A 57671-nucleotide genomic window follows, 5' to 3' on the forward strand; every position below is an offset into this window, starting at 1 on the left:
TGATGGCTCACGCTCTGGAACCCCAGGCAAAGACGCTGGCCGAAGCTGATGCCAGCGCATCCTTTGAGGTGATCGGAGAGTTGGACCCTAGGATGCGGATCGTGATGACGTGCATTTTTGCTGTTGTTACGGTTTCGCTATCCAACATCCCCGCGTTGATTGTGGCTCTGGCGGTCTCTATCGGCCTGCTATTGATGTCTCGCCTACCCGTGCGCCGCACACTTAAACGCATGGTCATGATGGACAGCTTTATCATCTTCATGTTGATACTTTTGCCCTTTTCCATGCCCGGTGACGCGATGTTCACCCTGTTTGGGTATCCGGCCAGTTGGCAGGGACTGTGGAAAGCTATTGAGATTGCTCTGACAGCCAATGCCGTGGTCCTGACCCTGATGGTTCTGGTCGGCACGTTGGAACCCGTCACTCTGGGTCATGCTTTGCACAAACTGCGCTGCCCAGAGGTTCTTGTGCATTTGTTGATGTTCACCATCAGATATATCGAAGTCTTACGCGAAGAATATCTGCGCCTTCGCGGGGCCATGAAAGTTCGTGGTTTCCGCCCCGGCACCAACTGGCACACGTATCGCAGCTTTGGCTATCTGGTGGGCATGATGCTGGTGCGTGCCATCGAACGGTCAGAACGCATACTTAGCGCCATGAAATGCCGCGGGTTTTCTGGGCGGCTACTTTTGCTGCAGGATTTTTACCTGACCCGGCGGGATTGCATGTTTGCTGTGACCTTGGGTTCGATCTGCCTCGGTCTTCTTTGTCTGGATTTCCTATGACGATCCTTAAACTCGAAGATATCCATTTCGCCTATCCCGGGCAGGCATCCGTGCTGGACGGTGCATCGCTTTCGCTTGATCCGGGGCAACGCCTGTCAATAGCAGGGCCCAATGGCGCGGGAAAATCCACGTTGTTTCGCATTGCCCTTGGGTTGCAGAAACCGACCGCAGGACGCGTGATTGCCCTTGGCAAGGACCGACGGGCCGAAGCAGATTTCCACGAGGTGCGCCGCGAGATCGGGCTGGTGTTTCAAGACCCCGACGACCAACTGTTTTGCCCCACCGTCGCAGAAGATATCGCGTTTGGACCGCTCAATCTGGGCCGCAGCAAGGCCGAAGCGCTTGCCATCGTTGACAAGGTTCTGTCCGACCTGGACTTGATGCACCTGCGGGACCGCATCACGCATAAATTGTCCGGGGGTGAAAAACGGCTTGTGACCCTTGCCACCGTGCTGGCGATGGAGCCACAGGCGCTGTTGTTGGACGAACCAACTAATGCGCTCGACACGAAGAACGAGGCCCGTCTGCTGGAGATCCTAAAGGACCTGCCACAGGCCATTTTGCTGGTAAGCCATGCCCCATCCTTCCGCCAGGCATTGGCGCCGGACACGCTTGAGCTGAGAAATGGAAAACTGGTTTCGGCTGGGTTTTGACCTGCAAGACACCAGTTTCAGCTGGCTAATACATTGCACCAAGATCCTGCCGATCTGCCCTATTTCCGGCCATGTTTCCCATCATTTGAAGTGGATCGTTAGACCAGAGCTCAGGCCTGAACTGCAAGTTCGGCGGATGCCGTCTCAGCTTCAATGGCAGTGTCCAGCGCCTTGCGGAACAGTTTGGCCCCCTTGTCCAAGCCAAGATCGATATGAGGTGTCTTGGCGTGCTTCATGCCAAGATGCACCTCCTCCAACACCTCTTTGTCCTCAAGAAAGGCCATACGCGCGCCGTCATTCATGAACTTTGAAACTTCAGCATTGTCGGGATCCGTATTGCGATGCTGGAACCAGAAATAGCGGGTGCGGTCTTCGTCAATCGGCGTCATGAAATTGTACGAGATATTGACATAGGTCTTGTCGACCGGGGGTTTGCCATAGCCGCCGGTGCCAACGGGCGTGTAAACGGATTTGTTCAGCGCGATGGCAGGCAGGCACATCTCGTAGTGCTGCAGCCGATCACAGTCGCCCTCGAACGCGACCAGATTTGCGTAATACGGTGAAGGCGGTTTGTTTTCGATCCAGCGTGACACGATCACACCACGATCGGTTTTCTCAACATCCAGCGGTTCTTCATCCGTGCCCGCGCCCGCAAAAGACGTGACATGGACCCAAGCCACATGGCTGGGATCCAGTAGATTGTCGCAGACCCACAGGTAATGGCAGTCGATATCCATCACACCACCATCGGTTTTGCCCCAGCTGGGGTCATCAAAGTTCTCAATCGGAAAAATCCTGTCCGGATCCGCAAGGGCAGGATCACCCATCCAAATCCAAAGATACCTGTACCGATCCACCACCGGATAGGATTTCACGACCGCCCGGCGCGGGGTCATTCCGCGCTGGGTTGGGCTGTCAGTACATTTGCCTGAGCAATCGAATTTTAAGCCGTGATACCCGCATTCGACGACATCGCCGATCAGATTACCCCTTGAAAGCGGAAGTTTGCGATGGGGGCAGGCATCTTCTAGCGCGACCGGAGTACCGTCCAGTTGTCGATAGAGCACGATGTTTTCACCCAGAAACGTCTCGGCCTTCAGTTCGCGCCCGACGTCCTTGCTCCAGGCGGCGACATACCAACAGTTTCTCAGAAACATTCAGCTCTCCAATGTTCTAGGTGCCTTTTGCCAGTATGAGTGGCTGAACACTCACATACCATGCCAGAGTTTTAATGGCTTATATAAGCTAGGCTAATTTCAAAAGGATGCAGACTGCGGGATTTCGGGTTGTGTGGCAACTTCGGAGTGAATCCATGTCAGGAACTCGGACACTTTGGCGCTGTCTTTGGTTTCATGCCGTCGGACCAGCCAATAAGACAGCGGTGATTGGGTCATTTCTTTGAAGGGTCGAACCAAGCGGCCGTCGCTCATCATATCAATGACCAACGGTTCCCGCCCTAATGCCACGCCTAAACCTTCGATTGCCGCCTGAACAACCATATTGGACTGTCCCAATCGGCGTGTTCGAAGCGCGGTTGGCAGAGTCAGACCACAGCGCCGCGCCCAGAATTCCCATGTGGGGCTGGCTGCCCCGTGATGCAGGTTCTCATCCACCAGCATTGTGTGTCTGGCGAGGTCTTCAACGTTTCGCAGATCGGGCAACAGCGACGGCGCGCATACCGGGAACAATTGCTCATTCATGAGCAAATCGACCTGATAGCCGGGGTAATCGCCCAAACCGTACCGAATTCCGATATCGGCATCCGCACCAGAAAATGGAAATTGCCCGGTGTCAGTTGCAATAGAAATCGACAGGTCCGGATGTGCCATATCAAAGCGTAAAAGGCGTGGAAACAACCAGTTGAAGGCAAAACCCGGCAGGCATGAAATCACAATTGTCCTGTCCGAACGGGTTTTGTCCCTGAGTTGCGCGCACACATCCGAAATGCGTCCCAACCCTTCTGAGATCGCAAGTGCGAGCAACTCCCCCTCGCGGGTCGGGCGTGACTGGCGCGCGCCCCGAACCAGCAACTCGCGCCCCAACCATTCCTCAAGGCTGCGCACATGCTGGCTGACTGCACTTTGGCTAACGCCCAATTCCGTCGCCGCAGGCGAAAACCCGGAGTGGCGGACAACGGCCTCGAACGCTCTTAGGGCGGAATAGGGCAAGTTCAAGATCATATTAGTAACTCTAATGTCACTCATAATCACTTTCAAATAGATTGGTGACCTCGCCGGTTGGTAATCTCTACAAACCCAAACCCTCAGGAGACGCGAATGTCGGACATTACGCCCGAACGCGGCGCGCAAAACCTTTTGACCAACTGTGCGCAAGCAACCGCAGGTGACCGGCTGCTGATCGCGTACGAGCCGCCAGAATTTGGGTATTTCGACGCGGATAGCGTGAAAATTGTTTCCGAGGTGGCTCGGTCCATGGGCTTGTTCGTGGATACGGTTGATGTGGGGTTCAACCCTGACAAACCGCATTTGCCCCCAGGGTTGCTGGCCCGGTTCGAGACTGCTGACATCATCCTGTTTTTGGCGCGCCTTGGGGACCAGTTGCGTTTTTCGCAGATGCCAAAAAGCAAAAAGATCATTGTCAGTTTTGCCCTAAGCCGGGAACAATTCGGATCCGGTTTTTCAAATGGCCATCATGACGCCTTCATGGAGCTCAAGGCCGGGATCAATGAGGTTTTGAACACCGCGCAGGAGGTTCGGTTCACCTGTCCTCTGGGCACCGATGTGCGTGGAAAACCTGAAATGAACCTCGACCCGTCGGGCGATACTTCGGTCCTGCGGTTCCCTATGTCAGTTTTCACACCGGTACCGGCGCACAGCTTTTCTGGCCGTGTTGCACTGACGTTTCTGACGGGGACGGGCTCGAAATATTATGATGACTACACAATCGAATTCACTCACCCGGTTCTCGCCCGCCTCGATCAGGGTCGCCTGACGGGGTTCGAAGGGCATCCGACGGATGTGGCACGGGCCGAAGCGCATTATGATCGGGTGTCCGAACAGTTCGGCATTGAGCGAGACTTCGTTCATTCCTGGCACGCAGGCATCCATCCCGGATGCGGCTATCCTTGGGACATGCGCCAGAACTACGAACGTTGGGGCGGGGCTGCCTTCGGCAATCCACGTATCCTGCATTTTCACACATGCGGCACCTACGCGCCGGGTGAAATCTGCTGGAACGTTATCGATCCCAGCATCGTCATCGATGGCACTACCTATTGGGAAAACGGGCGTTTCTATGCAGATCGCCTTCCGGGTGGCACCGAAATTCTAAGCCGGTATCCATGCGCTGCGGGGCTGTTTGCCCATCCGGACATGGATATCGGGCTTCGAAAAGCCGGCTAACTTGTCTGACTTAGTAGTACCATCCGAGATACGGGCACGGTGCAGCGCCGCACCAGGCTCAATCTGGTTGCTTAGCAGGCAGTGCTTGTTCATAGATCGGCGGAACAATGCTCTGTCCTGCCGCAAACACAGCTCTCATGACTAAGGAAAGGGAACCGTTTCATGTCTGCCTGGATACGGATGATTTCTGACGAAGATGCCGATGCACCTCTGCAGGCGGTGCTGGACCTTGCCCGGACACCGCACGGTACCGTGGACAATGTCATGCGGGTGCATTCCCTGCGCCCCAACACCATGAAAGGGCACGTGGTGCTGTATCGCGCGTGCTTGCACGACGACAGCAACACGATCCCCATGTGGTTTCAGGAAGTTATCAGCTCTTATGTTTCGACACTGAACACGTGTCCTTACTCTTACGCCAATCATTGGGCCAATGCCCGACACCTGATTGCCGATGAGGCGCGTGCGGACAAGATCGAGGCCGCGCTGAAAGCCCACAAACCGCAGGACGCCTTCGACGGCGCGCATCTGGAGGCTTTGATCTACGCCGAGAAGTTGACAGTGGCCCCGGCCAAAATGGTCGAGTCCGACGTCGCCGCTCTTAGACAAGCAGGTTGGGACGACGGCGAGATCCTCGAAATCAACCAGATCGTTGGCTATTTCAACTACGCCAATCGATTGCTGAACGGTTTGGGCGTAACAACAGATGGCGATGTGGTTGGCTACTACGCCAGTGAGTGAACCCAAGAACTTTTCTGCCAGACCAACCTTGCGTTTTAAATCCAGCCCGTGCGGTGGCAGCACTGGATGCAACTGATGCGTGTCGCCTGTTTCTTTAAAATCTTGAAACGTTTTGCGGAAGTCTCGGTGTAATTCTCACTTTTACCCTTTTTGAGGCAACGGGTGTTATGCTGCCGCAGCGGCACAATCTTTGGCGCGCATGTTGATCTGGTCGACTGACGCTAACGTTCTAGCTCAGCGTTTATGAATGAAACGCGCCCAAAACTGATTGTTATCCTTGGCGATCAGCTTTCCACCCAGATGGCTGCGCTGCGACAAGGTATAGCCGCGCGCGACGTCGTCCTTATGGCAGAAGTCCGGGATGAGACACGCTATGTTCCGCACCACCCTAAGAAAATTGCCTTTGTTCTGTCTGCTATGCGTCACTTTGCACAGGAGCTTGAACAGGAGGGCTGGCGCGTCCGATACGTAAAGTTGGATGATCCAGAAAACACCGGCAGCCTTGTGGGTGAAATCGACCGCGCCCGAAATGACTTAGGATTGAAAACGGCCGTCGTCACCGAACCCGGCGAACACCGCCTTTGCCAAGCCTTTTCCGAATGCGGCGACCTGGAAGTCTTGCCCGATGACCGTTTCATCGCTGATCATGCCGAGTTTCGCCAATGGGCCGAGGGGCGCAAACAGCTGCGGATGGAATTTTTCTATCGCGAAATGCGCCGCAAAACCGGGCTTTTGATGAACGGCGATGCGCCCGAGGGCGGCAAATGGAACTTTGATACAGAGAACCGCAAACCCGCAAGGTCAGATTTCTTCATGCCGCAGCCTGTGCAGGTCGAACCGGATGAAATCACCACCGAAGTTCTGGACTTGGTCGACGCTCAATTCAGCACCCACTTCGGGACGCTGCGCCCGTTCTGGTTTGCTGTAACACGGGACAAAGCCCTGCAAGCGCTGGAACACTTTGTGGAAACCGCCTTACCGCATTTCGGTGACTATCAGGACGCGATGTTGACGGATGAGCCTTTCCTGTATCACTCGGTTCTCGCACAGTATTTGAACGCCGGGCTGTTATTGCCGCTGGAGATCTGCCACCGGGTCGAGCGGGCCTATTATGAAGGCCAAGCCCCCCTAAACGCGGTCGAGGGCTATGTTCGCCAGATCATCGGCTGGCGCGAGTTTGTGCGCGGCATCTATTGGATGCAAATGCCGGGCTATACGCAGCAGAATTTCCTGAATGCCACACGCCCCCTTCCCGCGTTTTACTGGACTGCGGATACGGACATGGCCTGTATGAGACAGGCAATCTTGCAGACACGGGATGAAGCTTATGCCCACCACATTCAACGTCTGATGGTCACGGGCAATTTCGCCATGTTGGCCGGAATTGACCCGGCACAAGTGCATGAGTGGTATCTAGCTGTTTATGCCGACGCATATGAATGGGTTGAAGCCCCTAATGTCATCGGCATGAGCCAATTTGCCGATGGAGGGTTACTGGGGTCGAAACCTTATGCAGCCAGCGGCAACTACATCAACAAGATGTCGGATCATTGCGGCACATGCCGCTATGATGTGAAGCAAAAAACCGGCCCGAACGCTTGCCCGTTCAACCCTCTCTATTGGGACTTTCTGGTACGCAATGCGGAAAAACTGCGCGACAATCCCCGGTTAGGCCATGCCTACAGAACGTGGGGCCGAATGGCCCCTGACAAACAGCAAGACTATCTTGAAAGCGCGAAGATGGTGTTGGACCAGCTTTAGCTTACCCGCACCACCTTCTATTTTTGCATTGCGCCTCGACATGCGGGCTCAGTCATAACGCAGCTCAGTCGCCTTACCCCGGAAGATCGTGTAGGACAGCAGCGTGTAACCCGCGATAACGGGAAGCACAAAGATCGATCCGAACAGGATTATGAACAGACTTTCCGGCGCACTCGCGGCCTCGTAAATCGTCATTTGCTCAGGGACGACATAGGGATAGAAACGGTAAGCCATCCCGAAAAAGGCAAGCGTGAATAAAACGATAGATGCCGCAAAGGGAAACCAGGCCCAGTTGTCATTCCGCGTTGGAAGATGGCGTAAAGCATACCATAGCAAAGCGATCAGAATGCCTGACATGAGCGGTAGGGGTAAAAGCAGAAAAATTCTGGGAATGTGAACCATTTGTCAAAGATGCACGGGCAGACCCAGGGGGCGGCCAGCGAAACGGCAATCAGACCCAAAATCCCACCTTTTGCCCAACGCACAGCCTTTTTCTGCAAAGCGCCGTCGGTCTTTAGGATGATCCAGCAAGCGCCAATGAAGGAATACCCCACAGCCAGAAAAAAGGCTGTGATCATGGCAAAAACCCAGGTACCGAAACTGCCGTCCAAACCCATGATGCATTTGCCCAGCATAAAGCCCTGCGATAGCCCGCCCTGCGGCAGATTGGCCTAAGTCTGAGTGGAAAGGAACGCGACATTTGATGGCTTGGCTTTGGCACTTAAGCCACCGTGCAAGAAACGTTTCTCAGATCCCAGCGCATTCCGGGCTTGCCGCTTGGAATCTGCGTGTTCGCCGCTTTGCCTCAATCAAGTGCGTGCCCAAGAAAGCGCCCGTTCCGTACCTGCTCTGGGCGCGACTTATAGCGCTTGAAAAAGGCCCGCGACATCGCCGTTCTCGAGGAAAAGCCCGTCGCAGACGCAATCTCGACAAGCGGCATATCAGTATATTTCAACAGGCTATTTGACCTCTCCAGTCTGAGCTCCTTGTACGTGTCCAAAAGGGTCGCACCGGTTTTGCACAGAAAGCGCCTTTGAAGCTGTCGGATGGATGTCCCAAGTAAATCTGACAGATCGGAAATTCTCAACGGATCTTCAATGTTCTCAAGCATTGCCTCAACCGCCAGAGTTACAATGCGATCTCCATTGGATTTTCGAATAAGTCGGTTTGAAAGCTGGCTTTCAGTTGTTCGCCGGGGTTCGGTCAAACCGACATAGCGCCGTAGCGTATCCGCCAAATGCTCGCCATGATCCAAGGACACAAACTCGGTCAGAAGGCGAAGGGCACTGAAGCGCGTATTGGCGCTGTGTATACGCCCGTCAACGGAAAAGTGGGTCGACGTACCGCTGTTTCTGATCCCCAATTCCATCGCTGCCGCTTCAAAACCTGAATGTACTGCAGCTGTGCTGCGTTCCGCGCCGCAGAGTTGGGCCAGCAGCATGACCGCGCCTCCGACAAGGATGGATCTGGGAGAAAGGTTCAAGACCTGACTGACCCAGGATTTCTCTGCTGCGGTTGGACACCACGCGGTTTCGAAATCGCCCCAAAAAATGGCTGTCCGTCCCGCCCAATACAGCGGTCCTCCAGCAGGATCTTCAGCGGGCACACGCAAGTTCACCACATAAGAATGTTTGTCCACCAATCTGTTCAATGCCCGGTAAAATTCCAAAACCATTTCTGCCGAAGCTTTGTCAGAGCTCCGGTACAAAATGACATCGATGCACCGCAACCGCTCAAAATCCGAGGCCGTGCCATTTACCGCATTCTCGTGATCATTCGAGACAACGTAGTGTTTCATTTGATGTACCAACCTTGTTTCGGTCAGCGCCACATCGGAACGCTTGTTTCCGATTGGCGAAAACCCCGCCATTGATTTGGCGGGGTTTTGTTTTGGGTTTACTCGGCTGCGTCGAGATATTCTTCCATTGGGGGGCATGTGCAGACGAGGTTTCTGTCGCCATATGCGTTGTCGACGCGGTTGACGGGGGACCAGTATTTGTCGACGCCCATGGAGCCCGGAGGGAAGCAGGCCTGTTCACGGGTGTAGGGGCGGTCCCAGTCGCCGACCAGATCGCGCACCGTGTGGGGGGCGTTTTTCAGCGGGTTGTTCTCCGCGTCGATCTTGCCGTCGATGATGTCCTGCGCTTCCGCCCGGATGGACAGCATAGCATCGCAGAAACGATCCAGTTCGGCCATGGGTTCCGATTCCGTGGGTTCCACCATCAGGGTGCCCGCCACCGGCCAGCTCATGGTCGGCGCGTGGAAGCCTGAATCGACCAGACGCTTGGCCACATCGTCGACGGTGACATGCGCCGCTTCGTCCAGCGGACGGGTGTCGAGGATGCATTCATGCGCCACACGCCCCGTTTCCGAGGTGTAGAGGATCGGATAAGCATCCTTGAGCCGCGCCGCGATGTAATTGGCGTTCAGGATCGCCACTTTGGTCGCCTGCGTCAGACCCGCGCCGCCCATCAGCAGCACATAAGCCCAGCTGACCGGCAGGATCGAGGGCGACCCGAAGGGCGCTGCCGAGACCGGACCCAAGGCGGTGCCGTATTCCGGGTGGCCGGGCAGGTGCTCTTCCAGATGCGCCTTGACGCCGATCGGACCCATGCCGGGGCCGCCCCCGCCATGCGGGATGCAGAAGGTCTTGTGCAGGTTCAGGTGGCTGACGTCACCGCCAATATCCCCCGGACGCGACAGACCCACCATGGCGTTCATGTTGGCGCCGTCGATATAGACCTGACCGCCGTGATCATGGGTGATCTGGCAGACCTCCTGCACGGTGGTCTCGAACACGCCATGGGTCGACGGGTAGGTGATCATGCAGGCGGCAAGGTTGTCCGAATGCTTTTCCGCCTTGGCGCGGAAGTCGGCCACATCGATATTGCCGTTCTCATCCGCCAGAACCGGCACAACCTGCCAGCCCACCATCTGGGCCGAAGCCGGGTTGGTGCCATGCGCCGAGGTTGGGATCAGGCAGACGTTCCGCTGACCTTCGCCGCGCGCGAAGTGGTAGTTGCGGATGGTCAGAAGGCCCGCATATTCGCCCTGCGCGCCCGAGTTGGGCTGCTGGGAGATCGCGTCATAGCCGGTGATCTGGCACAGCTTGTCGTTCAGGTCGGCGATCATCTCGTGATAGCCCTGCGCCTGATCTTCGGGGCAGAACGGGTGCAGATTGCCAAACTCGGGCCAGGTGACCGGGATCATCTCGATCGTGGCGTTCAGCTTCATGGTGCACGAGCCCAGCGGGATCATCGCCCGGTCCAGCGCCAGATCGCGGTCGGCCAGACGGCGCATATAACGCGTGATCTCGGCCTCGGCCCGGTTCTTGTGGAAGATCGGGTGGGTCAGGTATTCGCTTTCCCGCAGCGCATAGTCCGGCAGGCGGTACTGCTTGTTCGAGCTGTCATCGGTGCGGTCGATGCCAAAGGCACCCCAGACGGCCTCGATGGTCTCGGGGCGGGTCTGTTCGTCCAGGCTGATGCCGACCTTGGTCTCGCCGACCTTGCGCAGGTTGACACCGCGCGCCACGGCAGCTTCCATGACGGTCTTCTGCAGGTGGCCAACCTCAACCGTGATGGTGTCGAAGAACACCTCCGGCTCAACGGCAAAGCCCGCCTCTTCCAGACCAGCGGCCAGGCGCGAGGTCTTGCGGTGCACCGATTGCGCGATGGCCTTGATGCCGTCGGGGCCGTGATAGACCGCATACATCGAGGCAATGACCGCCAGCAGCGCCTGCGCGGTGCAGACGTTCGAGTTCGCCTTCTCACGGCGGATATGCTGCTCGCGGGTTTGCAGCGACAGGCGATAGGCCTTGTTGCCACGGCTGTCGATGCTGACACCGATGATCCGGCCCGGCATCGAGCGCTTCAGCTTGTCGGTGGTTGCCATATAGGCGGCGTGCGGGCCGCCATAACCCATCGGAACGCCAAAGCGCTGGGTCGAGCCGATGGCGATATCCGCGCCCATCTCGCCCGGTGACTTCAGCAGCGCCAGCGACAGGATGTCGGCGGCGACGATGGCAATGGCTTTATGTTCGTGCAGCGCGGCGATTTCTTTGGTGAAGTCGCGCACATGGCCGTGGGTACCCGGGTATTGGAAGATCGCACCAAAGACCGCGCCCGCATCCAGGCCGTCGGGATCACCCACCTGCACGTCGATGCCCAGAGGCTCGGCGCGTGTCTTAATGACCGCGATGGTCTGCGGGTGGCAGTTCTTGTCGACAAAGAAGGCCGCGTTGTTGGCTTTCGAACGCCCGCCACGCTTGGCCATCGCCATGGCTTCGGCAGCCGCTGTGGCTTCGTCCAGCAAGGAGGCGTTGGCCACGTCCAGCCCGGTCAGGTCAGAGACCATGGTCTGGAAGTTCAACAGCGCCTCAAGACGACCCTGGCTGATCTCGGGCTGGTACGGCGTGTAGGCGGTGTACCAGGCCGGGTTTTCCAGGATGTTGCGCAGGATCGGCGCGGGTGTGGTGGTGCCGTAATAGCCCTGACCGATCAGCGAGGTCAGAACCTTGTTCTTGCTCGCCACCTCTTTCATGTGGAACAGAGCATCACGTTCCGTCATCGCCGGACCCCAGTCCAGCGGCTCTTTCTGCCGGATCGCGGGCGGGACGGTGGCGTCGATCAGTTCGTCCAGCGTCTTGAAGCCGATCACCTTGAGCATGTCGCGCATCTCGGTTGGGCTTGGGCCAATGTGGCGGCGATTGGCGAAGTCATAGGCTTCGTAGTCGGTCAGTTTGAAGGCCATCTTTGCGCTCCTCACGGATAGGTCAGGGCCGGCGGAGACTGCGGGAGCCTCCGGCGGGAGTATTTGGAAAAAGATGAAGCGGGGGAGCCCCAAAGACGGGGCTCCGGGTTTGGGTCAGCCGATGAAGGCTTTGTATCCGGCCTCGTCCATCAGGTCTTCAAGCTGCGACGCGTCCGCAATCTTGACCTTGTAGATCCAGGCTTCGCCCTCGGGGTCGTCGTTCAGCGCGCCGGGGTTGTCGGCCAGCGCTTCGTTCACTTCAACGATCTCGCCATCGACCGGGGCGTAAAGTTCCGAGGCCGCTTTGACGGATTCGATCACGCCGATCTCGCCGTCTTTCTCGAACTCGTCGCCCACTTCCTGCTGCTCGACAAACACCACCTCACCCAGCTGTTCAGCCGCGTGTTTGGTGATGCCCAGCGTGGCGGTGTCGCCCTCAACGGTCAGCCATTCATGTTCTTCGGAATAATAGGTTGCCATCTTGTCTCTCTCCTGACTTCAACGCTTGTAATTCTGTGTGACGAAGGGCAGCGCCACGATCTCGGCCGGTTGCGCCTTGCCCCGGATGATCAGGTTCACCTTCTCACCCGGCGCGCCATGGCCTTTGCTCACATAGCCCATCGCAACCGGGCCACCCACCGTGGGGCCAAAGCTGCCCGAGGTGATCTGACCAATCGTGTTGCCCTCAAGGCATTGCACCTCGACGCCCTGACGCGCCGGTGCCCGGCCTTCGGGCTTGATGCCCACCAGCTTGCGCGCCGCGCCCTCGGCCAGTTCCTTTTGCACGCGATCCGCGCCCGGAAAGCCGCCTTCTTCCTTGCGGCGTTTCTGAATGGCCCAGCCCAGGCTGGCCTCGATCGGCGAGGTGCTCTGGTCGATGTCATTGCCGTAAAGGCACAGGCCCGCCTCGAGCCGAAGGCTGTCGCGCGCGCCCAGACCCGCAGGTTCGCAATCTTCATGCGCCAGGAACGCCTTGCAGATCTCGATCGCCTTGTCCTCGGGGATCGAGATCTCATACCCATCCTCGCCGGTATAGCCCAGACGCGAGATGCGGCATTCAACGCCGTTGATATCGGCCACAGTGGTTTCCATGAACTTCAGATCGCGGGCAGCGGGGCAGAGTTCCCCGACTACCTCTTCGGCCTTGGGGCCTTGCACGGCCACCAGCGCGCGGTCGAAGATCTCGGTCACTTCGACGCCGTCCAGATTGGCCTGCATATGCGGAATGTCCTGATGCCGCAGCGCCGCGTTCACCACCACAAAGTAATGATCGCCCGCATTCGACACGATCAGGTCATCCATGATCCCGCCATCTGCGTTGGTAAAGAACCCGTACCGCGCCTTGCCTTCCTTCAGCGTCGCATAAGCCTGAGGGCACAAAGCTTCCAGCTTCTCACCCACATTCTCACCGCGCAAAATCACCTGACCCATGTGAGACACATCAAACAACGCCGCCTTCTCACGACACTGCTTATGCTCCCCCATGATCCCCAGCGGATACTGGACAGGCATCTCCCAACCCGCAAAATCAACCATCTTACCACCCAACTCAACATGCAAATCGTACAAGGGCGTGCGTCTAATATCGGTCATCATACCAACCTTTCAATCAACGGGATTGGTCGCGAACCACTGTGACTGTACAATGCGCATTGCGCACCACACGGGCCAGGTTCGGGCCAATCTCGTAGTTCGGGAAATCGCCTTTGGTCGAGGCCATGATGATCAGGTCAAAGCCATCCTTGTAGGCGAGTTTCAGGATTTCGCGGTAAACACTGCCTTCTTCGACATGCACGTGCACGTCGGAGGCATTGCCGTGATCCAAGATGGCCTGAACCGCGTTGCGAACGTGATCTTTCGCGCCAGCGCCATAGTTAGCAGGCAGGTTCGGAAGCTGGATGATCTCGGGGATGACGGCTACGGCGTGCAGCTCGGCACCGTAGAACTTGGCCTGTTCCAGCGCGAGCGGCAGGGCGTTCTTCCACGAGCGTTCGTCGTTGTGATCAATGGGCAGCAGGATTTTCGTGGCCATCACGTCTCTCCTCGAGGTATGGAATTCTGTTTCAAAACCGGGGGGCCGGTGTGGCCCCCCGCATTCGTCAGGGCCGAGCTTATTCGGCAGCTTTTCCGCCGGGCTCTTCCGATTGACCGTTCGAGGCGAAGAACTCTTTCGTCAGCTTGAAGACGATTGGGCTCAGCAAGGCCAGAGCGATCAAGTTCGGGATAGCCATCATAGCGTTCAGCGTATCTGCCAGCAGCCAGACAAAGCCCAGATCTGCTGTTGCGCCGAAGTAGATCGCGACGATCCACAGGATGCGGTAAGGCAGCAGGGATTTAACACCCAGCAGAAACTCAACGCATTTCTCGCCATAGAAGGACCAGCCCAGGATGGTGGTGAATGCAAAGATCGACAGAGCGATTGCAATCAGATACCCACCGATACCCGGCAGAGTGGTTTCAAAGGCCAGCGACGTCAGAGCTGCGCCGGAAATCGCTTTGTATCCTTCGGTTTCACCATTGGCCACGAAATCCGCAACCGACGCATCCAACGCGCCCGAAGCGATGATCGCCAGACCCGTGATCGAGCACACGATGATGGTGTCGATGAATGTGCCCAGCATCGCGATCAGGCCCTGATTTACAGGTCCCTTGGTCTCGGCTGCGGCATGGGCGATCGGGGCAGACCCCAGACCAGCTTCGTTCGAGAAGACACCACGCGCCACACCAAAGCGGATGGCAAGCCACACCGCTGCACCAGCTGCGCCGCCCTTGGCAGCCCAAGGCGTGAACGCATAAGTGAACACATCGCTCAGCGCGGCGCCGATTGAACCGATGTTGATCAGCAGAACCAGCAGGCCCGCAACGATGTAGGCGATGGCCATAAACGGAACCAGTTTACCTGCAACAGCACCGATGCGAGTGATACCACCCAGAATAACGGCGGCGGTCAGGATCATCAGCACGATGCCTGTGATCGATTCATTGATGCCGAAGTTTGTTTCCAGAACCTGTGCAACACCATTGGCTTGAACGCCATTGCCGATGCCGAAGGCCGCAATGCCGCCGAACAGAGCGAAGGCAACGCCCAACCAGGCCCATTTCGCGCCCAGACCGTTTTTGATGTAGTACATCGGGCCGCCGACATAGTTGCCCAGCTCGTCTTTTTCACGGTACTTCACCGCGCAGACAGCTTCGGCATATTTGGTGGCCATGCCCACCAGGGCGGTCATCCACATCCAGAACAAGGCGCCCGGACCGCCCAGGAAGACAGCAGTGGCCACACCGGCAATGTTACCTGTACCGATGGTCGCCGACAGCGAGGTCATCAGCGCGTTGAACGGGCTAATCTGCCCTTCGCCCTGACCTTCCCGCCCTTTGAACAGCAGGCTGAAGCCCGTGCCAATGCGCAGGATCGGCATGAATTTCAGGCCCACCTGTAGGAAGAAGCCGACGCCAAGGATGAGCGCCAGCATCCACGGCCCCCATACGACGCCATTGATGGCCCCTGTGATTGAAGTTAACGCTTCCATGGTTTCCCTCCCATTTGCGTTTGGTTATGCCCTGTTTGCGATGGCCCGCTGGCGGGCTTGCTTAAGAGCAGCGAAGTCTTCGTCCGCGTGGAACGATGAACGGGTCAGCGGGGTTGCCGACACGTGCAGGAAGCCCTTGGAACGTGCGATCTGTTCCAGTTGGGCGAACTCCTCCGGTGACCAGAACCGGTCAATTGGATGATGTTTCGGGGTCGGTTGCAGGTATTGGCCGACCGTCAGAAAATCGACTTGAGCGGCGCGCAGGTCATCCATGACCTGCCGCACGTCATTCAGGCTTTCACCCAAGCCCACCATCAGGCCGGATTTGGTGAAAATCTCGGGATTGGCGCGTTTCGCATCATCCAGAAGACGCAGCGAAGTATAATACCGCGCACCGGGACGTACCGTTGGATAAAGATGCGGCACAGTTTCCAGATTGTGGTTGAAAACATCCGGTGCCGCGTCAAATACGATATCTGAGGCGGTACCTTTTCCCAGAAAATCAGGGGTCAAAACCTCGACCGTGGTGCCCGGGTTCTGATGACGAACGGCGCGAATGGTCTGCGCGATATGTTCGGCTCCGCCATCGTCCAGATCATCGCGGTCGACCGAGGTGATGACCACGTGGCGCAGGCCCAATTTTTTCACCGCCGCGGCAACCCTACCCGGTTCAAACGCATCCAGCGCATCGGGACGGCCCGTGGAGACGTTGCAGAAGGAACACCCGCGTGTGCAGACCTCTCCCATGATCATCATGGTGGCGTGACGCTTGGACCAGCACTCGCCGATATTCGGGCAGGCAGCCTCTTCGCAAACGGTCGCCAGATTATGTTCACGCATCAGGCGGCGGGTTTCGTAATACTCGGCGCTATCGCCCTTTTTCTTGCGAATCCACTTGGGTTTGCGCGGGATGACACTGTCAGCCTTTTTGGCCTTTTCAGGGTGGCGAGGGCGAAGCTGGATAGTCATCTGGCTGTTCTTTCTTACGCGTGGATTGCGCGGCCCAGGGCGTCCAGGCAGGCTTCTTTGACCGCCTCTCCCATCGCTGGATGCGCGTGACAGGTTGCTGCGACCTCTGTCACGGTGGCGCCCTTGGTCATGGCCAGAACCAATTCAGCGATCAGATCGCCGCCATGCGCCCCGCAGATATGCGCGCCCAAGATTTTGCCGTTTGGGTCTGCCAAAACCTTGACCGCACCGTCTGTCTCACCGGTCGAGCGGGCACGTGAGTTGGCCATGAAGGCAAATTTGCCAACGGCGTATTCGGTGCCTGCCTCTTTCAAAGCTTCTTCGGTCAAACCGACCGAAGCAACTTCGGGGTCTGTGTAAACCACACCCGGAACCGTGTTGTAATCGACATGTCCGGCTTCACCCGCGAGCATTTCGACACAAGCAACGCCATCTTCTTCAGCCTTATGCGCCAACATCGGTCCGGGGACACAGTCGCCGATGGCATAGATGCCCGGAACAGATGTCTGAAACGTGCCGTCCACTTCGACGAAGCCGCGCGGGTTGATTGCGACGCCAAGCTCATCCAAGCCCAGTCCACGAGTTACGGGACGACGACCAACGGCGATCAGAACCTTGTCGGCCTCGATCACCTCTTCTTTGTCTTTACCCACACGATCTACGGTCAACGTCAGACCAGTCTCGGTTTCTTCAACAGATTTGAGCGCACGCCCCAACTGGAACTTCAAACCGCGCTTGCTGAGCGCCCTCTGCGCCAATTTGGCAATTTCACCGTCAATGCCAGGAAGGATGCTGTCCAGATACTCAACAACTGTGACCTTCGCGCCCAATCGCGCCCAGACCTGGCCCAGTTCCAGACCAATCACGCCAGCCCCGATCACCACCAGATGATCCGGCACGCTGTCCAACGCAATCGCGCCAGTCGAACTCAGGACGTTCTGTTCGTCAATCTCGATCCCAGGCAATGGCGTAGGCTCGGATCCCGTAGCAATCAGGATGTTCTTGGTCTCATGAACCTCGTCACCCACTTTGACTTGTCCTGCCGCCGGAATGCTTGCCCAGCCTTCGATCAGGTCCACCCCGTTTTTCTTGAACAGAAACGCGATGCCCTTGGTCAAATCGCCTACGATCTTGTCCTTGCGCCCCATCATTGCAGGGACGTCTATGCTGGCCTCCCCGACCTCAATGCCATGGGAGGAGAGATGGGAGAGTTCGGCAAATTTGGCCGAGGAGGTCAGCAACGCTTTGGAGGGTATGCACCCCACATTCAGACAAGTGCCACCCAGTGCCCCGCGCCCTTCGACACACGCCACTTTCAAGCCCAGCTGGGCTGCGCGGATGGCGGCAACATAACCGCCCGGTCCACCGCCGATGACAATCAGGTCATAAGTCATTTCGTCGTCTTTCAGTAAATCGGATAGCTGGTGCAGAGCGCGCGGACTTGTTCGCGGGTTGCCCGTTCAACGGCGGCATCGCCTTCCGGTGATTTGGCCAGTGCATCCAGAACATCACCGATCAGGTTGCCGATCTGTTTGAACTCTTCTGGCCCGAAGCCACGGCTGCAACCGGCAGCTGTTCCTAGACGAATGCCGCTGGTGATGGTTGGCTTTTGCGGATCGCCGGGCACGCTGTTCTTGTTGCAAGTGAAACCAGCTCGCTCCAGCGCTGCCTCGGCATCTTTACCGGTTACGCCGATTGGGCGCAGATCGACCAACATCAGGTGGTTTTCGGTGCCGCCGGAAACGATGTCGCACCCGCGCGCGATCATCACATCTGCCAGAGTCGAAGCACTGTCGACCACACGCTGCATGTAGTCCTTGAATTCAGGCTTCAGTGCTTCGCCGAACGCTACAGCCTTGCCTGCGATTACATGCATCAGCGGACCACCTTGCAGGCCGGGGAATACCGCCGAGTTGATCTTCTTTGCCAGCGCCTCGTCGTTGGTCAAAATGATGCCGCCACGCGGGCCGCGCAGGGTTTTGTGTGTGGTCGATGTCACCACATGCGCGTGACCGATAGGCGAAGGGTGCAGGCCGGTTGCGACCAGACCCGCAATATGTGCCATGTCAGCCAGCAACCAGGCACCGACCTCATCAGCGATAGCGCGGAAGCGGGCGAAATCGATCTTTTGCGAATAGGCCGACGCGCCCGCGATGATCAGTTTGGGCTTTTCTGCTTTGGCCAGTGCCTCAACCTGATCATAGTCGATCAGGCCAGCTTCGGTTAGACCATATTGGATTGGGCGGAACCATTTACCGGATTGGGCAGGCTTCGCACCATGGGTCAGGTGGCCGCCGGCATCCAGCGACATGCCCAGAATGGTGTCGCCGGGTTGCAGCAGCGCCAGTTTTACTGCGCCATTCGCCTGCGCACCCGAATGGGGCTGAACGTTCGCATATTCACAACCAAACAGCTTTTTCAGCCGTTCAATGGCTTCGGATTCAACCTCGTCGACATACTCGCATCCGCCATAATACCGGCGGCCCGAATATCCTTCGGCGTATTTGTTGGTCAGGACAGAGCCCTGCGCCTCGATAACGGCCTGAGAAACGATGTTCTCGGATGCGATGAGCTCAATCTGCTCGGCCTGGCGCGCGCCCTCACGGTCAATCGACGCAGCGATGACGGGATCAGCCTCTTTCAGCGACGTTTTGAACATGGTTTCCTCCTCCGCATTCGAATCCTGAACTCGAAACATTGTTTCCTATAGTGGAATTCCGCTCTTCTTGGCAACATTATTCTCATATTCGTGATATTGCGTGTGTACGGGGGAATCTGTAACCTGCGATAAATCGGGAGGAAATTGATGGGCGACGACCATTGGAATGAAGGTTCTGTCCAAGACGAAGAGGACGAAGGCGCGGCGTTGGGCCGGTCCATTCGCGATGCACGGCGGGAAAAAGGCTGGACTTTGGAAGAGGCCGGGCGCGCAGCGGGAATCGGTCGTTCCACCTTGTCAAAGATTGAAAACAACCAAACCAAGCCCAGCTTCGAGATCGTGCGCCGCCTGACCCAGGCGTTGGATATGAACCCACCACAGTTGTTCTTGGAAACAGGCCAATCCGGCATATCGGGCCGGCGCGATTTCACGGCCAAAGGTCAAGGCGAGACCCGGGAAACCGCGACCTATCTGCACGAACTGCTGTGTTCAGACCTGACCAGCAAACGCATGTTGCCCTATATCTCGACGATCCGGGCACGAGATATGTCCGAGTTCGATCCGCTTGTGCGCCATTCCGGCGAGGAGTTCATGTATGTCCTAAGCGGTGAGCTGATCTTTCTGTCGGAACACTATCGGCCGCTGCCGATGAAGGCCGGGGATTTACTGTATTATGACAGTGGGATGGGACATGGATGTATTTCAACCAGCAAGGAAGACGCAAAGGTTCTTTGGGTATCTCTGGATTAAACTCGCCGTGGCCCAAGAATTTGAGTTATCCAATCGAGCTCAGTAACCGCCAAATCAGAATCGGAACGTCTTGTTTTTCGACCCGCTCGGGATAATGGTCGCTTCACCGGGGGCTGAATTTGCGAGGACATTATTCCATGAGCCAGAGATTTGACGCGTTCGCGGCGGGCCTTCACTACGATGATTTGCCCGAAGAAGCACTGTGGACACTGCGCAGATCATTTCTTGATACGATGGGGGTCGCAGCCGTCGGGTCCACTACAGAACTGTCAGGTATCGCGCGTCGCGTTGCGCCGCTGATTTTTGGTGCAGGCGGGGCCGGAGAGTTGCAAATGCTTATGGATGGTCGGACGGTCAGCCCGGTTGGCGCAGCTATGGCCGGGGCGTTCACTGTAGACAGCATTGACGCACACGACGGCACAACACCCTGCAAGGGTCATGCGGGGTCAGCGATCTTTCCCGCCCTGATCGCTATGGCTCAAGCCAGTGCCCCACAAATAAGCGGTCGCCGCTTTGCCGAGGTGCTGGCCACCGCGTACGAACTCTCGTACCGCGCAGGGTTGGCGCAGCACGCGACCTGCGCTGACTACCACACATCCGGAGCCTGGACTGCCGTCGGCGTTGCGGCAGCAGGTGTCAAGTTACTTGGAGGAACAGCCGAGCAAATCCGCCAAGCAGCTGGCGTTGGGGAATACCACGGCCCGCGCAGCCAGATGATGCGCTGCATTGATCATCCGACCATGGTGCGGGATGGGGTTGGATGGGGCGCGCCGTCTGGTGTAACGGCGGCTTATCTTGCGATGGAAGGTTTTACTGGTGCCCCTGCCCTGACCTGTGAAGGCGAGGACGCAGCCGCGTTCTGGGCTGATCTAGGGTCTGGTGGCTGGCGGTTGGTCGATCACACGCATTACAAAGCGTATCCCTGTTGTCGCTGGGCACATCCGTCACTCGATTCCGTCAAAGAGATGATGCGACACCACAACCTGTCTCATACCCAGATTGAACGCGTCGAAATCCGCACCTTCCACTACGCCACCCGTCTGGCTGGGCATGAGCCCGCAAATCAGGACGAATTTGCTTATGCGATCGCGTTTCCGGTGGCTGCAATGATTGTGCGGGGCAAGGTCGGGATCGAAGAGCTCAGCGCGGCAGCTCTGCGCGACCCGGACATCCTGCGCGTTAGCCGCACCATTGCGCTGATTGACGACCCCGAGATGACCCGCATCAGCACCGACAAACGCTGGGCTCAGGTCACTCTGGTGTTAAACGACGGCCGCCGCATCCAAGATGCCCCCCGAACGCCGCGCGGAGACGCGGACCTGCCCCTCAGCGACGCTGAGATTCGAGCCAAATTCCACGATCTTGCTGACCCTGTGCTTGGCGCGGAACGTGCGCAAGAGATCGCAGAACTTGCGCTGCAATTCGACGGGCTTGACAGTGCTGGCTTCAAACGACTGTTGGATCTCTGTTGTCTTCCGGTTTGAATGTTCTGAACGACTGACAACATACCGGGCTGTTTGCTGAAAGACTTGCAAGTAACTCGTCGCGACATCCGCATGTCGCGGGATTGGTATATTCTAAATCTGGTTCGCACTAGCCATGGGGCATGATACGCGCACTAAATGAAAACTGGGCCCTGTTCTTAGGGATGCTCATGCTGATGGTAGCCAATGGCCTGTTGGCAACTCTGCTTACAATTCGCGGGGCAAGTCTGGGATTTAGCGACTTTACCATCTCTGTCATGCAGGCCAGTTATCCTCTGGGCGCGCTTGCGGGAACGGCCATGGCCCCGCGTCTGGTGGAAAACGTCGGGCATATTCGGGCCTTTTCAGCGCTTGCATCTTTGGTGTCCATCGCAGCAATCGTACACTTGCTGACCAGCGACGCCATCAGTTGGAGCGTCATGCGCTTTTTGGGAGGGTTCTGTTACCCAGGGCTCTACGTGATCACCGAAAGCTGGCTGAACGCCAAATCCGAAAACAACACGCGTGCGCAAGTCCTGTCGCTCTACTTCATTATCCAGCTTGCAGGGCCTGCGTTAGGTACCGCGCTTGTTGGCTTTCCTGATCCGACGGGCAATCTGCTGTTCGGCACCGTCTCGATCCTTATTTCTTTGTCTATCGTACCGCTGCTACTTTCCGGCAACAAAGCGCCAGACTATACGGTTCCGGAACGCATGCCTGTGACGCGATTATACAAGGTCTCGCCCATCGCTGTAATTGGCATCGTTCTGGTCAGCATCGGCGTCTCGGCACATTACATCACCTTGCCTTTGTACGCCTTGCAACAAGGGTTTTCGGCCGCACAGGCCTCGGGTGCCCTGGTGGCGGCACTGATTGCCGGTGCTGTTGTTCAATACCCTGTGGGCTGGATATCCGATCACACTGACAGGCGCTACGTTGTCATCGGCTTGGGTATTATCGTGGCGGTGTCTGGTGCATGGATGGCGGTCAACACGTCTCCCTCATATATCGTTTACGGCTTTGTAGCGATCGCCATCGGGTTGTACCCGACTTATTCGATCCTAACAGCTCATGCGAATGATCAACTCCGATTGTCCCAAATCGTACCCGCCAGCGGCACCATGGTCCTGCTGCTGAACATTGGGCTATTGGTCGGAACCATGTTGGGCCCAAACGCCATATCATTGTTCGGAGGCCGTGGATTACAGGTGCTCTTGGCCAGTATCGGGCTTTCTGTTGCGCTGATTGCGTTAATCCGACGCTTTCAAGTCGCCGCACCATCTGAAACCGGTGAAGTGCAAGTTGTGGGCATTATCGGCGCGGCGCAACCCGGTGTCTTGCAAGCTGAAACCTTGGTTCAGGAAGAAGAGGCAGGTTTTGACGGGGATGCACGCATAGATGACCCCGTTCAAAAAACCTAGCGCCCCGCTCCTTAATTTCTGTGCGCAGCCGGACGCTGCGCCACAGACGTACGGATTTCGTCGACAAACAGGTTGATTAGTCGCTTTCTGGGACTGTCGGCACGCAGCAAGACACCAAGCGCACGGGAAACGAGTTTGCCGTCCAAAGGTATCTTACGCAACCGCCCGAATTCCGGATCGGGCATACACAGGTTCGGCACGATAGAAACGCCCAAGTTATGCGCCACCATGCTTGTGAGATCCTCCAAAGATTTCATTTCCATGGCGTATCTCACCCGGATTCCGTTTCGGGCCAGCCAAGTATCGGCCAGAACACCCACCGTCCCATCCCGGGCGTGACGCACAAAAGGCTGCTCTGCAAGGATTCGCGTCGGATCGGTATCGGTCACCTCGGGAGAGGTCACCAGCACCAGTTCTTCGTCCGCAAAGGGGTGCCATTCCAGTTCTGTTGTCAAGGCGTCCGGCGAACTCAATACTGCCGCGTCGATCACGCCGCGTTCAACCTGAGTTTGCAAATCTCCGGACAAGGCCGAAGTTACGTGAACGCGAAGCTCTGGGTGAGTTTCCAACAAGCGACGGACAGTGGTTGGAATCAATCTGCGGATGGTCGAAGACACAGCTCCAAGATTGAACTCACCACCAAAAGCAGCGTCACCAGCCACGCCGTCCAGGATAGTGTCATAGGCACGCACCAGCTCTTTTGCCTTGGGCACCAGCGCCCAACCGGTTTGATTGAGCCTGGGGGTGCGTTCGCTTCGGTCAAACAAAGTAATTTGCAAATGATCTTCAAGCCGCTTCATCTGCTGCCCAACCGCCGCCTGAGACACATAGACCTTGTCGGCGGCGGCCGCAAAACTGCCTGTATCAGCGATTGCAACAAGGGTTTTGTACAGCGTGATGCTCATGAAACCATATCTTCGCGGCGTTTGACTGAACTAAACCAAAACTTTATTCTATATAAAGCATTTTTACATTGAGTAAAGCATAGGTTTTGAGCGATATGAATGTCAGTGAACAGAGGAACCGACAATGTCCATCCACAGCAAAATCGTTGATGATCTGGTGGCCAATGACATCAGTTTCGTGACCACCGTACCCTGCAAGCAGTTGGCCGGTGTCATCGACGAGGTCGAAGCGCGCCCCGAGATTTTTCACATCCCCTCAAACAAAGAAGACGAAGGCATGGGCCTGTGCGCCGGGGCCTGGATGGGGGGCAAGCGACCCGCCATTATCATGCAGAACACCGCGATCGGCGTGACGATCAACACGCTTGCTACGTTGATCCAGTATTACCGGATGCCGCTGCCGATGCTCATTTCATACCGGGGCGAGCTGCGCGAGCCAGTCGCTTGCCAGGTTGAAATGGCGGTGCACACCAAGGCGCTGCTGGCCCAGCTGAACATCCCAACCTATCACTTCCATAAGGAAAGCGACGCGGACGAACTGGATACGATCCTGAAATACACCTTCATGTGCAACAAGCCGGTCGCCATTCTGACCGACGCATCCTTCTGGGGAGGCTACGGAGACCAATGATCCGATCCGAGATTCTGAAAGAAATTGCTCCTGTCATCCGCGACCAGCTGGTGGTTTGTAACATCGGCATCCCCAGCCAGGAACTGCACGCCATCGACGATCAGCCCACCAATTTCTATATGCTTGGCACAATGGGTTTGGCATCCAGCATCGGCTTGGGATTGGCGCTTGCGCAGGACAAAAAGGTGATTGCCATCGATGGAGACGGCTCAGTTCTGACCAATTTCGGGACTTTGCCCACGATCGCCAACAATGTGGCGGACAATTTCATCCTGCTGATCGTTGATAACGGATCATATGGCTCCACCGGCGATCAGCCGACCTATGCGGGGGAGAAAACCTCTTTGGCGGCGGTCGCTTCCGCCTGCGGCTGCGAGAATGTGGTCGAATGCCGGGCCGAGGATACAAAACAGGCTGTCGAAGACGCGCTGGCCGGAGACAAGATGACCATCATCGTGGCCAAATGCGAAAGCGGCAATGCCAAGATGCCCGTCATTACCATGGACCCGGTGGTGATCCGTGACCGCTTCATGAAAGCTGTTCAGGCCTGAGGTCTCGACCATGCTGCCGTCCGGCCAGATCCATTCCAGCGCGGATGCCAGACGGATAGCCCGCCGGCGTCTGCCTTGGATGGTGTTTGATTATATGGATGGCAATGCGGGTGAAGAGCACGGCGCGGAGTTGAACCGGCGCGCCTTGCAGGACATTCGCCTGCGCACACGGGTGCTGGTGGATGTCAGCGACCGCAGCCTGGACCTGCCCGTCTTTGACCATGCCGCTGCTAGGCCGTTTGGCATCTCTCCCATGGGTATGTGCAATCTGGCCGCGCCCGGGGCGGACCTAATGCTGGCGCGTCTGGCGGCCGACTACAAAATCCCGCATGGGGTTTCGACCGTGGCATCGACTCCGTTAGAAAAGATCATCGAAGTGGCTGAAGGCCACGCGTGGTTCCAACTGTATTTCAGCGGCGATGGCAGCAGCGCCATGAACCTTGTGGAGCGTGCCAAGACGGCCGGCTATCGCACATTGGTTCTGACGTTGGACGTGCCCGAGGTCGGCCGTCGCCCGCGCGAGTTGCGTCACGGCTTCAAGATGCCGTTTCGGATAGGAGCACGGCAATTTGTCGATTTCGCCATGCATCCACGCTGGTCGCTCAGCACTCTTTTCCGTGGCAAACCACAAATGGCGAATTTCCCCGACGGCACTTTTGACCGCACCGAATCTCGCGCCCGCGCAGATTGGGATTATCTCGCTCGCCTGCGTGACCGATGGGCAGGCAAGCTGGTTGTAAAAGGTGTCCTGGATGCCGAAGACGCGCTGCGGCTAAAACAGGCTGGCGTAGATGCCATTCAAATTTCCAGCCATGGCGGTCGGCAACTGGACTCAGCCATTCCCCCGGTTCTGGCGTTGCCTGACATTCGTCAGGCCGTTGGCCCGGATTTTCCCCTTTTCTACGACAGCGGTTTACGCAGTGGCGAGGACGTCGTGAAAGTACTGGCTTCGGGCGCTGATTTCACCTTTTTAGGGCGTATCCTGTTGTACGCAATTGCCGCGAAGGGCGAGGCAGGGCTGCGGGAATTGTGGGATGTGATATCACAGGAAACCAGCCTGACACTGGCCCAGATAGGTGCCACATCACCCTTGCCCGCTCTGCTTGGACAGAGTCTCGGCCGTTCCGACAGGTCCGCTCAAGGATCCGCAGCACAATAGACTTTTCTGAGTTCTGTCTGTCAGCCCTGCAATTTACCCAATGCTGGCGCAAACTTTGCCACATAAAACCGACCAGAATTTGTATTCTAAGTTCCGACATCTTTAGCCGGGCCCAACCCGTGAAAGCCAACTGAGCGCATCTGCAAGCGGGGCCAACGTAAATCTGCGCTAAAGCAACAATCCCAAAGATTGTCAGACAAGAGCCTAGATATCTCAACCGATTAGCGGTACTAAAGCACAATTCAAAGAAGACCAATTTACTGAAACATTAACTGCCACCAGCCAAATTAGGCTAAGGTGCTGACGTATAAACGTCTGAAGAACTGGATTTGAATCAAAGCACAGGATTTGTCTGAAGATGTCACCAATCGTTCCCTCCCTGTCCAGTTGGCTGGAACAAGCCGGGCTGGGGAAATACGCCGACATCATGAAAAAGGCCGCGATTGAACCGGATATGATCGGTGAGCTCACGGATGCCGACTTTATTGAGCTTGGAATTCCAATTGGAGACCGGTTGCGGTTCCGGCGGCATTATCGGGCGTCATTTGAAACCAAATCTGACAACGCACCTGTTCGCGGATTGGACACCAGCACTGAAACAACGACGGAACATCGGCAGATAACGGTCCTTTTCAGCGATTTGGTGGGGTGGACGGCACTTTCAAATACGTTCGACTCGGAGGATCTGAGCGAGGCGATCTCGGAATGCCGGGCGCTGTGGACCGCTGCCGTCGAACGCTATGATGGGTTTGTGGCCTTTAGACTTGGAGATGGGATGATGGCCTTTTTTGGCCACCCGCATGCCTACGAAGATGGCGCTGAACGCGCAATTCACGCTGGGCTGGATATTGTCAAAGCAATTGAAAAATACAGTGAAGACTCAAACCTTGAAATCTCCAGAAGGTTGGCTGTGCGTGTTGGCATCGCAACGGGCAAGGTTCTGCTGAACAAGAAAACAACGGGAAAATCCGAAGATATTGATATCCTGGGCTTCACGCCGAACTTTGCAGCACGACTTCAGGGTGCGGCGCAGCCGAATTCAGTTTTTGTAAGTTCCACCACAGCCTCTTTGGCGTGGCAGAGGTTCAATTTTCAGTTGCACGAAGGAATAACACTGCGCGGAATTGAAGAGCCCCATAAAATCTACGAAGTGTTGGGAACTGTTGGCAGCAGCGAACGCCCCTCTCATCAAAGCAGAGAGTTCCCTCGTGAGATTATTGGCCGCGCCCACGAAATTGGAATTCTGAATGACTTGTGGGCGACAACCATAGAAGGCGACGGGCAAATCGCAATAGTTTCCGGCGAAGCCGGGATCGGAAAGTCAGCCATCACAACCGCTCTTCTGACGCAGAGCGCCTCAGTGAACGCTGAAACCGTGCAGATGGAGTGTCGGTCATACTACACCAACAGCTACCTTCATCCTGTGATGGACTACGTAGCCACCAAAGCGCACATAACCGACGCCGATACAGACGAAAAGAAACTGGGTAAGCTCTACGCATTCTTAAGCGAAAAAGGCATCCAGGATCACCAGGATCGTGAAACGATCGCAAATATGCTTTTTTTCGACACCCACAAGGACGCGCCTGCGGCTATGTCGACCGAAAGGCAGAAAGCCGAGAGCATCAGGTGCCTCGTCAAGATTCTTCTGCACTCCAATGATGGCCGACCAAAGATCATCCTTTTTGAAGATGCGCATTGGGCAGACCCCACGTCTTTGGAACTTCTGCATGCGCTTGCTGTTGAAATTCCCAACCACAGGGCATTTCTGGTCATTACATCGCGGCAGGATGAAATCGGTGAAATCAATCGCCTGAATTCCGTTTCCAGTCTGAGGCTCAACCGGCTCTCGCGCGCACAGGGCATCCAGATCATTCGAAACTGGTCTCCGGGCATGCCCATCTCAGAGCAACTGGAACAGCAAATTTTGCATAAGTCGGACGGTATTCCATTCTTTCTCGAGGAACTGACCAAAACCGTCTGTGCCAACATGGCTTCAGACACAGGTGTAAAGCAGGGCACTTTCGGTCAGCGTGACTACGTGACGATCCCTGCAACACTGTACGACTCATTGCTTTCACGTTTGGACAGGTCACCCGAGGCACGCAAACTCGTAGGCTGTGCCGCCGTGATTGGCCGGGAGTTCTCTGAGCTTCTTTTGTCCAGAATTTCCAGAGTAAAACGCGACGAAGCGCGCCGCATTCTAGCAGTTTTGATCGACGCTGGCCTGTTGGTTGCTGCTTCGGACACGGTGGACGGTGTATTCAAGTTCAAACACGCGTTGGTTCAGGACGCCATTTACGATGGCCTTACACGCAAGGCCCGGCGCGAATTGCATGCGCGCATCGGATTTGTTCTTGAGAACTCCAGCACTGAGTCAATCAAGAATTCACCGGAAATTCTGGCCCAACACTTTGGCAGGGCAAACAACACAGAAAAAGCGCTGAGGTATTGGGAAGCGGCCGGGCGCCGCGCGATGGAACACTCGGCCACGACAGAAGCGATAAGTCACTTTGAGCAAGCGCTTTCTTTGATCGATAACAAGCCGTCAAATCAAGAAAAGAGACGTCAAAAAATCGAATTGCTTACGAACTATGGCGCGGCGCTGACAAGCGTAAAAGGCTATACTGCGCCTGAAACTGTTCAGGCATATGAAGACGCCTGGCAGCTTACCAATTCCGGTGAAGACAAGACCTGTTTGCATGAAATTCTCTATGGAATGTGGAACTCAGCGCAGGTTGGGTCGGACTATGCACGCGCGCAGGAACTTGCGGATCTTTGTTTGGATTTTGCCAAGCAGCGAGATGACGAAGTCTCAAAACTGGTGGCCCGGAACCTGTGTGGAGTAACCTCTACACTACGGGGTGATCACCGACAGGCTGAAACACATCTGTCCAAATCTGTCGAAATTTATGATCCCACACGTTTTCAATCGCTGTCCATCCAGACCGGCGAGGACCCCGGCGTCGAAAGCTTGTGCTTTTTGTCGTTCAACCGGTGGTATATGGGTCATACGAAAGAGGCCGTTGATTTTGCGGATCGGTCGCTGGAACTGGCAAAGAAAATCGCTTATAAACAATCCATTGTGTACTCACTGGCGATGCGTGGAGTCCTGCTGCATTTCAGTTCTGAATATGATGCCCTGATTGAGGTATCAGACGAAATAATCGAACAATCAAAACGCCACAACTATCCTTTCTTTGTCGAGTGGAGCCTTAATCTGAAAGGCTGGGCACTTGCGAAAAAAGGGCATCATGATGACGGGCTGGCCCTTATGTCAAATACTTGGCAGCAAGGGTTTTGTACGTTGCTTGAAGCTAAGGTTCATCTTGAAACGGGTGAGAAAGACGCCGGGCTGGACTTGGTGGACGACATTATCACCAAACAACCCTGGCTATCGCCCGAAGCGCAGCGCGTCAAAGGAGAGCTTTTGTTGCTGGGTTCAAACCAAGACCGTGATGGCGCGCGCTCTTACTTTCTTGACGCCTTCACACTTGCTGAAGAACAGGGGGCTACAAGCCTCATGCTCAAAACCGCGCTCAGCATGGCAGATCACGCGTCGACCCAGGATCCGGGATGGCCCGATCTGGTGTTCCTCAAGCGGGCACTGGCCGCAGTCGACACAAGCAACCCTACAGTGGACCTGAAAAGAGCACAGAAGCATCTTGAGCGGTTAGGCGGGAGATCACCGAATGTTGCGTGAAAGACAAAGCGCAGACACCGCTCAATCGAAAGAGGACGTTCTGGCGTTTTTCCGCAAGCTCAAGAAGATCGATAACGCGCTTCGGTTCCCCGAAGGATCTGGGCAAAGGCTTTTGGACATTGAATTAAAGCCCGCTCCATTTCAAAAACGGCACCTGTTCGACAACATGGCCAAACAAGCCCCAGCGCTTTACCGGGATTTCCCTCAGCCCATGGCGCGTAAAAGCGACGGTGACATCGTCTGCACACCAGAGCAGTTGGCGACCCGGTTGAGTAAGTGCACTTCCTCAGAGACTTATCCGGTTCGATTGGGAACAAGTGACGAAAAGCGGGACCTGAGTATCGCGGAAATCCTGCAACGCTGGCGGCAGTCTGGCGTTATCATGGGCGTCACAGACCTCCCGGTTAGAGACAGCGCGCTCTCCGAGTTCTTTGACGTGGATTTCCTGCAACCGTGGAATCTCATGTCCGGTGCTTCCGAAAACATTCGCGAATTGGAAATGCTGACTGCAGTGTTCAGCACAGCTGGTAAACTGACCGACTCTCATTCAGATGATATGGCGGTTTGCAATCATTGCTGCATCGGAAGCAAATTGTGGCTGGCATGGGACACTTATGAAGGGCTTGCAGCTGGTCTGGACGATGTTGAACGGATCAGTGTGACAACCCGCGCCCGGTTCGATGCCGAGGCTTTTTTTTCTCTGAAAAGTGCCTGCTGGTTCGTCATCCGCCCTGGTGAAACCCTGTTCTTGCCCGGAAAGTTCACACATCGCGTTTATACGCTAGAGAACTATATCGGCGTTGGAAGCTTTTATGTGGGCTTTAGCAACCTGTTGCACACAGCCCGCCGCTGGATGACCCATGGCTCGCTATGGGACCCGGAGCCCGACGGGCCAAAAGGGCAACGCGCGGACGACTTGCTTACGTTTGGAATGTCTTCCCTAAAGACCGTTTTGCATTCAGGTGGCGCAAATCAGCAGGACTATGGCATCGCAGAAATTGCCACGGCACTTGACCATATTGATTGGTCAGATCCTGTTGTAGCCACCCTGCTACGTGATCGACCAAATTTTGCACGAGCGGCGGACATGCTGCGCAAAGCCACCGCTCAGACATCTTGACCGGGATCAGCCTTTGTTGTTCGGGTTTTTCTTAACACCACCACCGCCATCGCGTCTTTGGCGGTTGTCGTTGATCAGCTTGATCGCTGTTGTGATGTTTTCCAGTTGCTGCACAGCGCTATCCTGCGAACGCAAAAGAATTTCTTCAATCTTGTTGAGATGGGCAATGGGCAGTTCATTCAAATCAGCTTCTTGTACAAATACAGTTAAATCACTCATGGTATCTCCCTTTCTGATCAGGAGAATGAGCTTGCGCATCCAATCGGTCAAGGTTTTAGTTTCTATCCCAGATGCCCAGTCAACGTTCTGAACGCATGCCGATATTCAATATTTCTCTGCCAGAGGCAGAGACCACACAGCAAACTTTAAGGGGGAAAAATGGCAGCCAACTACGATTGCAGCAAATGCCCCGGGTTTTGTTGCACCTACGATGAAATCGACCTGCTCGCCCCCGACGTCACCAGGCTGTGTTCGCATTTGGGCATCTCGGAAGAGAAACTGATCTCAAAATACACCAAGTTTGGGATGTTCAGTGGGCGCAGCCAATATCCGTTGAAGCTTAAGCATAAAGTTGATCGCGTTTACAAAAAGATATGCGTGTTTTTCGACCAGGACCTGCGCGTCTGCACAGTATACGACGCGCGGCCCAAGGCTTGCCGCGCATATCCACATGGTGATCGGTGCGGGTACTATGACTTTCTGTCATTTGAAAGAAATCTGCACAGTGACGAAGATCATATCCCGTCTACCTGAAAGGCGACTGACAAAGAGCAAAGTATCTCTGAACCCAGCCCGAGCAGATCGGGCTTGGCCACGATAGGTCAGAATTGCTTGGTAAAGACACTCAATTGAAGAAGTACTTTAATCCAAAGTAGGGCCCGTGTTGGGTCACATCATAGGCAAACGCACCCGTGCTCAGTGTGTCACTGTAGTCAACGCTGAAATAGCGATATCCAAATATGATCGATGTTCTGTCCCAGGGTTGATAATCGAAACCGACATTCGCGCCGATCTGAAGATCATTTCCCCCAGCCCCGAAACCACCAAGGTCGATTGACGTAACTGCCGTCCATCGTTCGTTCAATCGCCACATGCCGCGCGCACCGATGACCGGTTCGACCCAGCCTTGATCCCCTCCCAATACAGGTGGAGTGGTTGGCCCTGGTGTTGTGATGTCGATCTCTTGCCGGATCGAGTTGTATCGAATGCCACCCTGAAGATCGACAGTATAGCGTTGATTGGCGGTGCCATAGGTGCCGTCTGCAATTCGATAAGCGCCTAAGACCGCAAACCACTTTTGCCGAACGTCTACATTCACCGAAGACCCGAGCGGCCCTGGCAGCGTCGCGTCCTCTTCTATTCCCACATAGTTGGCATCAACGATAATCCCCAGGTCACCATTCCAGGCTTCGTAACGCCCGGCCGCCGCGAAATCGAGAACTTCCAAGACGTCGCCCAGATCAAGATCAAGATCAGCCGAAAGACCTGCAACCGTGGACGTTCCTGTGGTTCTGAGTGGTGTGAATAAGTAAAATCCAAGGGTATGCCGCCAGCCTTCGTCATCTTGCCCCGGCGCGGGAAGCGATTGAGCGGACGCGCCAAAAGCAAGCAGATAGGACAGAGTTATCGTGCTGACGGCGCAAGCAGGTGTATTTAAGTTCATTTACCGATCTCCTAGCTTTTCACTTCCACAGGAACAGGCCACGCTGGCGATGCTTGGGTAAAACGCACCTCATTTGCTTACCGAGGATTGCTTGATTTTGAATGCCTCAACTGCCGCGGCGGTTTCAGGGCGAATGTTTTCAATCCCCTCGTAAGGGATGCCGAACGCGGGCTTCTCGTCAGGGAATTTTTCCTTCCGGGCTTGGTGACGAGCGAGAATTCGAACGAATTCCTGACCTCCCCAAGCACCGACTTCAGTCGAGACAGGGTACTTTTCGTGAGTGTCGCGATAAATGTCTATGAAGTCTGCCAAAATACCGTTTGTTAGGTCCTTCGGCAGGTTCATTCGGAATTTATCCTTAATGATCGCTCCGGGTTTATCAATGTTATACACGATCAACAAGTCTCGGCGACCTTTGGATTCATCAGCGAACAAAATCGATGCTGACTGATCGACGCCATCTACCAGCCGATCGCGCGGGATGAACCCATCTGCACCAGCAATACGTGACAGTGTCGTATAGAGATCGGAGACGTGTAAGATGTTGTTAACCATTGAATCTGGGCCGATAACACCAGGCCAGCGAATAAAGGCGTCAACTCGAACCCCGCCTTCGGTGGTGTCGCCTTTGCCACCTTTGTAGATCATCGGTGTGAAGCCGGATTGAGGTGAGTATTTGGTGAAATGTCCGTTGTCACCCATGACAACAACGACAGTGTTATTGGCGACGTCCAGATTTTCCATTTCGGCGAAGATTTCCCCGAGGTATTCATCGAGCAACTGGAGCTTATCGGCGTAGAGGCCCCCATTGGGTGACTCTGGCCCAGTTCGTCCAGTACGCGTGTTATGTAGTGGGATCATCGGCCAGTATTGAAGGAAGAATGGTTGCTCACCGGTAGCAAGACGTCTTAGCTCTTCTATCGTTTTGTCTTGATACGCTTGGTTCATCTCATCGTATTTCAATGCGCCCCAACGCTCGCCTGGTTGCATTCGAATCTCCATGATTGGTCCACCTGCCTCGCCTTCGATGACGGTCATCATTGCTGAAGCGTCTGGGCGGAACCACTCGTCGAGCACGTAATCAGGTACAAAATCTCCGATACCGACTGAGACTTGCTCGCGAATGGCATCGTCGTTGAAAATCGTAAGCTGACCTTGTTGGTGGATCGCATGTTGTGCGTAATCGAAACCCTGGTTCATCGCCCAGCTCTCAGCGATGTCACCCATGTGCCATTTACCTACATGGCTGGTGGCAAAGCCAGCTTCTTTAAGAACCTCAGCAAGAGTGACTTCCTTTCCTGGAAGACCGAAGCCGGCTATATCCACAGTCGTGTTGCCCATTCCCATGCGTACTGGAAGACGCCCAGTCATTTGAGCAACCCGTGTCGGAGTACAGGATGGTTCGGTGTACATTCGCACCATCCGCATACCTTCGTCCGAGAATTGATTGATGTTCGGAGTTTCAATGCCTCGTACTGCGTTGAGTTCCGGTATACCCATATCCCCGAAACCAAGATCATCAATCAGGATGGAAACGATATTTGGCGGATTGCCATTATTGCGCTCCCGGAACTCGGAAAGCAGCGCGTCAACCGCAGCATCATCCTCGGCCCATTTTTCGGCGTGTTGGGCTTGCAGTATGTAATACTCGGCGTCGTGAATGATCGGCGCTTCCTGCGCCGTTAACATTTGAGCTGCGATACATATGCTCGCGGATAGACAAACCACTTGTCTCATGTCGCCTCCACTCATTGGCTTTGTTTCGGTTCTGTTTCGGGTTCGGATACTGGAGGCTTCTGAATTTGGGCTGCGTCCAATGTTTCGGTCCCTACGCGGTTGATGTCTGTAGCCGGAAAGAACTCGACCCAGACATGCCAGAACATCCCCGATCTCAGGGTTTCGACACGGCTGAGCTTTCCGTGATTTGAATTGCCGAAGAAATCAATTTTCGTTATCGGAGCGCCGCCATCATTGTACCAGACACCCACACTTTCATAGACCGGGTCATAGGCAACCACGACATCTCGGTCGCCCACATTCGCATTGATCAATCCGTGATGCTCAGCAATGAAGTCATCGGTCCAGCAGACAGCATCATCAGCTATTGTAACGCCCCAAACATAGGTTTTGTTGGGCAACCGGTCATCACTATGGCTCATGTTGTCCATGACCGGCGCTGACTCCTGATGCTGCTTCGCAATCCCCGAGGCGAAAACAGTCTCGGTGAACAAATCGAAGAGCCGCAAGAAAGGGTTTGAAGAGGGTTTGTTCAAAAACACTTCGCCATCTGGATATGCCTTTTGGAAGCCTCGAAAACTCATCCGAAAGGTAGGCCAGGGCTGCATAGCAGATTGATCGGACGGATCATTGTCAAAACGGCCGTAAATCTGTTGAATGGGCTCGCCCGTCGTGTTGTCCCGCAGGATCAGGTTGTTGCCATGCTGGGCCATGACTTCAAGATCAAGCCGTTTGCCATTGATCTGCGGTTTGTAAGCCAGACCCAGATTGGCCATGGCGCAGTATGTCATCACAATATCGTCGCCACCCAGCCCCTCAGAATTTCCTGCCAAATGCGGGCGCATCAACTGCGCATCGGAATGGGCGCGGGCATGTCCGTTGTTTTCGATCACAAGAACGCTTGCCGAAGGGTTTATGAATTGCTTGGCTTCCGAGATCGGGAAGTAACGGGCGCTGTCTTGCTGGTTTCGCAATCCAATATGTACCCAGATCCAGGGGAAAACGAACAGGAAGACTATAAGAAGCGTCACGGCAGGCGCGCCGAGGAAGAACAACCAACCCGGGCCGCCGCCCATCAGATGACCCAACAGCATCAAAGCCAACCCGCCAACACCAACTACGATATAAGTGTTTTCGTTTCGAATGAACCGGATCATATTGTTCCGCTTCACCTTCAACACCATCTGGCTGATATCCCCCAGGTCGCGGAAATACATAAAGCCGATAGACAACGATACGACCAGACCCAAATAAAACAACAAGTTAGCCAGCATTTGGATCACCTTTCCTGCGGTTTGTTAGCCTTCGGAGGAATTTGATTTGGACGCGAGGTAGAGCCGAATTTCGTCCTCAAGCCCCCGAAGGCTATCAGTTAAATCTGTGTAGGTTGGATCGCTGGCATCGCAGGGCAGCAGCGCTGTCAAGCTTTCATAGTCGGCACAGATTTGCGCAAACACTGTATCCGAACTGCGTAGCCGGCCGATTTCGTTCGTTTGTTCCGGAAACACTAATGTCAATGAAACCATGTCGATCCCCAAGGTACCTGATCTCGCTTAGGCCTCAGCGAAAAGGCTATTCCCCCTCCTTTCCAGTTAAGTATCGTCGAAATTCATTTACATATTCAGGTATCTTAACGTATGTTACGTCGTAACATGTTTATTTTCAGATGCTTACGAAAAGCGTGAAAGCGGCTGATGTGGTGACATCTAGGGGGTTACACTCTGAATCGGGCCGTGATCCGATTCCGAAAAACCTGACGGATCCTGAGATCCGGCAGGCATTGGATGCCATATTGAACAGCCCGGAATTTGAAGGGGCTGAGCGGTTACAGTCTTTTCTACGATATGTCGTTGAAACTCTTTTGGCTGGGCACGGGGACAACATCCGGGCCAAGTCGATTGCCGAGGATGTCTACGGCAGATCATTGGGTGGGCGCGGCGATCCAATGGCCGTGGTGCGCGTAGATGCCGGCCGTATGCGGCGGCGACTGGCAAACTATTACTCGAATTCCGGCAAGGATCAGTGTTTGCGCATTCACGTGGATCCCGGAGGATATGTACCCCGGTTTGAGGTGATTTCGGCCAACCATGAAAACGGCACGCCTTGGACACGTCGCAATTGGTTGCGCAGTGCTGCACTGATGGGCGTTCTGCTGTTATGCGCCACCGGATTGTACCTTCAATTTAATCCTCAGCAATCGACGAGCGTCTCAGACCCATCCGAAGCCGCGAGAAAACAACAAGCTGTCCGGGAAGCTCTGTTTTCCACCAATCCCACTAAGCTGCAGGCGATGAATCTGGCTGACGAAGCGCGTCCTTTGATGTTCCCAGTTCTGGATCGTGCCCGATTGCAAGCTGTGAGCGGTATGTTCGAGCGCGCCATTGCGTTGGACAACTCGTATTTTGGCGGATACGCGGGCTCGGCACAATCGTTAGGAATCTTGGCGATCACCACTCCGACCGGAGCAGAGAAGCGCGATTTTCTGGTTCAAGCAGAGGCGCATGCCGATAAAGCCGTAGAACTCGCACCCGGTGAAGGCTGGAGCCACTCGGCGCTGGCTCTTGTCTCTTTTGCCAAGCGCGACTTCGACGCGACGATGGCCCATTCGAACCGTGCGATCCGCCTCGCGCCTGACGATATCCATGTCATCAACTTTGACGCTTTGTTTGCGTTGTTTGGTGGAAATTTTGAACGTGCTACCAGGTCCGCCAAACGCGCGCAAAACTACGACACCACCAATCGCAGATTCCCATATCGAAGCGTGCTGGCATCATCGAGTTTTCATTTGGGAGATTATCAAGGCTGCGTCGACCAATTCAACAGATCGATCAGATTGGGTGACCCGGTCAGTGCCATCTCGATCGGTTATCTTGCCGCAGCCTATCAAAGGTTGGGAGAGCACGACCGGGCAAAGGCAACAATTCTTCTCTTGGATGAGGCTTGGCCCAACTACCCCCTGAGCGCTTTACTTCGGGCCCTGTTCGCCGATCCGTCACATGCCGAAGACATAATCAGCGCCCTGAACGAGATTTAGGCATTGCAAAGGATCGCATGAACAAGCCGCGTTTATGATGCCGCTAAGGGTCAAATTGGAGCGCACGCTGTCTTTGACCATGCGAGCGCCTCAGATGACAAACCGGACCCCAGCGTCTCAACCACGCGCTGGTTATACGCGTTCACCCATTCACGCTCGGCTTCGGTCAGCATCTCGACCAGCAACATGTCCGTTTGAATAGGACACCATGTTAGGTTCGAGAACGTCAGAAAGCCATCATCTTCCTCGACAATTTCAACGAGGTTTTCGATCCGAATTCCAAAACTGTCTTGCTCGTAATACCCAGGTTCCAACGAGAGGATCATGCCCGGCGCCAGATCAACCGGGTTATAGGGCTTGCCAATTCGCTGTGGGTGTTCATGCACGGACAGTCGGTGGCCCACTCCATGACCTGTCCCATGATCGTAGTCCAGCCCGAGGTCCCACAGCGGTCGACGACAGATTGCATCGATGTGATGACCTTGCGTACCGGGCGGAAAGCGCAGGGTCGCTATCGAATGAAACGCCTGGAACACAGCCGTGTAAGCCCGATCATATCCCTGTGGGCGTTTTGGCCCAAAAGCGAAGCTGCGGGTGGCATCGGTGGTGCCAGTCTCGTACTGACCACCGGAATCCAGCAGATATGTGTCACCAGGACGGATCGCCACCTGATTGTCCCCTCGTGTCGAGTAGTGGCACATCGCAGCGTTACCGCCTGCGGCAGATATGGAATTGAAGCTTTGTTCAAGAAAACCGGGTTGGCGTTGACGAAAGCGCAAGATCGCCTCTTCTGCTTCGCGCTCTGTAACAGGCTGGCCCGCTTCACTGCGGCGCGGGACTTCGGCAGCAAGCCAGGCGCAGAACTCGACCCAAGCTATGCCGTCTTGGATATGGCAGGACCGCATCCCCTGCAGCTCTACAGGGTTTTTTACGGCCTTACGGGCAGTTAGGAAACTTGAATGAGGCTGCGCAATACCACCGGCTTGGTCTATGGCCGCGCGCACGGCAACCGGCGAAAACGCGGGATCGAACAAGACACTCTGCCCGGGCTCGACTTGCTTTATTACAGCAGGCAGAAATTCGTCAGGAGCGCGGACTTGAACCGTCTCTGGCAAGAACTGGAGAACATCCGGGTGTAGCTTCGACGCCGCAACAAACCAAAGCACACTGCCGCTTGCGTTCACCAACACAAAGGACTGCGGGATTGGGTTAAAGGCAACATCCGACCCCCGAATGTTCAGCAACCAGGCGATGTTGTCGGGCTGCGTCTCAACCAACAGCTCCGCACCTCTGGTCCGCATCCAGCTTAACAGTTCATCGACTTTCTCGCGTGTCGGCTGGCCTGAAATCTGAACCGGAAAGGATTCTATTTCTCCAACCGGGGGCAATGGTTGGTTCACCCAAATTCTGTCAACCGGGTTATCTTCGACAGTGACCAGCTTGCCCTGCCGAACCTCCTTGGCAAACCGGTCGAATAAGGTTGGCGGAACGTGCATCGGATCAAATCCGACCTGCCAGCCGGGCTGCGCCACACCCGCCAGCCAGTGTTCGGGGGGTTCCTCGAACAAATGGTGGTGTGAGAACAATGGCTTGGGGCATTGGTTCGCCGCCTGAACCACATAGCGCCCATCCACAAACAGCGCGACCGTATCCATGGTGATGATGGCAAGACCTGCCGATCCGGTAAACCCGGTCACGTAAGCAAGCCTTTCATCATGCGGCGCAACATATTCCGCCTGATGCGCATCATATCGCGGCAGAATAAATGCATCCAATTGTCTGGCTTTCATTTCCGCGCGCAAAGCGGCGACGACAGGGGCCTTGTTCGCGTCAGGGGCGTCAAGCATGGGTATTGATCTCTTCAACATGATGGCAGGCAACTTCGCCCTGCTCCTTGAATGGTTGCAGGGTGGGTCGAGTTGCTTTGCAGATTTCGGTGGCGTGGCGGCAGCGCACATGGAACGGGCAACCGGACGGCATATTCAGGGGCGACGGCAGTTCGCCTTCCAGCTTGACCGCCCTGCCCCGATCATCGGGGTTCAGCGATGGGGCCGCTTGCAGTAACGCCTGACTGTAAGGGTGCGCCGGGGCGGAAAACAGCGTCTCGCTGTCTCCGATCTCGACAATCCGGCCCAGATAAATCACCGCAACACGGTTTGAAACGTGACGCACCAAGCGCAGGTCATGGGCGACGAACAGGATCGTCAGCCCCAAAGTCTCCTGCAATTCAAGCAACAGATTGACCACCTGTGCTTGCACCGAAACATCCAGTGCAGAGACCAGTTCATCCGCGATCAGAACCTCGGGCTCGACCGCCAAAGCGCGGGCAATGGCGATACGTTGGCGCTGCCCGCCCGAAAACTCATGCGGCAGCTTGTGCTGTGCATCTTGCGGCAATCGCACCAGCTCCAGCAACTCGGCAACGCGCTCGGGGATGTCCGCTTCTGGGCGCATCTCATGCACGCGCAGCGCTTCGGTCAGGATTTGCCCCGTTGTCATCCTCGGATTCAGAGACGAGTACGGATCCTGAAACATCATCTGAACGCGACGATTATACACCCTGTCCGTACGCTGATCGGCCGCAAAGATATCATGACCATCAAAACGAATTTCACCATCGCTGGGTTTGTAAAGCCGCACGATACAGCGGGCGAGTGTAGACTTGCCGCAACCGGACTCTCCTACGACACCCAGTGTTTCGCCCCGGATCAGATCCAGGCTGACACCGTTCAGTGCGTTCACGACACGACCGGGGCGACCGGTCAGAAAATCGCCTGGGCTGCGCCCTAAAGGAAAGCGCAGATGCAGGTCGCGGATTTCCATCACCGTGGCGCTCATGCGGCATTCCCCTGAGACGTGGCAATCGGATTGAAACAGGCCACCTGCCGCCCTTCGGTGATCAAAGACAAGGCCGGGCGATCCTGACTGCATGGTGAAATACATGACGCGCAGCGCGGGGCAAAAGCACATCCCACAGGCAAAGCGTCCAACCCCGGTGGTACGCCGGGTATGGAGTAAAGAGGTGTGCGTGGCGGCAAATTCTCGGGCACCGAGCGCATCAGACCAACGGTATAGGGATGACGCGGTTCGCGCAGGACATCCCTGACCGGCCCTTGCTCGACGATCCGGCCCGCATACATCACCGCAACTTTGTCGCAAGTCTGCGCCACGACGCCCAGATCATGCGTGACCATCACCACCCCCATATCCAAGTCCTGCGCCAGTTGAAGAATCAGATCGAGGATCTGGGCCTGAATGGTGACGTCCAGCGCCGTGGTTGGCTCATCCGCAAGCAACAATTTAGGGTTCGCTGCCAGCGCAATGGCGATCATCACCCGTTGCCTCATGCCGCCGGAAAACTGGTGCGGGTAGTCCTTCAACCGTTGTGAAGCCGACGGGATACCGACCAGATCCAGCATCTCGATTGCACGATCCCGACGCGCTGCTCGCGACAGGTCGGTATGGGCGCGCAACGTTTCTTCAAGTTGTAGACCAACCGTCAGCAGCGGGTTGAGAGAGGTCATCGGCTCTTGAAAGATCATCGCGATCTCACGCCCCTGAATTTGACGCAGGGCGCGATCTGCCATCCCGACCAGATCGCGCCCTTGCCAACGCACTGTTCCGGTTACATCCCCGTAACGGCGCGCAAGTCCAATGATCGAACGCAACGTGACGCTTTTGCCTGATCCGCTTTCCCCGACCAGCCCCAAGACCTGACCCTGCGCGACAGAAAAGCTCACGTCACGCAAGGCAGGCAAGGCGCTGCCGTTGCGGTAGAAGGTGGTGTTCAGGCCCTCGACCTGCAGGATCGGTGTGTTGTCTTCCATCCCTTACCCCCTCGGCCTCAACAGATCGGCCAACCCGTCGCCCAACAGGGAAAAACCAAGACCGGTCAAAACAATTGCGAGCCCCGGCATCAGGCTCAGCCACCACGCGGTTGAGATAAAATTGCGCCCTTCGGCAATCAGAACGCCCCATTCGGCCTGCGGCGGTTGTGCACCCAACCCCAGATAGCCCAGCGAAGACCCCAGAAGGATCACCAGTGCCATGTCGGTCATCCAATAAACGATCACAGGCGTGATCGCGTTGGGCAGCAAGTGGCGGAAGATGATGCGACGGTCGGAATAGCCCATGACGACCCCGGCGGCCGCATAGTCATTGCCCATCTGAGCGATGACTTCGGCTCGCATCAGACGCGCGTAATACACCCAATAGACCACCGAGATGGCGATATACATATTGACCAATCCCGGCCCCAGCACAGCGACCACCGCGATCACCAGTACCAGAAACGGGAAGGTGATGACTGCATCAACAATCCGGCCAAAGATCATATCGGCGATGCCTCGGTAATAGCCGACCAGTGCGCCGATGATCACACCTGTTACCAGCGCAAACACGGTGCCGAACACAGCCATTTGCAAATTGACCTGATAGGCCCAGATCACCCTCGAAAGGCTGTCTCGGCCCAACAGATCGGTCCCAAACGGGTGCGCCCATGACGGAGGTTGACGGATTGCGTTGTAATCAATCGCATTTGGATCATATGGCGCGAAGACCCCTGGAAAAATCGCCAGCAGGATCGAAAACCCGATGATCAGCATCCCGGCGACAAAACCTGGCTTTCGCAAGGCCATACGCAGGAAAGAAGGGCGGTCAGCGGCGAAGGTCACATCACTCATTGCAGGCGCATCCTTGGATCAAGGCGGCTCTGGAACAGGTCCGTCATTAGAAACACCAGCGAGACCAACACCGCAAAGGTCAGCGTCAGGCCCTGAATCAGCGGATAGTCGCGGGCAAAGATCGCCTCTAGCATCAGCCGCCCCATTCCCGGCACGGCAAACACCGTCTCGGTCACAAGCGTTCCGCTCATTAGGTTGCCGATGGACAGGCCCAGCAGCGTGACGGTCGAAATCAGCGCATTGCGCAACACGTGCCGTCCAAGGATCAGGCGCGACGGCAGGCCCTTGGCGCGGGCGAACTGGACATACTCGGCGTCAAGAACCTCGATAATCGCGCTGCGCAGGTTCCGCATGATGATGGCCGAGGTGTAAAGCGCCACCGTGACCGATGGCAAAAACAGGTGGTACAGTTTTTCTACAAACGTATCCCCGTAGCCGCCGACCGGGAACAGGCGCAGTTGCGCTGCCAAGAACGTCAGCAGAACCAGACCGATATAGAAAACGGGCATCGAAAGGCCGATCTGGAATACAGTGCGGATTACCGCATCCGGCCAACGGCCGCGATTGAGCGCGGCGACAAAGGCCAGCGGCCCGGCAATCAGCAGCGATAGGACCACGGAATATACTGTCAGAAACACTGTTATCGGCAGACGGTCGGCGATCACATCTATCACATCCGTCCGCATCAGGATCGAACGTCCAAGATCGCCCTGCACTGTATTGCTGAGAAACAACCAGAACTGAACCAGCATGGGCTCCGTCAGACCCAGCCGTTCGCGGATCGCCTGAATATCGGCATCCGAGGCGCGGTCACCTGCCATCGCAATGGCCGGATCACCCGGCAGCATACGCACCAACATGAAGATGATGACCATGACCAGAAAGAAGGTCGGCACCATCATCAACAGGCGCTTGAAGATATAGTTCAGGCTGGACACATCCGCGCTCCGACAAAAGGCCCCGCCGCCAGGGTGCGGCGAGGCAAGGGCTTCAGCTCTTACCGGCTGACTGTTGCTTCATCGAAGATGTTATTACCCAAGGGCGTCTGAACATAGCCCTCGACCGATGTTCCAAGCGCCACTGCAAAGGGGGTCTCGTACATAAACAGCAGCGGGGCGGCTTCGGCATAAAGGTCCTGCATCTTGGCGAATTTGGCTTTGCGAGCCTCGGTGTCCATCTCTTTCGCGGCTTCTTCGAACAGAGTGTTGAACTCGGCATTCTCCCAACCCGTGCCAACAGCTTTGGCGGTCGGAGTATATCCCAGCCAACCGACAACCTGGCTTGGGTCGTTTACATCGTTGACCCAGCCATAGGTGTGGATGTCAAACTCACCGGAACGGTTCTTTGCCCCTCGCGTGGCGCCATCGACCTGTTCAACCACCAATTCGATGCCCAAAGGCGCCCACATCTGTTGCAAGGCCGCAAAGATGGTCGCGTCATCCGCAGAGCCTGCCAGCGTTGTCAGCGTAACTTCGGTCCCCGGTTCCAGACCCGCTTCGGCAACCAGCGCCTTGGCCTTGTCCATGTCATAGGAATACAGCGGGCTGAGGTCTGAGGCGTACTGAGTTGCTTTCGCCATCAATGGCGAGCTCATTGGCTGACCCGCGCCATGCAGAACCACACCGATCAAGGCATCCTTGTTGGTGCCATAGTTCAGCGCCTGCCGCACGCGGGCATCTGCCAGCGGGTTCGGCGAGCCGTCAGCGCGCGTTTCGCGCGTGTTGATCGGCGAATAGATGATCCGCGTCGATGGGTAGAGCTGCATACTGATATTTGGATCAGCCTCCAACTCGGCCACACGGCTGAACGGAATAAATTCGGCTGCGTCTACTTCACCAGCCTGCAGGCTCAGAATGCGGGTGGCGTCATCCGGGATGATCTCGAAATGTACACCTTCCAAGTAAGGCAGCGGTTTGCCGTCCGCGCCCATGCGCCAGTAATTCTCATTGGCGCAGAAATCCATCGAGGCCCCTTGTTCAAAACCGCACAGGTAAAATGGGCCGGATCCGACGCCAGCAGATGTCGAGGCAAAGATTGCTGCGGATTTATCCTGATCCGTATCACCTGGTGCTGCGTCAAAGGCCGCTTTGGAGACAATCGCCGTGTTGAACGTTGCCAGCATAGACAGAATGGTTGGGTCTGCATCCGTCAAAGAAATCGTGACCGCATTGCCATCGGCTGACACAGTATCAATTGAACCCAACAGGCCCGCCCAAGGGCTAAGATCCGGGTTCCGCGCCCGGTCCAGAGAGAATACGACATCGCCCCCTGACATGGGTGATCCGTCGGCAAACAGAATGCCCTCTCGCAGGGTCAAAGATACCGTCTTGCCGTCGTCTGAGACAGAAAACGTTTCAGCCAAACCGGGTTCAACAGAGTTTCCATCGGCGCTGCCGCGCAGCAGCGTATCGAACAAGCTGCCAACCATCCAAATGTCAGGATTTCGATCCGCATAGATCGGGTCAATCAATCTTGATCCGTCATATCTGGCGAAATTCAGCGTGCCGCCTCGTTCCTGCGCCAACGCTGGCACCGCCAAAGATGAGGCAACAACCAGTCCAAGTACCGATTTCAAATGCATTCTCTTGTCCTCCCGCAACAGCATCTGCTTCATGCGAGAGGAGAATAACCAATTTTTAATATTACTAAAGTTTTTTTTAGCGATGAAGAAAACTTTTTAAGCGTGCGCATCTTGATTAGAAGTATTGTTGATCGGCGAAGTCGTAACCCAAAGCTCAACCGCTTCGGTCTCACCCAGCACGATTGAATAGTGCAATGTTGAGGTGTCGTGATGAATCACATCGCCCGGCGACAGCGTGAAAACCTGATCACCCAAATGATATTCCAACTGCCCCGACAACAGATAGCAGAAGGCCTCACCAGTATGGCACATGCGTTCAGAAACATGCCCAGCAGGGCGATGAACGATCTGCGGGTGGAACAACGCGCCAGCGAATCCCGGACCCAGTTTTTCATAATAACGCCCACGTGTTCCAAGCGAATAGGACTGGCGGTTATCCCGAGCAACATACTGAGAATACACCTCGGGCACGCTGAGCAATTGTTCGATACTGGTCTGTAAGGCCGCCGCGATCGACATCAGGGATGTCAACGACGGAGAACTTAGCCCACGTTCCACCTGCGACAGAAATCCGGTTGTCAGCTCGGCAGATTGCGCCACCTGATCCAAGGTCTTTCCCATCGCCTTGCGCCGCCTGCGAATGGCCTGCCCCAGCTCAGTCGGCTTACCTTTCTGCTTGGACTTGGCATGCTTGGTCGGGGCTTGCATTCACGATCTCCTGGGCTTCGGAAAGTGCAAGCCATTCAATAGAATTATTCGGCGAAGATCAAAATTTATTTTTATCAGCCTAAAATGTTTAGACTGATAAGGATACCGCGCAGTGTCTCAGGGTGGAGTGGCGCGATCCAAATCATGCCCATGGTTATGGGTGACTGTTTTGTATTTTCCTTGCTACTTCGGCAACCTAACCAGGACGTCAACGGTGCGTGGTGCGGGTCTTTGGCTCTTTTCAGAACTGGAATGATACCTGCACATCGCCGCCATATGACAGGTCGCCCCGAACTAAAGGTGCTCCAAGCAGAATTCGAAATTAAAGTGCTGCGCCAGCCTGTGCGGGCGCAGTCCAGGTGTAACCCTGAGGTAGAACTTATGGCAGCAGATCAGAGACCTTGCTGAAACCCGCCAGATCGTAGGTAAAGGTAATCGGTTCACCGATCCGGTTGACCCCCGCGATCGTCAATTGGTCTCCGGCGCGCATGGCGGACATCCAGTCCGAGGAAACCGTTGAGCGGGCAAAACACCCTTGCGCCTCGCAGGTCAAAAACGCGGGCTGCGCCACTTCGGTGCCATCAACACTGGCCACCAGCCCTTCTGAGAACAACAGTCCAAAAGGAAGGGTTAGCACGGCCTCAACCTCGTCATTTCCAGCCGGTTTCACAAATGCGATCGAGGTCAGGCGTTGATTGTTTTCGGCCAGAACAATGCTTTGTGTCATCTCGCAAACCAACTCGCCCCCACTGACCAAATTGCTGCAATTGACAGACCAAAGCGGTGCCTCGGTTTCCTGAGCGGTCAGCGGCAGCGCCAACCCCATCGAGACGCCCAAGACACAAATCCAAGTTTTCATTCTGATGTTCCTCATGAATTAGAATTGTACTCCAAGGCCAAGTCCGACCTGCAAAGCCTCGGTTGAGTCTCCGAACATATGATCCACGCTCAGATTGATAAAGCGGCTGTCATCCAGTGCGAACAAGCCAAGCCGTGCCGAAATGACCCCATGGCTGTCGCCGACATAGCTGGTATTGGCAAAACCGCCATCTGCAGCGCTGGCCCCGGCGAACCCGGCAGTGACCGATACTGTATCATCGGACGAGAAGATGGCACCCGCCCGCAAACTGGCGCGCAGCTTCTGCTTGCCGCTCAGGACCTGTTCGGTCCCCATTTCCAACGAAGGTGTCAGCGAGTAGATCATGTTGCTGTCGTCTTGCAGGGTGACCCTGGACAACGTGGCTTGACCGTTACTCGTGGTGGCCAGACGTGTTGCGTCAAATGACAACTCGGGGCGCAGGTAAGACGCCCCTCCAGCGAACCTGTGGTCATAGGCAAAGCTCAACCGCAGGTTCTGATGGTTGGTCTTGTGGGTGATCTCACTGACCCCCGACGTGTTCACAACAGTCCCGCCTGGCAGTACACCAACGATCCCACCGGCGCTGAGCGTATCGTAATCCGACCACCCAGCAGACAGCTGGGCTGCGAATTCCCACGCACCAGAATACTTGGTGAGCGACGCGCCAAGATTGAACCGGTCGCCATTTGCAGTATAGGACGACCCGTTGCTCAGGCTCATCCGGTCGTGACCCACGGCAAATCCTGCGTAAAGCTCATCTCCGACCGGAATACGCACACCTGCCGAAAGGTTGGTCGCGTTTATGTCGAGCGCATCGTAGATTCCCGTCTGGTCGCGGTCAAAGAAGGACCTGCCACCCGAGAACCAAATGCAGTTCCGCGGATCATCACCGACCTGATAATCCGTGAAGCGCTCGCAATTGTGTAGTGTGTCTGCAAACACCCGTGTGCCGTAGTAAGCATCCACCAGATCAGACGCATAGTCTGACGTCGACAGCGTGTTGATTGCAGCGATGACCTCAGCCTCGGACTGCATATTGCCGATGAGGGCAAACAACTCGCCCTGTGCCGCCGATCCCTGACCGTAAAGCACTTGGTTGATATAATTACCGATGGCCGTTTGGTTGGCATTCATCCCTTGCGTCGAATAGTCGGGCGCAACCACCAGATCGATGGAACTGCCATCAGATGTCGAACCATTCAAACCTATCGAATAGTCCAGAACCACCGTGTCCTGAATCGTTGTCCCGGCATCCGCTGCGGTGCCATTCGGATTGATGATCACCAAAGGCAAAGCGCGTTCCAGCGTATTCAGCTGTGGTGTCAGCGTACCGCCAATTGTTGCGTTTCCGGTCACATTGACCAGATCGCTTTTACCACCAGATGCACCTGAGGTGAGGAAATACACATCAAACGTCGACGTTGCGCTATTGCCGAAGGCAAGGCTTCCGGTCAGGTCCAGCGTTTGGCTGACATTGCCGTAGAAAGCAAAGTTACTGGCCTGCACAGATGACGTGAACGTTGTGTTCAGCCCCCAGTTGGCACCCAGAACAAACTCGCCGTTCACCTGCATCATACCGGCAGACCCTAGGTCGACCGAATCCAACGCATAGAACGCAGCCCCTTGTTCAACAGTAAGACCATTAGTGCCCGCACCAAGGTTCAGGTTTCCAAGCGCCGCACCCGAAAGTGTCACCTGATCGTTCCCATCCCCGCCATTCAGCAGTTGATTGTTCCCGGCCAACAAAACGCTGTTCGCCGACAGCGACAGCGCGTTGTTCGTGCCCCCGTCAACAACGATCGAAGCAACCGAGCCCGTCTGCCCGGTGCCACCCATGATGACACCATCGAGGCCAAGATTAATGGCACCTGCGCCATCACGCCCCTCGGACTGCGCCAGAACACCGATACCGCCTGCGCCAACCGACATGATATTGCCGCTCAGCGCCATGTCGATGGCCCCACCGGAACCCGCGCCGCCAGCGGAACCACGGAAGACTGAATCCACCATGCCGCCACCGCCGCCCAGAGACTGTGCCAGCACACCAATCGCGTCTTGGCCGGTGGTTACGATGGTCCCGGTCTGCGTGAAATCGATATCGCCGCCATTGCCGCCATTGTTGGTCGACAGACCCACGGTGATCCGGCTTTGCGCCATGTCGGTCGAGACAATACCGCCGCCACCGCCGATGCTCTGAATGACGAAGCCATGAGAGCCTTGGCCGCTTGTGGTCATATCACCGATATTGGTGAAGTTGACATTGCCGCCGTCCCCGGTCGATCCATCCTGCGCGCCCAGGGTCACATCGGTGGCACCAAGCCCCGAGATCACAACCTCGCCACCGCCCGCTCCGATGCTTTGGACCGTTTGACCAAACGCGCGGTCTCCGCTGGTAAAGACATCACCGTCCAGCGACAGGCTGATCGCACCGCCATCGTTGTTGAAGCTGGGATCAGCACCCAGGATCACCGATGCAGCCTTTTCTGTACCGGCCACGCCACTGCCGTTGCTGTTCAGCACCAGCTTACCGCCGCCGCCACCAATCGACTGCACTGTACCCGCCGACGAGAATGCGCCATCTGTGCCAACATCACCCGTACGGTTGCCGGTTACATCTCCACCACTTGCATCGTTGGTGTTGATTGCACCCAGTCGTGCCGTGATGTCGATGGCGTCACCATCCTCGACGTCCATGTTGGTGGACGCGGTTCCGCCGCCGCCGCCGACGCTCTGCACCATCAGGGCCGTCGATCTGTCACGCGTCGTGGCAATGTTGCCGTCATGCGTCTGCGTGACCTGATTGCCCGCCGTACCTGACACATCGTCGCCACCAAGGGCAATGTCGCTGCGCACGACTGAACCTGTCGCGCCAGACGTCCGCGTTGTGAAATTGACCGATGTGTTGGCATTGCCACCACCGCCATTCACCGATTGAGCAAACACAGCCTGCGCACCTTCGCCATTCACCAGAATGTCGCCAGTCGAATTCACGGTAACGGTGCCGACCGAACCGGTTGTTCCTGTACGGGCACCCAAGGCCTGTGAAATGGTGTAATCCAGCGCCGAAACCAGCGGGGACGAGACCGAGTAGCCTGCGTTGCCGCCACCGCCGCCTACGGATTGCGCATAGATGCCAAACCCGTTTTGGGCGTTCACCACAATGGTGCCGGTATGATTGACCGTGACGTCTCCGCCATCGGCACCCGATCCGCCCGAACCACCAATGGCGATCTTGGAGAAAGACTTGCCGGTCATCGTGTTCTTGAGGTCATTCACATCCATGGACACGGCCAGACCGCCGCTGCCGCCGCCGCCACCGACGGATTGCGCCATGACACCGTAAGCCCCTGCGCCATCGACCTGAATATCGCCGCTGTTGGAAACGATTACATTGCCCGCAACGTTACCGCTGCCGCCCGAGCCGCCGATATTCAACTGCGCTGTGGGCGAGCTGTTGTCGCCGGTTTTCAGTCGCAGCGTCCCGGTGATGGAGCTGCCTCCATTTCCGCCGCCACCACCGATGGACTGGGCAAAAATTCCATGCGCACCGGCACCCGTGGTCACGATAGTACCCGCATTGGTCACTGAAACGGTGCTGCCAATACCGCCTGTGCCACCCGAGCCGCCCAGACCAAATTGCAGCGCCCGCCGCGTGCTGGCCTCAGCCCCGCCATAACGGCCGTCGACCGAAATAGTCGAACCGCCAGTGCCGCCGCCGCCGCCAACGGATTGCGCAAAGATACCGTGACTTTCAGCTCCGCTGGTCAGGATCGTACCGTCGACCGTATTTGCAACTGTCACTGTGCTGCCAGCCCCGCCTGTGCCGCCGGTGCCACCAATCAGAATGGCGTTTGTCGTTGCACCGTCCGATGACCGACCCAGGATGATGTTGCGCACCTGTTGAGCGTCTCCGCCACCGCCGCCAACCGACTGTGCATAGATACCAACGGATTTGTCGCCAACAGTCTGGATCAGGTCTCGGTTCGTGACCGACACAGCCGCCGAGGTCGCACCCGTGCCGCCATTGCCCCCAATTGACAGTGTGGCCGTGTTGCCGATGTCTTTGCGCAGGCTGATGATGCGGTTCTCGACCACCCCCCCCATGCCGCCGCCGCCGCCGACGGATTGCGCAAAGATGCCATGAGACATTGTGCCTTGGGTTGTGATGATCCCGTCGCTGTCTACGGATACGGTGTCCGAGGTCATGCCGTCCCCGCCCGTACCTCCGACATTGATTGACGCAGTGGTTCCAACGGTCGACGGGTTTACTACGGCTTTGATGGTATCGAGGTTCGACTGACCCGCCTGAACCATACCGCCGGTGCCGCCCGCGCCGCCAATGGATTGTGCCAGCAACCCGTTTGACCTGTCGCCAAAGGTCGCGACCCGCGCGGTATTGGTGAGGTCAACCTTGCCACCTAAGCCACCGCTGCCGCCGCTGCCGCCGATGGACAGGGCAATCGATGTGCCCTTGCCGGCCGAGTTGCTGGCCTTGCCGCCGGTGCCGCCGCCGCCACCAACGGCTTGGGCAAACACCGCATGGGCATCCGTACCCTGGGTTGAGACCGTACCAGCCACAACAGCCGTGACATCGCCAGCTTCACCGCCTGTGCCTCCTTCAAGCCCAACGGACAGGCTGGCCTTGTTGCCTTTGCTATCACCGGTTTTGGGGGTCCCGATGCTGACCGAGGTCGAGGTCGAGTTTCCGCCTCCGTTACCGATCGATTGCGCAAAAAAGCCATAAGAGCTGTTGCCTTGCGTAGCGATGATTCCGTTCGAGCTTGCATAGACGTTGCCGCCCATTCCACCCGTGCCGCCAACGCGACCGATCTGGATGTTGACGTTGCCGCCATCCACCGAGGTAGAGGCAGAGTTGTAACCGGCGTTGCCGCCCCCGCCGCCAACAGATTGCGCGAACAGACCGTGGGAGTTTGCCCCTTGCGTGGTGATGTCACCGGTATGGCGCAAATCGACAGCACCACCGTCGCCGCCGTTTCCAACACCACCGCCAATCGCCAGACCAAAGCCCTTGTTTGTCGCGTCCGAGGCCAACTCGTAGGTCATTCCCAGGTTCAGAGCCGCGTTACCACCACCGCCACCGATGGATTGCCCAAAAATCCCGTGGCTGCCGTCCTGCTTAGTCAGGACATTGCCGTAATGGTCCACATCAACCATGCCACCATCACCCGCAGTTCCGGCAGACCCGCCAATGGCCACCACAGCCGACACACCCGTTTTATTACCCGAGGAATCCGCCGGGTTCACCTTTCCCTCAAGCTCATCAAGTACCGCATTGTAGTTTGCGATGACTGAGTCATCGACACCTGTGTTTGTGGGCGTTTTGCGGCCACTTGAATCGCCTGTGCCGCCATTGCTCTGACTGCCGGTAGTTTTGCTGATACCCACAACCGCGTTGATCCCGGCGTCACCGCCGCCGCCACCGATGCTGGACGCCTCGATCCCGTGTGATCCGGCCCCATCGGTTGTGATGGTACCCGCTGCCGCTGTCGACGTTCCGCGCGCTACGGTGACATTGCCCGCGTCACCGCCGCCGCCACCAAAGCCACCAATGCCCATCGCGATGGGCGAGCTGTCTTTGGTACCCACGAACGTCGCGTTGATCCCACCGGTACCGCCACCGCCGCCAATGCTTTGCGCAAAGAGGCCACGTGCGTGATAACCGTTTGTCGAGATATTGCCGGTTTGCGTGACAGTTACGTCGCCCGCATCCGCGCCAGTGCCTCCGTGGCCGCCAAGGCCGCCAACGATGCTGAGATCGGTCTTGCCGCTGGAATTGTTGGAATCGCCGTAGTTAAGTTGACCGGTCACGTTCAGCGCGCCGTTACCGCCGCCGCCCGCAATGGATTGCGCCAGAACACCGTGCTTCCAGTTGCCCGCAACCGAAACCGCGCCCGCATGATCCACCGCCACATTACCCGAGATATTGCCGTTGCCGCCAAAGCCGCCAACACCAAATGTGACCGAGGGGATCTTGCCGTCTTTGCTCAGCGCGATACCGCCCGAGACGTTCAACCCGCCATTGCCGCCGCCGCCGCCGATGGACTGCGCCAGCAGACCAGCCGACCCGTCTGTATCCTGCTTTTCTTCATTGAAGACACCCATGTCGATAAACAGACGCTCAAGCCCGAAAGTTGAGGTCAGTTCCTGAGTTTGATCGACAATCGTGTTGCCCAGGAAATCGCGCAGCTTGTCCTCAAACGTCGTTGTGTTGGGGATCGAGATGTCATCAGGGTTTGTCGTGACCGTGATGTTTGCCTGCGACGTGACAGTAACGTCACCCGCTTTGCCGCCATTGCCCGCGAACCCGCCGACACCCACGATCAGGGAACTGTCTGAAACGATCCCGCCCGAAACGTTCATGCCACCATTGCCGCCACCGCCGCCAATGGATTGTGACAGCAGACCGGACTGCCCTGTACCATGCGCCCGGATCGTGCTGCCTGCGCCGATATCAACCGAGACGTTCCCAGCGTCGCCGCCGCCGCCGCCAAAACCGCCAACCCCGACAACAACTGCGTAGGACTTGCTTTGATCGGTCAGACCCGCGCCGGGTTTGCCGCTAATCGCCAAACCGCCGGATACATTTATCCCGCCATTGCCACCACTGCCGCCAAGCGATTGCGCAACGATGCCGCTGGCTCCTTTGCTTTGATCAATTGTCAAAGTACCGTTCGACATGACCATTGGCACCGCCTGAACATTGCCGGTGTAATCCAGATCGACGGATTGCGCGTTACCGCCCGCGCCACCAAAACCGCCAACACCTGCGGCAACGGAAAAGATCGTGTTCGAGCCCGATGGCTTGGTCAGCGACAGCGTCCCCGAGATATTCGTGCCACCGGTTCCGCCACCGCCACCAACGCTTTGCGCAAACAGACCATGCGAGCCGTCTCCGGCCGTGACGACATCGCTTTGCACATCCAGTTTCACTGTGCCTGCGTCTCCGCCGCCGCCGCCGAAACCGCCGAGGCCCAGACCCACAGCCGCACCGGATTTGCCAGACAAGCTTACCGCGCCGGAAACATTCAGACCGCCATTGCCGCCGCCGCCACCAACGGATTGCGCCATAACACCAATACTGTCCACACCGGTCGTAACAATCGAACTTGCCCCGCTGCTGCCTGAACTGGACCGCAGGGTGCTGATCACATCTCCGGCATTCCCAGCACCACCGCCAAAGCCGCCAACGCCAAGGCTGATCCCACCCCCGTTCTGTTGGCTAATGCTCACAGATGCCGAGATATTGGTGCCGCCATTGCCACCGCCACCGCCAAGGCTTTGGGTCAAAACACCAGTGCTACGGTCGCCGTCAGTGCGCACGCCGCCCGTGACAGTCGATTGGGTCAGTGCCCCTGCGTCTGCTCCGCCACCGCCGAAGCCACCCACGCCGATACCCACGGCCGCGTTGGTCGACCGGGACAGGGACAGCGCGGATGAAATGTTTACACCACCATTGCCGCCGCCGCCGCCAAGGCTCTGCGTCAGGATCCCGACTGAGTCATCCCCAGCTGTTATCACATTGCCCGTGACCTGCTGCGTGACATTGTCCGCCGCACCGCCGCTGCCGCCAAATCCGCCAACGCCAACACCAAGGCCGCCCGAATAGTTGCTGGCCACTGAAATCGCACCAGAAACGTTGGTTGCGCCGTTGCCGCCGCCGCCGCCAAGGCTCTGGGCGATGACACCCGCAGACCGTGTGCCAGAGGTGCTGATGTTTCCCGTAACCGTGCTGTTAATGGTGCCACTCGTTCCGCCGCTGCCCCCAAAGCCGCCAACGCCGATGCCTGCAGCACCGGAACCTGTACGCGCAATGCTAAGCGCGCCCGAGATATTGACGCCACCGTTGCCGCCACCGCCGCCAACGGATTGCACCAAAACGCCGGTCGACGTGTCGCCTATCGTTGTCACATCGCCTGTGACCGTACCGGTTGCAGCATTGGCATTTCCGCCACTGCCACCGGACCCGCCAATGCCGACACCGACAGCGCCGCCGCCTGTGCCCGAGAGGTTGACAGCCGCGGAGACGTTCAGCCCGCCGTTGCCGCCTCCACCAGCAGCAGATTGCACCAGAACACCGCCCGAGTTGTTGCCCGCCGTATTCACGTTGCCCACAACAGTGCCCGTAGCAGTGTTGGCATCACCACCGCTTCCACCGCTGCCGCCAAGCCCTACGGATGCACCCCCGCTTCCCTTTCCGGCGACGGTCACTGTCGCTGAGACGTTCATGCCGCCATTGCCACCGCCACCGCCAAGGCTTTGCGCGATGAACCCTCCGGAATCATTGCCTTGGGTCGAGACGTCGCCCGTCAGCGTTGCCTGTACCGTTCCGCCATCGCCGCCAGTGCCGGACGCGCCGCCCAGACCAACAGATGCACCACCCGAACCCGTTCCAGCCGCAGCCACCGCGACCGAGACATTCATGCCGCCATTGCCGCCACCGCCGCCAACGGATTGAGCCAATAACCCGGAAGAGGTTTCGCCTAACGTAACAAGGTCACCAGTGACGTCAGCCGTTACCGACGAAGCGTTGCCGCCACCGGTTCCGCGACCACCCAAACCAACTGCAGCCGCGCCAGAACCGGTACCTGCGCCACCTACAGAAGCCGAGACATTGAACCCGCCGTTGCCACCACCGCCACCAATGGATTGCGCGACTACTGCACTTGATTGGTTGCCTTCGGTGCGCACGCTGTTGGCAACAGTCAGCCCGACAATGCCACCGCTGCCACCGCTGCCGCCGGACCCGCCCAAGCCAACGCTGATCGCGCCTGCACCGGTGCCAGCCCCGGCCAGTGCCGGTGATACGTTAAAGCCGCCATTGCCACCGCCGCCACCAACGGATTGCGCTAGGATACCCACAGACGCAGAGCCGATGGTCACCACGTTTTCAGTGGTACTGGCCGTGACCGTACTGCCGTCACCACCACCCGCGCCAGAGCCCCCAAGACCAACCGAGATCGACCCCGCGCCGGTGCCAGCGCCTGAGACGGTTGGAGAAACGTTAAAACCGCCGTTGCCGCCGCCGCCGCCAATGGATTGCGCAACAAACCCGCTGGACGCGAAACCTTTGGTCAAAATGGTGCCGTTGGACGTCAAAGTGACTGCACCACCATTGCCGCCGGTATCACCCGATCCACCCAGACCGACGCTGACCGCGCCACTGGCTGTTCCCGCGCCTGACAGAACAGGGGCCACGTTGAACCCGCCGTTGCCGCCACCGCCCCCGATGGATTGTGCGACGACACCTGAAGATTGATCTCCGCGCGTTTCAACAGCGTTGTTTGAGGTGGCTTTGACGGTGCTGCCGTCGCCTCCACCACCACCATTTCCACCCAAGCCGACAGACACACCACCGCCAGCGGTGCCCGATCCCTGGATTGACGCACTGACGTTGAAGCCGCCATTGCCGCCGCCGCCGCCGATAGACTGCGCCAGAATGGCCGTTGATCCGTTGCCCCGCGTCAATACCGTGCCACCGGACGTCAAAGTAACTGCGCCACCGTTGCCACCGCCACTGCCGGTACCACCCAAGCCAACGCTCACCGCGCCTGACCCGACGCCCGCACCCGCCCCGGTACCCGAAACGTTGAAGCCGCCGTTGCCACCACCGCCGCCGATCGATTGCGCGACTACGCCCGAGGAACGATCCCCAGTCGTTTCTATTGAGTTGGTTGTGGTCAGGGTGACAGTGCCACCGATCGCACCAGTGCCACCATCACCGCCCAAACCAACGCTTACCGCGCCACTGCCCACACCTGCACCTGCCAGCGACGCACTGACGTTGAAACCACCGTTGCCACCGCCGCCACCGACCGACTGTGCTAGGACCGCAGTAGAATCCATGCCGCTTGTGCGGACTGTACCCGTGACTTGCCCGGTGACTGTCTTCCCGACACCACCACCAGCGCCGCCGCCGCCCAGGCCAACGGAAACGGCACCGCCGCCGGCACCAGCCCCCGCTATTCCAGCTGTGACGTTGAAACCGCCATTGCCGCCACCGCCACCAATGGACTGAAACACCACACCACTTGACGCATCAGCCAGTGTTGTAACGTTTCCTGCAACCTGACCTTCAACGATGCCGCCATCGCCGCCCGAAGCACCATTGCCCCCCAGCCCGACTCCAATCGTACCAGCTCCGGCGCCCGCTGCGGCGACACCTGCGGTGACGTTGAAACCACCGTTACCACCACCGCCGCCAATGGATTGCACCACCACACCCGTCGAACGCAGACCCTCGGTTCGGACATCTCCGTTGACACGGACACCTGAAACAGTGCCTCCGTTGCCCCCGTTGCCACCTGAACCTCCCAAACCGACGTTGACCGTTCCCGCGCCTGCGCCGCCTGCAGCCAAACCTGCCGCGACGCTGAATCCACCGTTGCCGCCACCGCCACCGATGGACTGAACAACAACCGCCCCGGAATCGTTTCCACGCGTTGTAACATTTGCACCAACCTGCGCGGTCACAGTGCCACCGATACCGCCACCGCCGGATTTACCACCCAGGCCGACATTCACGGACCCGGCAGCCGCGCCGCCGATATTAGCGCTGGCCCCGATGCTGTAGCCGCCATTACCACCGCCGCCACCGACGGATTGCGCAACAACGCCGCTGGAAAACGCGCCGCTGGTCTCGATGGATGAGCCACCCGCGACCAAAGTGACCTTGCCCCCCGTCCCGGCCCCGCCGCCATTGCCACCGACACTGACATTAACCCCAGCAGATGCTCCACCGCTGGCGCTGATCCCGGCGGCGATGCTACCGCCGCCGTTGCCGCCGCCGCCACCGACGGATTGCGCAATAATCGCGCTTGAGTTTGTGCCGGTCGTCGTCACATCCGCATTGGTCGAGACCTGTACGATCCCACCATTCCCAGCGCTGCCAGCCTGACCACCGATTCCGACCGAGACGTTGCCGGAAAACAGCGCCGAGGCACCGCCGGTTGCGGCAACAGCCAAACCGCCATTACCGCCACCCCCGCCGACAGACTGGAACAGCATGCCGGTTGACCGGTTCCCTGTTGTGACAACCGTGCCTTCGAAACCGGCGGCAACGGCTGCGCCACTGCTGTCAAACTGACCAACCGTGACGTTACCGCCTTTGCCACCTGTACTGCCGTCACCTCCAACGCCAACTGCCAAAGAGCCAGAAACCGGACCGCCGGAGACCGCAACCGAAACGGCATACCCGCCATTGCCGCCGCCACCGCCAACGGACTGCAACATGATGCCGGTTGAATCGTCTCCTCCGGTTTGCACCGAAGCCGAACCGCCGCCAGCAAGCGTTACATTGCCCCCGTCTCCACCACTGCCTGCCGATCCGCCGACGGAAACTGAGGCTGCGCCAAAAGCGCCTACAGCAACCGAAACAGCCCCGCCGCCGTTGCCGCCACCGCCACCAACAGATTGCGCAAAAACGCCTGTGGATCGCGCGCCCGACGTCTGGATCGCCGAAGGCTGACTGCTGT

43 protein-coding genes (2 of these 43 running past the window's edge) are annotated in these 57671 nt (G+C 56.9%); 16 read left to right on the forward strand and 27 right to left on the reverse strand.

All coding sequences use genetic code 11. From position 1 onward, the window contains the following. The 3 genes in view from ACXADZ_RS19145 to ACXADZ_RS19155 are tightly spaced (each overlapping or abutting the next) and all read left to right on the forward strand, a layout consistent with a single transcriptional unit that may run on beyond the window. Nucleotides 1–3: the end of a cobalt ABC transporter permease gene (locus ACXADZ_RS19145; protein ID WP_475198953.1), read on the forward strand. Its footprint begins 576 nt before the window's first position; only the last 3 of its 579 coding nucleotides appear in the window; its start codon lies beyond the left edge, outside the window; its stop codon occupies nt 1–3. Continuing rightward, on the forward strand, nt 3–785 hold the full coding sequence (gene cbiQ / locus ACXADZ_RS19150; RefSeq protein ID WP_475198954.1) for a cobalt ECF transporter T component CbiQ: 783 nt from the start codon (nt 3–5) through the stop codon (nt 783–785). Before ACXADZ_RS19145 ends, cbiQ begins: the two co-directional genes overlap by 1 nt. Beyond that, entirely contained in the window at nt 782–1438 is a 657-nt protein-coding gene (locus ACXADZ_RS19155; RefSeq protein ID WP_475198956.1) for an energy-coupling factor ABC transporter ATP-binding protein, read from the forward strand. Before cbiQ ends, ACXADZ_RS19155 begins: the two co-directional genes overlap by 4 nt. Nucleotides 1439–1548: 110 nt before the next feature. On the opposite strand, the gene ACXADZ_RS19160 is transcribed toward ACXADZ_RS19155, so the two are convergent. Further along, nucleotides 1549–2595, reverse strand: a complete 1047-nt coding sequence (locus tag ACXADZ_RS19160) for an aromatic ring-hydroxylating dioxygenase subunit alpha (protein WP_475198959.1) — start codon at nt 2593–2595, stop codon at nt 1549–1551. Nucleotides 2596–2694: 99 nt separating this feature from the next. Continuing rightward, nucleotides 2695–3618, reverse strand: coding sequence for a LysR substrate-binding domain-containing protein (locus ACXADZ_RS19165; RefSeq protein WP_475198962.1), 924 nt, complete (start codon nt 3616–3618; stop codon nt 2695–2697). Between the two features lie 96 nt (nt 3619–3714). On the opposite strand from ACXADZ_RS19165, the gene ACXADZ_RS19170 reads away from it, so the two are divergent. The 3 genes from ACXADZ_RS19170 (at nt 3715) to ACXADZ_RS19180 (ending at nt 7302) form a co-directional block, all read left to right on the forward strand. Next, nucleotides 3715–4800: a hypothetical protein gene (locus ACXADZ_RS19170; RefSeq protein ID WP_475198965.1), complete on the forward strand. Its 1086-nt coding sequence runs from the start codon at nt 3715–3717 to the stop codon at nt 4798–4800. 162 nt (nt 4801–4962) lie between these two features. Then, nucleotides 4963–5541, forward strand: coding sequence for a carboxymuconolactone decarboxylase family protein (locus ACXADZ_RS19175; RefSeq protein WP_475198967.1), 579 nt, complete (start codon nt 4963–4965; stop codon nt 5539–5541). Between the two features lie 243 nt (nt 5542–5784). Next, nucleotides 5785–7302, forward strand: a complete 1518-nt coding sequence (locus ACXADZ_RS19180; RefSeq protein ID WP_475198969.1) for a cryptochrome/photolyase family protein — start codon at nt 5785–5787, stop codon at nt 7300–7302. A 48-nt stretch (nt 7303–7350) separates the two neighbouring features. On the opposite strand, the gene ACXADZ_RS19185 is transcribed toward ACXADZ_RS19180, so the two are convergent. The 11 genes from ACXADZ_RS19185 to glyA form a co-directional block, all read right to left on the reverse strand. Beyond that, the gene (locus ACXADZ_RS19185) at nt 7351–7704 is read right to left on the reverse strand and encodes a cytochrome d ubiquinol oxidase subunit II (protein ID WP_475198973.1); all 354 of its coding nucleotides are present in this window, start codon (nt 7702–7704) and stop codon (nt 7351–7353) included. After that, nucleotides 7644–7937: a cytochrome d ubiquinol oxidase subunit II gene (locus ACXADZ_RS19190; protein WP_475198974.1), complete on the reverse strand. Its 294-nt coding sequence runs from the start codon at nt 7935–7937 to the stop codon at nt 7644–7646. The genes ACXADZ_RS19185 and ACXADZ_RS19190 overlap by 61 nt, the downstream gene beginning before the upstream one ends. Before the next feature lie 170 nt (nt 7938–8107). Then, entirely contained in the window at nt 8108–9100 is a 993-nt protein-coding gene (locus ACXADZ_RS19195; RefSeq protein ID WP_475198978.1) for a helix-turn-helix domain-containing protein, read from the reverse strand. Nucleotides 9101–9198: 98 nt separating this feature from the next. Beyond that, on the reverse strand, nt 9199–12054 hold the full coding sequence (gcvP, locus tag ACXADZ_RS19200; RefSeq protein ID WP_475197829.1) for an aminomethyl-transferring glycine dehydrogenase: 2856 nt from the start codon (nt 12052–12054) through the stop codon (nt 9199–9201). 114 nt (nt 12055–12168) lie between these two features. After that, on the reverse strand, nt 12169–12534 hold the full coding sequence (gcvH, locus tag ACXADZ_RS19205; RefSeq protein WP_171096793.1) for a glycine cleavage system protein GcvH: 366 nt from the start codon (nt 12532–12534) through the stop codon (nt 12169–12171). Nucleotides 12535–12552: 18 nt separating this feature from the next. Next, nucleotides 12553–13647 (reverse strand): glycine cleavage system aminomethyltransferase GcvT, encoded by a 1095-nt coding sequence (gene gcvT, locus ACXADZ_RS19210; protein WP_475197831.1) that lies wholly within the window; start codon nt 13645–13647, stop codon nt 12553–12555. A gap of 16 nt (nt 13648–13663) precedes the next feature. Further along, on the reverse strand, nt 13664–14086 hold the full coding sequence (locus ACXADZ_RS19215) for a universal stress protein (protein WP_171095667.1): 423 nt from the start codon (nt 14084–14086) through the stop codon (nt 13664–13666). 79 nt (nt 14087–14165) lie between these two features. Further along, nucleotides 14166–15584, reverse strand: a complete 1419-nt coding sequence (locus ACXADZ_RS19220; protein ID WP_171095665.1) for an alanine/glycine:cation symporter family protein — start codon at nt 15582–15584, stop codon at nt 14166–14168. Nucleotides 15585–15608: 24 nt separating this feature from the next. Further along, entirely contained in the window at nt 15609–16553 is a 945-nt protein-coding gene (gene lipA, locus ACXADZ_RS19225) for a lipoyl synthase (protein WP_171236655.1), read from the reverse strand. Between the two features lie 14 nt (nt 16554–16567). Further along, on the reverse strand, nt 16568–17947 hold the full coding sequence (gene lpdA, locus ACXADZ_RS19230) for a dihydrolipoyl dehydrogenase (RefSeq protein WP_475198984.1): 1380 nt from the start codon (nt 17945–17947) through the stop codon (nt 16568–16570). 11 nt (nt 17948–17958) lie between these two features. Beyond that, nucleotides 17959–19212, reverse strand: a complete 1254-nt coding sequence (glyA, locus tag ACXADZ_RS19235) for a serine hydroxymethyltransferase (RefSeq protein ID WP_475198988.1) — start codon at nt 19210–19212, stop codon at nt 17959–17961. Nucleotides 19213–19359: 147 nt separating this feature from the next. Here glyA and ACXADZ_RS19240 point away from each other — a divergent pair, with 147 nt between their 5' ends. From ACXADZ_RS19240 to ACXADZ_RS19250, 3 genes are all read left to right on the forward strand, one after another. Further along, entirely contained in the window at nt 19360–19962 is a 603-nt protein-coding gene (locus ACXADZ_RS19240) for a helix-turn-helix domain-containing protein (RefSeq protein ID WP_475198992.1), read from the forward strand. A 137-nt stretch (nt 19963–20099) separates the two neighbouring features. Beyond that, nucleotides 20100–21446 (forward strand): MmgE/PrpD family protein, encoded by a 1347-nt coding sequence (locus tag ACXADZ_RS19245; protein WP_475198994.1) that lies wholly within the window; start codon nt 20100–20102, stop codon nt 21444–21446. A 122-nt stretch (nt 21447–21568) separates the two neighbouring features. After that, entirely contained in the window at nt 21569–22846 is a 1278-nt protein-coding gene (locus tag ACXADZ_RS19250) for an MFS transporter (protein WP_475198996.1), read from the forward strand. Between the two features lie 11 nt (nt 22847–22857). Here ACXADZ_RS19250 and ACXADZ_RS19255 read toward each other — a convergent pair whose 3' ends face one another. After that, nucleotides 22858–23751: a LysR family transcriptional regulator gene (locus ACXADZ_RS19255; protein WP_475198998.1), complete on the reverse strand. Its 894-nt coding sequence runs from the start codon at nt 23749–23751 to the stop codon at nt 22858–22860. A gap of 124 nt (nt 23752–23875) precedes the next feature. On the opposite strand from ACXADZ_RS19255, the gene comD reads away from it, so the two are divergent. From comD to ACXADZ_RS19280, 5 genes are all read left to right on the forward strand, one after another. Further along, nucleotides 23876–24382, forward strand: a complete 507-nt coding sequence (comD, locus tag ACXADZ_RS19260) for a sulfopyruvate decarboxylase subunit alpha (protein ID WP_171095649.1) — start codon at nt 23876–23878, stop codon at nt 24380–24382. Beyond that, nucleotides 24379–24933, forward strand: coding sequence for a sulfopyruvate decarboxylase subunit beta (comE, locus tag ACXADZ_RS19265; protein WP_475199001.1), 555 nt, complete (start codon nt 24379–24381; stop codon nt 24931–24933). The genes comD and comE overlap by 4 nt, the downstream gene beginning before the upstream one ends. A gap of 10 nt (nt 24934–24943) precedes the next feature. Continuing rightward, nucleotides 24944–26092, forward strand: a complete 1149-nt coding sequence (locus ACXADZ_RS19270) for an alpha-hydroxy acid oxidase (protein WP_475199004.1) — start codon at nt 24944–24946, stop codon at nt 26090–26092. Nucleotides 26093–26450: 358 nt separating this feature from the next. After that, nucleotides 26451–29795, forward strand: coding sequence for an adenylate/guanylate cyclase domain-containing protein (locus ACXADZ_RS19275; protein ID WP_475199006.1), 3345 nt, complete (start codon nt 26451–26453; stop codon nt 29793–29795). Beyond that, nucleotides 29785–30915, forward strand: coding sequence for a hypothetical protein (locus ACXADZ_RS19280; RefSeq protein ID WP_171187476.1), 1131 nt, complete (start codon nt 29785–29787; stop codon nt 30913–30915). Before ACXADZ_RS19275 ends, ACXADZ_RS19280 begins: the two co-directional genes overlap by 11 nt. Nucleotides 30916–30921: 6 nt before the next feature. Here the strand turns inward: ACXADZ_RS19280 and ACXADZ_RS19285 are convergent, their stop codons facing one another. Continuing rightward, nucleotides 30922–31134 (reverse strand): hypothetical protein, encoded by a 213-nt coding sequence (locus tag ACXADZ_RS19285; protein WP_171105850.1) that lies wholly within the window; start codon nt 31132–31134, stop codon nt 30922–30924. A 159-nt stretch (nt 31135–31293) separates the two neighbouring features. On the opposite strand from ACXADZ_RS19285, the gene ACXADZ_RS19290 reads away from it, so the two are divergent. Next, nucleotides 31294–31668 carry a YkgJ family cysteine cluster protein gene (locus tag ACXADZ_RS19290; protein WP_171187474.1) on the forward strand — a complete coding sequence of 125 codons (375 nt, stop codon included), beginning with the start codon at nt 31294–31296 and terminating at the stop codon, nt 31666–31668. Nucleotides 31669–31759: 91 nt separating this feature from the next. On the opposite strand, the gene ACXADZ_RS19295 is transcribed toward ACXADZ_RS19290, so the two are convergent. The 3 genes from ACXADZ_RS19295 to ACXADZ_RS19305 all read right to left on the reverse strand — a co-directional run bounded on the left by ACXADZ_RS19295 (nt 31760) and on the right by ACXADZ_RS19305 (nt 35589). Further along, a complete protein-coding gene (locus ACXADZ_RS19295; protein ID WP_171187471.1) occupies nt 31760–32578 on the reverse strand; it encodes a hypothetical protein in 819 nt (272 codons plus the stop codon). 69 nt (nt 32579–32647) lie between these two features. Continuing rightward, the gene (locus tag ACXADZ_RS19300) at nt 32648–34315 is read right to left on the reverse strand and encodes a sulfatase-like hydrolase/transferase (RefSeq protein ID WP_475199010.1); all 1668 of its coding nucleotides are present in this window, start codon (nt 34313–34315) and stop codon (nt 32648–32650) included. Nucleotides 34316–34326: 11 nt separating this feature from the next. Further along, nucleotides 34327–35589, reverse strand: a complete 1263-nt coding sequence (locus ACXADZ_RS19305; RefSeq protein ID WP_475199012.1) for a DUF3179 domain-containing (seleno)protein — start codon at nt 35587–35589, stop codon at nt 34327–34329. A gap of 392 nt (nt 35590–35981) precedes the next feature. Here ACXADZ_RS19305 and ACXADZ_RS19310 point away from each other — a divergent pair, with 392 nt between their 5' ends. After that, the gene (locus ACXADZ_RS19310; RefSeq protein WP_475199013.1) at nt 35982–37349 is read left to right on the forward strand and encodes a tetratricopeptide repeat protein; all 1368 of its coding nucleotides are present in this window, start codon (nt 35982–35984) and stop codon (nt 37347–37349) included. Between the two features lie 50 nt (nt 37350–37399). On the opposite strand, the gene ACXADZ_RS19315 is transcribed toward ACXADZ_RS19310, so the two are convergent. From ACXADZ_RS19315 to ACXADZ_RS19355, 9 genes are all read right to left on the reverse strand, one after another. Next, a complete protein-coding gene (locus ACXADZ_RS19315) occupies nt 37400–39196 on the reverse strand; it encodes an aminopeptidase P family protein (protein ID WP_475199015.1) in 1797 nt (598 codons plus the stop codon). Next, a complete protein-coding gene (locus ACXADZ_RS19320) occupies nt 39189–40187 on the reverse strand; it encodes an ABC transporter ATP-binding protein (RefSeq protein WP_475199017.1) in 999 nt (332 codons plus the stop codon). Before ACXADZ_RS19320 ends, ACXADZ_RS19315 begins: the two co-directional genes overlap by 8 nt. Then, entirely contained in the window at nt 40184–41176 is a 993-nt protein-coding gene (locus ACXADZ_RS19325) for an ABC transporter ATP-binding protein (protein ID WP_475199018.1), read from the reverse strand. The genes ACXADZ_RS19320 and ACXADZ_RS19325 overlap by 4 nt, the downstream gene beginning before the upstream one ends. 3 nt (nt 41177–41179) lie before the next feature. After that, a complete protein-coding gene (locus tag ACXADZ_RS19330; protein ID WP_475199019.1) occupies nt 41180–42031 on the reverse strand; it encodes an ABC transporter permease in 852 nt (283 codons plus the stop codon). After that, nucleotides 42028–42969, reverse strand: coding sequence for an ABC transporter permease (locus ACXADZ_RS19335; protein WP_475199021.1), 942 nt, complete (start codon nt 42967–42969; stop codon nt 42028–42030). The genes ACXADZ_RS19330 and ACXADZ_RS19335 overlap by 4 nt, the downstream gene beginning before the upstream one ends. A gap of 59 nt (nt 42970–43028) precedes the next feature. Continuing rightward, nucleotides 43029–44612, reverse strand: coding sequence for an ABC transporter substrate-binding protein (locus ACXADZ_RS19340; protein ID WP_475199023.1), 1584 nt, complete (start codon nt 44610–44612; stop codon nt 43029–43031). Nucleotides 44613–44708: 96 nt separating this feature from the next. After that, the gene (locus tag ACXADZ_RS19345) at nt 44709–45320 is read right to left on the reverse strand and encodes a helix-turn-helix domain-containing protein (RefSeq protein WP_475199025.1); all 612 of its coding nucleotides are present in this window, start codon (nt 45318–45320) and stop codon (nt 44709–44711) included. A gap of 379 nt (nt 45321–45699) precedes the next feature. Further along, nucleotides 45700–46179, reverse strand: coding sequence for an invasion associated locus B family protein (locus ACXADZ_RS19350; RefSeq protein ID WP_171672475.1), 480 nt, complete (start codon nt 46177–46179; stop codon nt 45700–45702). An 18-nt stretch (nt 46180–46197) separates the two neighbouring features. After that, nucleotides 46198–57671: the 3' portion of a hypothetical protein gene (locus ACXADZ_RS19355; RefSeq protein WP_475199027.1), read on the reverse strand. 1849 nt of this gene lie beyond the right edge of the window; the window shows 11474 of its 13323 coding nt (coding positions 1850–13323); its start codon lies beyond the right edge, outside the window; its stop codon occupies nt 46198–46200.

The organism is Ruegeria sp. ABM4_193 (assembly GCF_056158705.1).

What these genes read in the sequence shown, in the direction of transcription:
- ACXADZ_RS19155 (WP_475198956.1), top strand. Translation starts at nt 782, where the DNA reads ATGACGATCCTTAAACTCGAAGATATCCATTTCGCCTATCCCGGGCAG.
- gcvT (WP_475197831.1), bottom strand. Translation starts at nt 13,647, where the DNA reads ATGACCGATATTAGACGCACGCCCTTGTACGATTTGCATGTTGAGTTG.
- ACXADZ_RS19295 (WP_171187471.1), bottom strand. Translation starts at nt 32,578, where the DNA reads ATGAACTTAAATACACCTGCTTGCGCCGTCAGCACGATAACTCTGTCC.
- cbiQ (WP_475198954.1), top strand. Translation starts at nt 3, where the DNA reads ATGGCTCACGCTCTGGAACCCCAGGCAAAGACGCTGGCCGAAGCTGAT.
- ACXADZ_RS19340 (WP_475199023.1), bottom strand. Translation starts at nt 44,612, where the DNA reads ATGCATTTGAAATCGGTACTTGGACTGGTTGTTGCCTCATCTTTGGCG.
- ACXADZ_RS19220 (WP_171095665.1), bottom strand. Translation starts at nt 15,584, where the DNA reads ATGGAAGCGTTAACTTCAATCACAGGGGCCATCAATGGCGTCGTATGG.
- ACXADZ_RS19320 (WP_475199017.1), bottom strand. Translation starts at nt 40,187, where the DNA reads ATGAGCGCCACGGTGATGGAAATCCGCGACCTGCATCTGCGCTTTCCT.
- ACXADZ_RS19185 (WP_475198973.1), bottom strand. Translation starts at nt 7,704, where the DNA reads ATGGTTCACATTCCCAGAATTTTTCTGCTTTTACCCCTACCGCTCATG.
- gcvP (WP_475197829.1), bottom strand. Translation starts at nt 12,054, where the DNA reads ATGGCCTTCAAACTGACCGACTACGAAGCCTATGACTTCGCCAATCGC.
- gcvH (WP_171096793.1), bottom strand. Translation starts at nt 12,534, where the DNA reads ATGGCAACCTATTATTCCGAAGAACATGAATGGCTGACCGTTGAGGGC.
- ACXADZ_RS19280 (WP_171187476.1), top strand. Translation starts at nt 29,785, where the DNA reads ATGTTGCGTGAAAGACAAAGCGCAGACACCGCTCAATCGAAAGAGGAC.
- ACXADZ_RS19330 (WP_475199019.1), bottom strand. Translation starts at nt 42,031, where the DNA reads ATGAGTGATGTGACCTTCGCCGCTGACCGCCCTTCTTTCCTGCGTATG.
- ACXADZ_RS19215 (WP_171095667.1), bottom strand. Translation starts at nt 14,086, where the DNA reads ATGGCCACGAAAATCCTGCTGCCCATTGATCACAACGACGAACGCTCG.
- ACXADZ_RS19160 (WP_475198959.1), bottom strand. Translation starts at nt 2,595, where the DNA reads ATGTTTCTGAGAAACTGTTGGTATGTCGCCGCCTGGAGCAAGGACGTC.
- ACXADZ_RS19175 (WP_475198967.1), top strand. Translation starts at nt 4,963, where the DNA reads ATGTCTGCCTGGATACGGATGATTTCTGACGAAGATGCCGATGCACCT.
- lipA (WP_171236655.1), bottom strand. Translation starts at nt 16,553, where the DNA reads ATGACTATCCAGCTTCGCCCTCGCCACCCTGAAAAGGCCAAAAAGGCT.
- ACXADZ_RS19290 (WP_171187474.1), top strand. Translation starts at nt 31,294, where the DNA reads ATGGCAGCCAACTACGATTGCAGCAAATGCCCCGGGTTTTGTTGCACC.
- ACXADZ_RS19190 (WP_475198974.1), bottom strand. Translation starts at nt 7,937, where the DNA reads ATGCTGGGCAAATGCATCATGGGTTTGGACGGCAGTTTCGGTACCTGG.
- ACXADZ_RS19240 (WP_475198992.1), top strand. Translation starts at nt 19,360, where the DNA reads ATGGGCGACGACCATTGGAATGAAGGTTCTGTCCAAGACGAAGAGGAC.
- ACXADZ_RS19300 (WP_475199010.1), bottom strand. Translation starts at nt 34,315, where the DNA reads ATGAGACAAGTGGTTTGTCTATCCGCGAGCATATGTATCGCAGCTCAA.
- ACXADZ_RS19195 (WP_475198978.1), bottom strand. Translation starts at nt 9,100, where the DNA reads ATGAAACACTACGTTGTCTCGAATGATCACGAGAATGCGGTAAATGGC.
- ACXADZ_RS19270 (WP_475199004.1), top strand. Translation starts at nt 24,944, where the DNA reads ATGCTGCCGTCCGGCCAGATCCATTCCAGCGCGGATGCCAGACGGATA.
- ACXADZ_RS19285 (WP_171105850.1), bottom strand. Translation starts at nt 31,134, where the DNA reads ATGAGTGATTTAACTGTATTTGTACAAGAAGCTGATTTGAATGAACTG.
- ACXADZ_RS19165 (WP_475198962.1), bottom strand. Translation starts at nt 3,618, where the DNA reads ATGATCTTGAACTTGCCCTATTCCGCCCTAAGAGCGTTCGAGGCCGTT.
- ACXADZ_RS19245 (WP_475198994.1), top strand. Translation starts at nt 20,100, where the DNA reads ATGAGCCAGAGATTTGACGCGTTCGCGGCGGGCCTTCACTACGATGAT.
- ACXADZ_RS19275 (WP_475199006.1), top strand. Translation starts at nt 26,451, where the DNA reads ATGTCACCAATCGTTCCCTCCCTGTCCAGTTGGCTGGAACAAGCCGGG.
- ACXADZ_RS19255 (WP_475198998.1), bottom strand. Translation starts at nt 23,751, where the DNA reads ATGAGCATCACGCTGTACAAAACCCTTGTTGCAATCGCTGATACAGGC.
- ACXADZ_RS19170 (WP_475198965.1), top strand. Translation starts at nt 3,715, where the DNA reads ATGTCGGACATTACGCCCGAACGCGGCGCGCAAAACCTTTTGACCAAC.
- ACXADZ_RS19310 (WP_475199013.1), top strand. Translation starts at nt 35,982, where the DNA reads ATGCTTACGAAAAGCGTGAAAGCGGCTGATGTGGTGACATCTAGGGGG.
- ACXADZ_RS19345 (WP_475199025.1), bottom strand. Translation starts at nt 45,320, where the DNA reads ATGCAAGCCCCGACCAAGCATGCCAAGTCCAAGCAGAAAGGTAAGCCG.
- ACXADZ_RS19325 (WP_475199018.1), bottom strand. Translation starts at nt 41,176, where the DNA reads ATGGAAGACAACACACCGATCCTGCAGGTCGAGGGCCTGAACACCACC.
- ACXADZ_RS19305 (WP_475199012.1), bottom strand. Translation starts at nt 35,589, where the DNA reads ATGCTGGCTAACTTGTTGTTTTATTTGGGTCTGGTCGTATCGTTGTCT.
- ACXADZ_RS19315 (WP_475199015.1), bottom strand. Translation starts at nt 39,196, where the DNA reads ATGCTTGACGCCCCTGACGCGAACAAGGCCCCTGTCGTCGCCGCTTTG.
- ACXADZ_RS19180 (WP_475198969.1), top strand. Translation starts at nt 5,785, where the DNA reads ATGAATGAAACGCGCCCAAAACTGATTGTTATCCTTGGCGATCAGCTT.
- comE (WP_475199001.1), top strand. Translation starts at nt 24,379, where the DNA reads ATGATCCGATCCGAGATTCTGAAAGAAATTGCTCCTGTCATCCGCGAC.
- comD (WP_171095649.1), top strand. Translation starts at nt 23,876, where the DNA reads ATGTCCATCCACAGCAAAATCGTTGATGATCTGGTGGCCAATGACATC.
- ACXADZ_RS19350 (WP_171672475.1), bottom strand. Translation starts at nt 46,179, where the DNA reads ATGAAAACTTGGATTTGTGTCTTGGGCGTCTCGATGGGGTTGGCGCTG.
- lpdA (WP_475198984.1), bottom strand. Translation starts at nt 17,947, where the DNA reads ATGACTTATGACCTGATTGTCATCGGCGGTGGACCGGGCGGTTATGTT.
- glyA (WP_475198988.1), bottom strand. Translation starts at nt 19,212, where the DNA reads ATGTTCAAAACGTCGCTGAAAGAGGCTGATCCCGTCATCGCTGCGTCG.
- ACXADZ_RS19250 (WP_475198996.1), top strand. Translation starts at nt 21,569, where the DNA reads ATGATACGCGCACTAAATGAAAACTGGGCCCTGTTCTTAGGGATGCTC.